General features: G+C 55.0%; 64 protein-coding genes and 1 pseudogene (3 of these 65 only partly in view). 5 read left to right on the top strand and 60 right to left on the bottom strand.

Features of this window, described 5'->3' with window-relative positions; genetic code table 11:
* Positions 1-2, bottom strand: partial view of an N-acetyl-alpha-D-glucosaminyl L-malate synthase BshA gene (bshA, locus tag CWI35_RS17550; RefSeq protein ID WP_011231667.1) — a 2-nt sliver only. Its footprint begins 1,135 nt before the window's first position; only 2 of the gene's 1,137 nt are visible here; its start codon straddles the left edge of the window (only 2 of its three bases are visible, at positions 1-2); its stop codon lies off the left edge, out of view.
* On the bottom strand, positions 1-709 hold the 5' portion of the coding sequence (gene bshB1, locus CWI35_RS17545) for a bacillithiol biosynthesis deacetylase BshB1 (RefSeq protein WP_014196194.1). The gene continues 2 nt to the left of window position 1, outside the view; only the first 709 of its 711 coding nucleotides appear in the window; the start codon lies at positions 707-709; the stop codon is cut by the window's left edge — 1 of its three bases falls inside, at position 1. Before bshB1 ends, bshA begins: the two co-directional genes overlap by 4 nt.
* A 5-nt stretch (positions 710-714) precedes the next feature.
* A complete protein-coding gene (locus CWI35_RS17540; protein ID WP_013144914.1) occupies positions 715-1,149 on the bottom strand; it encodes a methylglyoxal synthase in 435 nt (144 codons plus the stop codon).
* Positions 1,150-1,180: 31 nt separating this feature from the next.
* Entirely contained in the window at positions 1,181-1,978 is a 798-nt protein-coding gene (gene dapB / locus CWI35_RS17535) for a 4-hydroxy-tetrahydrodipicolinate reductase (protein WP_014196195.1), read from the bottom strand.
* Entirely contained in the window at positions 1,975-2,310 is a 336-nt protein-coding gene (locus CWI35_RS17530) for a nucleotide pyrophosphohydrolase (protein ID WP_011231671.1), read from the bottom strand. The genes dapB and CWI35_RS17530 overlap by 4 nt, the downstream gene beginning before the upstream one ends.
* Before the next feature lie 159 nt (positions 2,311-2,469).
* Between CWI35_RS17530 and CWI35_RS17525 the strand changes: the two genes are divergently transcribed.
* Entirely contained in the window at positions 2,470-3,342 is an 873-nt protein-coding gene (locus tag CWI35_RS17525; protein WP_011231672.1) for a YitT family protein, read from the top strand.
* Positions 3,343-3,479: 137 nt separating this feature from the next.
* Here CWI35_RS17525 and ypjB read toward each other — a convergent pair whose 3' ends face one another.
* The 37 genes and pseudogenes from ypjB to CWI35_RS17330 form a co-directional block, all read right to left on the bottom strand.
* Entirely contained in the window at positions 3,480-4,268 is a 789-nt protein-coding gene (ypjB, locus tag CWI35_RS17520; RefSeq protein ID WP_119877961.1) for a sporulation protein YpjB, read from the bottom strand.
* A gap of 349 nt (positions 4,269-4,617) precedes the next feature.
* The gene (locus CWI35_RS17515; RefSeq protein ID WP_011231674.1) at positions 4,618-5,238 is read right to left on the bottom strand and encodes a lipoprotein heptaprenylglyceryl N-acetyltransferase LhaT; all 621 of its coding nucleotides are present in this window, start codon (positions 5,236-5,238) and stop codon (positions 4,618-4,620) included.
* 78 nt (positions 5,239-5,316) lie between these two features.
* Complete coding sequence (locus tag CWI35_RS17510; protein ID WP_011231675.1) at positions 5,317-6,081, bottom strand: menaquinol-cytochrome c reductase cytochrome b/c subunit; 765 nt, start codon at positions 6,079-6,081, stop codon at positions 5,317-5,319.
* Between the two features lie 398 nt (positions 6,082-6,479).
* Complete coding sequence (locus CWI35_RS17500; RefSeq protein WP_119877354.1) at positions 6,480-7,760, bottom strand: IS110 family RNA-guided transposase; 1,281 nt, start codon at positions 7,758-7,760, stop codon at positions 6,480-6,482.
* A gap of 141 nt (positions 7,761-7,901) precedes the next feature.
* Positions 7,902-8,576 (bottom strand): menaquinol-cytochrome c reductase cytochrome b subunit, encoded by a 675-nt coding sequence (gene qcrB, locus CWI35_RS17495; RefSeq protein WP_011231676.1) that lies wholly within the window; start codon positions 8,574-8,576, stop codon positions 7,902-7,904.
* Between the two features lie 3 nt (positions 8,577-8,579).
* The gene (locus CWI35_RS17490) at positions 8,580-9,089 is read right to left on the bottom strand and encodes a Rieske (2Fe-2S) protein (protein ID WP_013144909.1); all 510 of its coding nucleotides are present in this window, start codon (positions 9,087-9,089) and stop codon (positions 8,580-8,582) included.
* Positions 9,090-9,233: 144 nt separating this feature from the next.
* The gene (locus tag CWI35_RS17485) at positions 9,234-9,689 is read right to left on the bottom strand and encodes a YpiF family protein (protein ID WP_013144908.1); all 456 of its coding nucleotides are present in this window, start codon (positions 9,687-9,689) and stop codon (positions 9,234-9,236) included.
* Positions 9,690-9,777: 88 nt separating this feature from the next.
* Complete coding sequence (locus CWI35_RS17480) at positions 9,778-10,311, bottom strand: ReoY family proteolytic degradation factor (protein WP_013144907.1); 534 nt, start codon at positions 10,309-10,311, stop codon at positions 9,778-9,780.
* A gap of 56 nt (positions 10,312-10,367) precedes the next feature.
* Entirely contained in the window at positions 10,368-11,624 is a 1,257-nt protein-coding gene (locus CWI35_RS17475; RefSeq protein ID WP_013144906.1) for a tetratricopeptide repeat protein, read from the bottom strand.
* A 269-nt stretch (positions 11,625-11,893) separates the two neighbouring features.
* On the bottom strand, positions 11,894-13,177 hold the full coding sequence (gene aroA, locus CWI35_RS17470; protein WP_119877960.1) for a 3-phosphoshikimate 1-carboxyvinyltransferase: 1,284 nt from the start codon (positions 13,175-13,177) through the stop codon (positions 11,894-11,896).
* A gap of 27 nt (positions 13,178-13,204) precedes the next feature.
* Positions 13,205-14,308, bottom strand: a complete 1,104-nt coding sequence (locus tag CWI35_RS17465; protein ID WP_013144904.1) for a prephenate dehydrogenase — start codon at positions 14,306-14,308, stop codon at positions 13,205-13,207.
* An 87-nt stretch (positions 14,309-14,395) separates the two neighbouring features.
* Positions 14,396-15,493, bottom strand: coding sequence for a histidinol-phosphate transaminase (gene hisC, locus CWI35_RS17460; protein ID WP_021322189.1), 1,098 nt, complete (start codon positions 15,491-15,493; stop codon positions 14,396-14,398).
* A 31-nt stretch (positions 15,494-15,524) separates the two neighbouring features.
* Positions 15,525-16,331: a tryptophan synthase subunit alpha gene (trpA, locus tag CWI35_RS17455; RefSeq protein WP_025039234.1), complete on the bottom strand. Its 807-nt coding sequence runs from the start codon at positions 16,329-16,331 to the stop codon at positions 15,525-15,527.
* A complete protein-coding gene (gene trpB / locus CWI35_RS17450; RefSeq protein WP_013524128.1) occupies positions 16,315-17,529 on the bottom strand; it encodes a tryptophan synthase subunit beta in 1,215 nt (404 codons plus the stop codon). Before trpB ends, trpA begins: the two co-directional genes overlap by 17 nt.
* A 365-nt stretch (positions 17,530-17,894) precedes the next feature.
* Positions 17,895-18,539 (bottom strand): phosphoribosylanthranilate isomerase, encoded by a 645-nt coding sequence (locus CWI35_RS17445; protein WP_025039233.1) that lies wholly within the window; start codon positions 18,537-18,539, stop codon positions 17,895-17,897.
* Positions 18,526-19,302 carry an indole-3-glycerol phosphate synthase TrpC gene (gene trpC / locus CWI35_RS17440; protein ID WP_014196204.1) on the bottom strand — a complete coding sequence of 259 codons (777 nt, stop codon included), beginning with the start codon at positions 19,300-19,302 and terminating at the stop codon, positions 18,526-18,528. The genes CWI35_RS17445 and trpC overlap by 14 nt, the downstream gene beginning before the upstream one ends.
* Positions 19,295-20,314 carry an anthranilate phosphoribosyltransferase gene (gene trpD / locus CWI35_RS17435; protein WP_021322186.1) on the bottom strand — a complete coding sequence of 340 codons (1,020 nt, stop codon included), beginning with the start codon at positions 20,312-20,314 and terminating at the stop codon, positions 19,295-19,297. Before trpD ends, trpC begins: the two co-directional genes overlap by 8 nt.
* Entirely contained in the window at positions 20,308-21,834 is a 1,527-nt protein-coding gene (gene trpE / locus CWI35_RS17430; RefSeq protein WP_013524131.1) for an anthranilate synthase component I, read from the bottom strand. Before trpE ends, trpD begins: the two co-directional genes overlap by 7 nt.
* 234 nt (positions 21,835-22,068) lie before the next feature.
* Positions 22,069-22,449: a chorismate mutase gene (aroH, locus tag CWI35_RS17425; RefSeq protein WP_013144896.1), complete on the bottom strand. Its 381-nt coding sequence runs from the start codon at positions 22,447-22,449 to the stop codon at positions 22,069-22,071.
* Positions 22,446-23,546: a 3-dehydroquinate synthase gene (gene aroB / locus CWI35_RS17420; protein WP_021322185.1), complete on the bottom strand. Its 1,101-nt coding sequence runs from the start codon at positions 23,544-23,546 to the stop codon at positions 22,446-22,448. The genes aroH and aroB overlap by 4 nt, the downstream gene beginning before the upstream one ends.
* 2 nt (positions 23,547-23,548) lie before the next feature.
* Positions 23,549-24,715 carry a chorismate synthase gene (gene aroC, locus CWI35_RS17415; RefSeq protein ID WP_011231692.1) on the bottom strand — a complete coding sequence of 389 codons (1,167 nt, stop codon included), beginning with the start codon at positions 24,713-24,715 and terminating at the stop codon, positions 23,549-23,551.
* 99 nt (positions 24,716-24,814) lie between these two features.
* Positions 24,815-25,583: pseudogene (locus CWI35_RS17410) on the bottom strand (CheR family methyltransferase).
* 72 nt (positions 25,584-25,655) lie between these two features.
* Entirely contained in the window at positions 25,656-26,105 is a 450-nt protein-coding gene (gene ndk, locus CWI35_RS17405; RefSeq protein ID WP_031213038.1) for a nucleoside-diphosphate kinase, read from the bottom strand.
* 98 nt (positions 26,106-26,203) lie between these two features.
* The gene (gene hepT, locus CWI35_RS17400; RefSeq protein ID WP_119877959.1) at positions 26,204-27,166 is read right to left on the bottom strand and encodes a heptaprenyl diphosphate synthase component II; all 963 of its coding nucleotides are present in this window, start codon (positions 27,164-27,166) and stop codon (positions 26,204-26,206) included.
* 15 nt (positions 27,167-27,181) lie between these two features.
* Complete coding sequence (gene menG, locus CWI35_RS17395; protein WP_011231696.1) at positions 27,182-27,886, bottom strand: demethylmenaquinone methyltransferase; 705 nt, start codon at positions 27,884-27,886, stop codon at positions 27,182-27,184.
* 4 nt (positions 27,887-27,890) lie between these two features.
* Complete coding sequence (locus tag CWI35_RS17390) at positions 27,891-28,670, bottom strand: heptaprenyl diphosphate synthase component 1 (RefSeq protein WP_020278302.1); 780 nt, start codon at positions 28,668-28,670, stop codon at positions 27,891-27,893.
* 115 nt (positions 28,671-28,785) lie between these two features.
* A complete protein-coding gene (gene mtrB, locus CWI35_RS17385) occupies positions 28,786-29,010 on the bottom strand; it encodes a trp RNA-binding attenuation protein MtrB (RefSeq protein ID WP_011231698.1) in 225 nt (74 codons plus the stop codon).
* Between the two features lie 12 nt (positions 29,011-29,022).
* Positions 29,023-29,589 carry a GTP cyclohydrolase I FolE gene (gene folE / locus CWI35_RS17380; RefSeq protein ID WP_013144889.1) on the bottom strand — a complete coding sequence of 189 codons (567 nt, stop codon included), beginning with the start codon at positions 29,587-29,589 and terminating at the stop codon, positions 29,023-29,025.
* A gap of 128 nt (positions 29,590-29,717) precedes the next feature.
* On the bottom strand, positions 29,718-29,990 hold the full coding sequence (locus CWI35_RS17375; RefSeq protein WP_008879623.1) for an HU family DNA-binding protein: 273 nt from the start codon (positions 29,988-29,990) through the stop codon (positions 29,718-29,720).
* A 651-nt stretch (positions 29,991-30,641) separates the two neighbouring features.
* Positions 30,642-32,120 carry a stage IV sporulation protein A gene (gene spoIVA / locus CWI35_RS17365; protein ID WP_119877958.1) on the bottom strand — a complete coding sequence of 493 codons (1,479 nt, stop codon included), beginning with the start codon at positions 32,118-32,120 and terminating at the stop codon, positions 30,642-30,644.
* Between the two features lie 156 nt (positions 32,121-32,276).
* Positions 32,277-32,999 (bottom strand): hypothetical protein, encoded by a 723-nt coding sequence (locus tag CWI35_RS17360; RefSeq protein ID WP_011231702.1) that lies wholly within the window; start codon positions 32,997-32,999, stop codon positions 32,277-32,279.
* Between the two features lie 17 nt (positions 33,000-33,016).
* The gene (locus CWI35_RS17355; RefSeq protein ID WP_011231703.1) at positions 33,017-33,220 is read right to left on the bottom strand and encodes a DUF2768 domain-containing protein; all 204 of its coding nucleotides are present in this window, start codon (positions 33,218-33,220) and stop codon (positions 33,017-33,019) included.
* A 181-nt stretch (positions 33,221-33,401) separates the two neighbouring features.
* Entirely contained in the window at positions 33,402-34,436 is a 1,035-nt protein-coding gene (locus tag CWI35_RS17350) for an NAD(P)H-dependent glycerol-3-phosphate dehydrogenase (protein WP_011231704.1), read from the bottom strand.
* 453 nt (positions 34,437-34,889) lie between these two features.
* Entirely contained in the window at positions 34,890-36,200 is a 1,311-nt protein-coding gene (gene der / locus CWI35_RS17345) for a ribosome biogenesis GTPase Der (RefSeq protein ID WP_013144887.1), read from the bottom strand.
* 208 nt (positions 36,201-36,408) lie between these two features.
* Complete coding sequence (locus CWI35_RS17340; protein ID WP_011231706.1) at positions 36,409-36,594, bottom strand: capping complex subunit for YIEGIA; 186 nt, start codon at positions 36,592-36,594, stop codon at positions 36,409-36,411.
* Positions 36,584-37,486, bottom strand: coding sequence for a YIEGIA family protein (locus tag CWI35_RS17335; protein ID WP_020754085.1), 903 nt, complete (start codon positions 37,484-37,486; stop codon positions 36,584-36,586). Before CWI35_RS17335 ends, CWI35_RS17340 begins: the two co-directional genes overlap by 11 nt.
* Positions 37,483-38,079, bottom strand: a complete 597-nt coding sequence (locus tag CWI35_RS17330) for a YphA family membrane protein (protein ID WP_011231708.1) — start codon at positions 38,077-38,079, stop codon at positions 37,483-37,485. Before CWI35_RS17330 ends, CWI35_RS17335 begins: the two co-directional genes overlap by 4 nt.
* A gap of 125 nt (positions 38,080-38,204) precedes the next feature.
* Between CWI35_RS17330 and CWI35_RS17325 the strand changes: the two genes are divergently transcribed.
* On the top strand, positions 38,205-38,339 hold the full coding sequence (locus CWI35_RS17325) for a YpzI family protein (RefSeq protein ID WP_013524139.1): 135 nt from the start codon (positions 38,205-38,207) through the stop codon (positions 38,337-38,339).
* Between the two features lie 358 nt (positions 38,340-38,697).
* Here the strand turns inward: CWI35_RS17325 and rpsA are convergent, their stop codons facing one another.
* From rpsA to CWI35_RS17255, 13 genes are all read right to left on the bottom strand, one after another.
* Positions 38,698-39,861, bottom strand: coding sequence for a 30S ribosomal protein S1 (rpsA, locus tag CWI35_RS17320; RefSeq protein WP_119877957.1), 1,164 nt, complete (start codon positions 39,859-39,861; stop codon positions 38,698-38,700).
* A gap of 136 nt (positions 39,862-39,997) precedes the next feature.
* The gene (locus CWI35_RS17315) at positions 39,998-40,585 is read right to left on the bottom strand and encodes a lysophospholipid acyltransferase family protein (RefSeq protein ID WP_119877956.1); all 588 of its coding nucleotides are present in this window, start codon (positions 40,583-40,585) and stop codon (positions 39,998-40,000) included.
* The gene (gene cmk / locus CWI35_RS17310) at positions 40,582-41,256 is read right to left on the bottom strand and encodes a (d)CMP kinase (RefSeq protein WP_011231711.1); all 675 of its coding nucleotides are present in this window, start codon (positions 41,254-41,256) and stop codon (positions 40,582-40,584) included. The genes CWI35_RS17315 and cmk overlap by 4 nt, the downstream gene beginning before the upstream one ends.
* A 99-nt stretch (positions 41,257-41,355) precedes the next feature.
* A complete protein-coding gene (locus tag CWI35_RS17305) occupies positions 41,356-41,535 on the bottom strand; it encodes a YpfB family protein (RefSeq protein ID WP_011231712.1) in 180 nt (59 codons plus the stop codon).
* A gap of 53 nt (positions 41,536-41,588) precedes the next feature.
* Complete coding sequence (locus CWI35_RS17300) at positions 41,589-42,257, bottom strand: flagellar brake protein (protein WP_014196211.1); 669 nt, start codon at positions 42,255-42,257, stop codon at positions 41,589-41,591.
* Positions 42,258-42,410: 153 nt separating this feature from the next.
* Positions 42,411-43,754 carry a germination protein YpeB gene (gene ypeB / locus CWI35_RS17290; protein ID WP_041467891.1) on the bottom strand — a complete coding sequence of 448 codons (1,344 nt, stop codon included), beginning with the start codon at positions 43,752-43,754 and terminating at the stop codon, positions 42,411-42,413.
* A gap of 15 nt (positions 43,755-43,769) precedes the next feature.
* Entirely contained in the window at positions 43,770-44,564 is a 795-nt protein-coding gene (gene sleB, locus CWI35_RS17285; protein ID WP_011231715.1) for a spore cortex-lytic enzyme, read from the bottom strand.
* A gap of 91 nt (positions 44,565-44,655) precedes the next feature.
* Positions 44,656-45,333 (bottom strand): glutamic-type intramembrane protease PrsW, encoded by a 678-nt coding sequence (gene prsW / locus CWI35_RS17280; RefSeq protein ID WP_012820744.1) that lies wholly within the window; start codon positions 45,331-45,333, stop codon positions 44,656-44,658.
* 88 nt (positions 45,334-45,421) lie between these two features.
* Complete coding sequence (locus CWI35_RS17275) at positions 45,422-46,393, bottom strand: asparaginase (RefSeq protein WP_011231717.1); 972 nt, start codon at positions 46,391-46,393, stop codon at positions 45,422-45,424.
* Between the two features lie 218 nt (positions 46,394-46,611).
* Positions 46,612-47,604 carry a YpdA family putative bacillithiol disulfide reductase gene (locus CWI35_RS17270; RefSeq protein ID WP_011231718.1) on the bottom strand — a complete coding sequence of 331 codons (993 nt, stop codon included), beginning with the start codon at positions 47,602-47,604 and terminating at the stop codon, positions 46,612-46,614.
* Between the two features lie 89 nt (positions 47,605-47,693).
* A complete protein-coding gene (locus tag CWI35_RS17265; protein ID WP_011231719.1) occupies positions 47,694-48,965 on the bottom strand; it encodes a Glu/Leu/Phe/Val family dehydrogenase in 1,272 nt (423 codons plus the stop codon).
* A gap of 160 nt (positions 48,966-49,125) precedes the next feature.
* Entirely contained in the window at positions 49,126-49,716 is a 591-nt protein-coding gene (locus tag CWI35_RS17260; RefSeq protein ID WP_011231720.1) for a genetic competence negative regulator, read from the bottom strand.
* A gap of 157 nt (positions 49,717-49,873) precedes the next feature.
* Positions 49,874-50,266, bottom strand: coding sequence for a hypothetical protein (locus CWI35_RS17255; RefSeq protein WP_042380375.1), 393 nt, complete (start codon positions 50,264-50,266; stop codon positions 49,874-49,876).
* 103 nt (positions 50,267-50,369) lie between these two features.
* On the opposite strand from CWI35_RS17255, the gene CWI35_RS17250 reads away from it, so the two are divergent.
* Genes CWI35_RS17250 through CWI35_RS17240 form a run of 3 tightly spaced genes read left to right on the top strand, consistent with a single transcriptional unit; the run spans position 50,370 to position 51,461 of the window.
* Positions 50,370-50,600, top strand: a complete 231-nt coding sequence (locus CWI35_RS17250) for a spore coat associated protein CotJA (protein WP_014196217.1) — start codon at positions 50,370-50,372, stop codon at positions 50,598-50,600.
* Complete coding sequence (locus CWI35_RS17245; RefSeq protein WP_014196218.1) at positions 50,597-50,857, top strand: spore coat protein CotJB; 261 nt, start codon at positions 50,597-50,599, stop codon at positions 50,855-50,857. The genes CWI35_RS17250 and CWI35_RS17245 overlap by 4 nt, the downstream gene beginning before the upstream one ends.
* Positions 50,858-50,891: 34 nt before the next feature.
* Positions 50,892-51,461, top strand: a complete 570-nt coding sequence (locus CWI35_RS17240; RefSeq protein WP_011231723.1) for a manganese catalase family protein — start codon at positions 50,892-50,894, stop codon at positions 51,459-51,461.
* Positions 51,462-51,486: 25 nt separating this feature from the next.
* Here the strand turns inward: CWI35_RS17240 and CWI35_RS17235 are convergent, their stop codons facing one another.
* The 5 genes from CWI35_RS17235 to CWI35_RS17215 form a co-directional block, all read right to left on the bottom strand.
* Complete coding sequence (locus CWI35_RS17235; RefSeq protein WP_011231724.1) at positions 51,487-51,933, bottom strand: YpbF family protein; 447 nt, start codon at positions 51,931-51,933, stop codon at positions 51,487-51,489.
* 98 nt (positions 51,934-52,031) lie between these two features.
* Entirely contained in the window at positions 52,032-52,562 is a 531-nt protein-coding gene (locus CWI35_RS17230) for a LysM peptidoglycan-binding domain-containing protein (RefSeq protein ID WP_119877955.1), read from the bottom strand.
* Positions 52,559-53,143, bottom strand: coding sequence for a CPBP family intramembrane glutamic endopeptidase (locus CWI35_RS17225; protein WP_011231726.1), 585 nt, complete (start codon positions 53,141-53,143; stop codon positions 52,559-52,561). The genes CWI35_RS17230 and CWI35_RS17225 overlap by 4 nt, the downstream gene beginning before the upstream one ends.
* On the bottom strand, positions 53,127-54,650 hold the full coding sequence (locus CWI35_RS17220; RefSeq protein ID WP_014196219.1) for a RecQ family ATP-dependent DNA helicase: 1,524 nt from the start codon (positions 54,648-54,650) through the stop codon (positions 53,127-53,129). The genes CWI35_RS17225 and CWI35_RS17220 overlap by 17 nt, the downstream gene beginning before the upstream one ends.
* A protein-coding gene (locus tag CWI35_RS17215; RefSeq protein WP_119877954.1) for a YpbB family protein crosses the window boundary here: on the bottom strand, positions 54,638-55,296 show its 3' portion. Its footprint extends 388 nt past the window's final position; only the last 659 of its 1,047 coding nucleotides appear in the window; its start codon lies beyond the right edge, outside the window; its stop codon occupies positions 54,638-54,640. The genes CWI35_RS17220 and CWI35_RS17215 overlap by 13 nt, the downstream gene beginning before the upstream one ends.

The raw sequence follows: 55,296 nt of genomic DNA, 5'->3' as shown, positions 1-55,296 counted from the left end.
ATCGCTCCTCCTCAAACAAATTGGAAAGATGAATCGGCGTTTTCGTCAAAAACCCTTCCGCATACGCCGCGCCGATTTGTTGACCGAACCAGCGCTCGCGGCTTTCAATCATCTCGATGTAGCCGTTGGTCAGCGGGGTGTCAACCGAGCCAGGCCGTTTTTGAAACTGGCTTTCGTACGCGCGCAGGCTGTCCAGCTTGTCATCGATCGTTTCGCTAATATCGATGAGAAAATGCGGGCGGCAAAAGGCATTGATCATATAATAATACACCGCCCGAACGCGGTGCGCATCGCCAAGCTCTCCGGCGCCATAGCGGCGGATGCCGGCGGAAAAGACCGCTTCCTCGACAAGGCGGGCGCATCGCCCGTGATCCGGATGTCGATCTTCCCAATAGGGGGCGAATACAAGGCGCGGCCGGCAGCGGCGGATGACCGCTGTGATCTGGCGGATCGCCTCTTCCTCGACATAAAGGCCGCGGTCAGGCAGCCCAAGATTGAACCGCTCGGATACACCGAGCCGGCGGGCCGCCTCGGCCGCCTCTCTCTGCCGCTCGTCGACCGTGCCGTTGGACGACAGCTCGGCTTGCGTCAAGTCGCAAATGACAATACGGTACCCACGGCGTACGTATTTGGCGATCGTCCCTCCCATGCCGATTTCGACATCATCCGGATGGGCGCCGAACGCCAACAAGTCACACGTTTCCATCATCGCTGTCACCTTTCTGTTTTCGATTCCTCCCCGCCTTTTGTTCGGCCGCGCACAATGCTGCGCCATGCCAAATCGCCGCGCTCCAACGCGCGGATGAGCAGCTCGGCCGTGCCGATGTTCGTCGCCAACGGCACGGCATAGACGTCGCAAAGCCGCATCAATGCGCTGATGTCCGGCTCATGCGGCTGGGCGGTGAGCGGATCGCGGAAAAAAATGACCAGATCCATTTCATTGCGGGCGATCATCGCCCCGATTTCTTGGTCGCCTCCGTACGGCCCCGATTGGAAGCGATGAACGGGAAGACCGGTCGCCTCCTGGATGCGCAAGCCGGTCGTGCCGGTGGCGTACAATTCATGGTTTGCAAGCACAGGCGCATAGGCGGTCGCAAATGCGACCATCTCTGCCTTTTTTTGGTCATGGGCAATTAACGCGATTTTCATTCCATTCTCCCCCGTTTGCGCAGTTTGCACACTATTCCAAAATATGCTCCAGCCCATAGACAAGCGTATGTAAATGCATCACCGTTTCCACTGCCAGCTTCACCCCGGACATAAACGAGCGGCGGTCGAACGAATCGTGGCGGATCGTCAACGTCTGGCCGTTGCCGCCGAAAATCACTTCTTGATGAGCGACAAAGCCCGGCAGACGGACGCTGTGGATCGGGATGCCGTCGTAAGCGGCGCCGCGCGCGCCAGCAAGCGTTTCCTTTTCGTTCGGGTGGCCTTGCTTTTTCGACGGTCGCACTTCGGCAATGAGCTGCGCCGTCTTCAATGCCGTTCCGGACGGTGCGTCAAGCTTTTGATCATGGTGCAATTCAATGATTTCCACATCAGTGAAATATTTGGCCGCCATGCGGGCGAATTTCATCATCAACACCGCTCCGACGGCAAAGTTCGGCGCGATGATGGCGCCGATTTCTTTCTCTTCCGCCAGCTTGGTGAGCCGCTCGATATCTTCCGGCGTAAATCCAGTCGTGCCGACGACCGGACGAACGCCGTAACGCAGCGCCAGCTCGGTGTGCCGCTTTCCGGCTTCCGGCGTTGTCAAATCGATCAATACATCCGGCTTCACCTCCGCAAAACAGCGGGCCGCATCGGTGTAAATCGGGGCGTTGACGCCGGAAAATCGGTCGATCTCCGCTAAATTTTGTCCATCGTAACGGCGGTCGATGACCGCAGCCAGTTCAAAGTGATCGGTTTGCTGCACGAGCGCAACCGCTTCTCGGCCCATGCGGCCGCGCGGCCCCGCGATGACAATGCGAATCGTCATGATCCTTCCTCCTTCCGCGTCCAGCGGTCGCGGTCGCGGGTGCGAAACTTGTCCATCACCCGGTCGTGCGCCGCCTGCAAATCAATGCCGAGCGAATTGGCGAAGCAAATGAGCACAAACAGCAAATCGCCCAGCTCTTCTTCCACCGTTTTTTCTTGTTCGGTCGCCTTTTTCGGTTTTTCCCCGTAGTAATGGTTCACCTCGCGCGCCAGCTCGCCGAGCTCTTCCGTCAGCCGCGCCAGCATGGCGAGCGGGCTGAAATAGCCTTCTTTGAATTGACTGATATAGTCATCCACTTCCTGTTGCATTTGTTTCATCGTTTTCTCCTGCATGGCTTGTCACCTCGTCTGTTTTCATGTTAGCGAAAAGCGGCGCATTTGACAAATGTTTTCGCCCGCTGTCAATCCGCCCGTTTTCGCTCGTCATTGCCTATATGGACAAGTTCCTCTATAATTAAGGGCGCCGACTATTTTTGCGGACGGAGGGACGGTATGATTTTTGGACTAAAGATCAAAAACTGCCTGTTTATTTTGCTTGGCGCCGCTATTTTCGCCTTCGGGCTCGTTCATTTCAACATGCAAAACAATTTGGCGGAAGGCGGGTTTACCGGCATTACGCTTCTTCTTTATTTTTTGTTCGGACTGGATCCAGCGATCACCAACTTGGCGCTCAACATTCCGCTCTTTTTCATCGGCTGGAAGCTGCTCGGCCGCCAAACGTTTCTCTATACCGTCATCGGCACGGTCGCCGTTTCCGTCTTTTTGTCCATCTTTCAACGCTACATGATTCATATGCCGCTTCGACATGACATGACGCTCGCCGCCTTGTTTGCCGGCGTCTTTATCGGCGTCGGCCTCGGCATTATTTTCCGCTACGGCGGCACAACCGGAGGCGTCGATATTATCGCGCGCCTCGTCCATAAATATAAAGGCATCAGCATGGGCAAAACGATGTTTGCCTTTGACGCCACCGTCATCACATTGTCGCTTCTTCTTTACCTGTCATACCGCGAGGCGATGTATACGTTGGTCGCCGTCTTTATCGCCGCCCGGGTCATTGATTTTCTGCAGGAAGGCGGCTATGCGGCAAAAGGGGCGACCATCATCTCAGAAAAAAGCGAAGAGATCGCCAACCGGATCTTGACAGAGATGGAGCGCGGCGTCACCGTGCTGAAAGGGCGCGGCTCGTATACGAAGCGCGACCGCGACGTCTTGTATTGCGTCGTCGCCAAAAACGAACTGCCGCGCTTAAAAAGTGTCATTATATCCGTTGATCCGCATGCGTTCGTCGCCGTCACCGATGTGCATGATGTGCTCGGCGAAGGGTTTACGCTCGATGAACAAAAGCGGCCGCTGGAACCATGAAAAGCCGCTGGCGCGAAAGCCCAACCGGGACAAGCCCGGCAAGCGCCGCTTGAAAGTGCCGGGGCGGTGCTTGCACAAAGCGACGGGAAAACAAAAAAGAGGGGGAAACGTTTCCCCCTCGCAAAAAGCGCCGGTGCTTAGTCTTCCGGCTGCCGCGCCCGCTTCTCTTCCTTTTCTCCTTTGTACTTCCGCCAGCCAACGTACGTCAGCGTCAACACGATCACTCCGCCAGTGGAAATCATCACCCAAATCAGCGACGGATCAGCTTCGTCCTTTTTCACCCCGGCAAACAGCGCTTCAAGATCTTGACGCGCATCGGCAAGTTGCTCGCGCTGCTCGTCTTCGCCGCGTTGCCAAAACGCGGCGGCCTGCAACGCCTCAAGATCATCATCGACCTTTGTCGCGATATCCGGCGGCACGTCGATTTTCACACTCGGCTCGATCAATGTATAGCGGTCAAGCAACTGGCGGAGGGCAGCGGCATACGCTTTCTGCTCGCCTTGTTGTGCCGCCTTTTCGACCGCGGCAAACGCCTCCATGACAGCCGGCTCCATCTCCGTCCAAAGCGGCTGGTATGTCGAATGGATGGCGTCAACAACAAGGCGAAACTGGGTGATCGCCGCCACTTTGTCTTCCGCGGAGATCGGCGCCATCATCGCCTTGACTGCCTGCTCATGCGTCACGGTCACCGCCCGCAATTCATCGGCCGATTTCAACCGTTCTTTTGCCCCAAGGGCGAAAAACCGCTTGGAAAAATAGCGGAGCACTTCTTTTGCTTCGGCAAAACGACCGTTTTTCGCCAATTGCAGCGCCTCGTCGGAAATATCGTCCAACTGCTCCCAACCGTTTGTTTGTCCAGCCGCGCCAATGGGCGCTGGCCATAAAAAGGCGAGCGACAACAACATGGCTAGCCCGATTCGCTTCATCATCGTCCCTCCCTCATCCACTAGTACAATGTATGAAGGAGTGGACAAGAGTAGACCAGGCAACTGCTATATAGATGCAATTCGAAGCTTTACCATTTGCAGCTTTTACCGAGTATCTGATCGACTGTCGAGAGACCGAACAACGCCGCTTAAAGACCCATATATGGGTCTTTAGGGCAGGCGGTTGTTCGGTCTTCCGTCACGCCTTGGCGTGACGGAGGCAAGCCTGTGGCTTGCCTTCGACAGTCGAAAATGGACAAACCGCTTTTCCGTCAAGGATATGTTAAACTTCTTCGTTGCATCTATAATAGAAAGCTGCCGCCCAACGTTCCTCCTTGTGTTCAACGCTCTACTCTGATGCCTGCCGGAAAGACATGCCGCCCGGCAGAAGCGGCTGGCGCCGGAGGCGGACGCCAAGCTGATACGCAGCGGCAATCGATGCGATGCTCAACCAAAACGTAAAATAGCCGATTTCGTTGGCGTAGTCAGCCAGCACACTATAGCGCGGCATCATGCCAAAAACGTAGTCGATGACATCGTTATGCAGCGTCCACACGGCCGCCAGCATAAGGTGAAGGAAGCGGAATCGATAAAACCGGGCGTACAGCATTCCTTCGATCGCCATCGCCCCGTGCGAAACGATCAGCATCCACCCGGCCCAATCGAGCGTGCCGGTGACGCGCCAAACGAGCACATTCATAACGACCGCCCAAATTCCATACTTAACAAGCGTCACCAAAGCCAACGCTTCAAAAAGCGGCGCCGACCTGCCGAAAAGCCATGCCACAAGGACGACAAGAAAAAAAAGGCTCGCCGTCGGACTGTCGGGAACAAACGGCAAAAAGATGGGCGGCGTATCGGCAAGTTGATAACGATACCAATAATATCCATAGATGGTGCCGGCCGCGTTGACGAACAAGAGCAGCCAAACAACCGGCCGGGAAGCCAACAGCGCATAAAGCCATGCCATCATCTGCACCTCGCCTCGGTTTCATGTTGGCACGAAAAAAGCTGACTAACGCGAGTCAGCTTTTTCGTGTCGAAACGATTATTCCGCTTTCAGTCCAGCGATGAATTCGGACAGTTTTTTCAACTCTTCATCCGTGCCCTTAAAGACGCCGGGCGGCATGTTGCCTTTCCCTTCTCTCGCGATTTTCGCGATTTCTTCCGGTTTCAAGCCGGTGCCGATGAGCGACGGACCAGCACCGCCGGACAAGTTTTGTCCGTGGCACGATGTACATGTGTTCGCTTGGGCGATTTTATAGCCTTCCGCGTTCGTGTCAATTTTCACTTCCGCCCGAATTTTCCCTTGTTCAGCCGCTTTTTTCCAGTCGTGTGTGACGACCGCTTCCCATGTCAAATAAATCATCGCCGCAAGCGCCAACAGCATCATCCCGGTCGCGACCGGACGCTTCCAAGGACGGCGCTCTGGGCCGCGGTCCAAAAACGGCGCCAATAAGAGCGCGCCGAACGCCAACCCCGGGATGATGATCGCGCCGACGACCGTATACGGACCAGACGCATACGAATATTTGAGCAATTGGTATAAGAACAAGAAATACCAGTCAGGCAGCGGCACGTACGTCGTGTCCGTCGGGTCGGCGATCCGCTCAAGCGGCGACGGATGGGCGACCGTCAAGCATAAGAAACCGACGAGAAAGACCGATCCGACCAACCATTCCTTGAGCAGGAAGTTCGGCCAAAACACTTCCGTTTTCCCGGGATATTCCGAATAGTCCTTTGGAATATTCGGTTTTCTCACCGCGGGAACACGGGAATCGCCGACGAATTTCATTCCTTTTCCGCGATGCATTGCGTGGTTCCCTCCCTCTAGAAATGTTGATGTATCAAGGCTTTTCGGCCTCTCAGGGGTGTCCAAAAAATATTTTTCGACAAAATCCCTTACATCCTTTTTCAGTTTTGTGGATATCTTACAGACCTAGGGTGCGCTTCGCGGCCACGGCTGGGGATATTTTCCTTCCGTGGGGAGAAGCGTATTCGATGCACCCTTTGGATCTCCGCGTCGCTGATGAGGACGAACCCTCCCATGTCTCCGGGCGTCTTCGCGCCAACATTCCCTCGTTCGGTCTCGTCATCAGGCGGAGGCCGGCCAAGCTCCTTTGGGGACTCAAGGTCGAATGGATAAAATCACGCCAGCTTCTCCGGTGTCATCTGGTTGTCCAACGATTCTTCCGTTCGCAGGGGGAGGCCTTAGGCCGCCCGTTGCACCTGGGACAAGACGTCCTGTTTCATTCGCTCCGCGTCAAAGGCTTGTTTCTTCGTACAAATCGCAAACAGCACATTCAACAGCTTCCGGCACAAGGCGACGATGGATTGCTTTCCGGTCAGCGGGTTGACGGATCGGGTCGTGTAATATTCATGCAGCTCGCGAAACGCCTCGTTGTGCCGAATCAGCGGAATCATCGCCCGAAACAGCACCGATCGCAGCCGTTTCCGTCCCCGTTTGGAGATGTGCTTTTGCCCTTTGCGCTGGCCGGAGGAGTTCTCCTTGAGCGTCAGGCCCGCCAACTTCACCAATTGACGCGGGTCCCGATAATGGGCGAAGCTGCCGATCTCCGCCAGAAGATCGATAATCGTGGCGTCTCCCAACCCGTCGACCGTTTTCAACCATTGATACTCCATCGTCGTTTGAACCAATGCCTTCAACTCGGCGTCCAGTGCGGCGATCTCCGCCTCCAATTGGCGGTATCGGCGGACGAGCGCGGCGATCTCAAACCGGGCCATCGTCGTCCCTTCCGTCACCCCAATCGAGTCCTTCGCGGCGTTGATCAACGCCTGAATTTTGGCCTTCTGCGGGCATTTCAGCCCTTCGCTTTGCCGGTACACCTCGATGAGCTCCTCGGCGGTCCGACCCGCCATATCGGCCGGAAACGGCGTCCACTCCAACACCGAAAGCGCCGTTTTTCCCAGATCGCGAAACACCATCCAAAACTCCGGAAAATACCGGTCGGTCCAGCGGATGATCGCATTTTTCACCGCCGTCTGTTCCTTGCGGAGCTTCTCTTTGAGCGTGCTTCCCACGCGCAAATCGGCTTCGATCTCGTGCAGCAGCCGGGGGACGAGGAATCGTCCGTCTTTCGCCAGTCTGGCGATGACTAGGGCATCTTTGGCGTCATGTTTCGTCGGCAGGTTGTCATCGAGTTCTTTCGACCGGCACACATGCGCCGGGTTGACCATGACCAACGGGATCCCGTGCTCCTCGAGGAAGTAGGCCAGGTTCAACCAGTAGTGCCCGGTCGGCTCCACCGCGACGATCACCTCTGACTTCCCGAACGCTTGCATCGCCTCCTGAATCGCTTCATACAGCTGGCGAAAGCCCTCTTTCGACTGGAAGATCGGGAACGATTTGCGAAGGACACGCCCCCGGTCATCCACGAAGCAGGCGTAGTGGGTTCGTTTCGCGATATCGATGCCCACGACAAGCGTTTGTTCGGTGACTTGATCAATTTTATAGTTTTGTGTACAATTCATCTGAAGTCCTCCTTGGTATGGTGAGTGATGTGTTTGACACCCCTGCATCATACCAAGAGGGCTTTTTTTGATCAAGTCCCCGGAAAAGCTCCTAACGGGAATGCTCCTTTTTTCTATCGCCTCTAAACGCGGGCCGACCGATCATAGCGGACCGGAAATGCCTTGTCTGCGAATCATTAAAAAGTGCGCTGCCATTAAGCCGAGCAAAGCGGCCGGCAAGAAGAAGACGTGAATGGCAAAAAAGCGCGTCAACGTTTGCGCGCCGACAATTTCCGGGTCCCCAGCTAACAGCGTCTTAATGGCCGGGCCAATGAGCGGCGTCGCTTCCGCGATTTGCAAACCAACTTTCGTCGCAAACAGCGCTTTCATATCCCACGGCAACAAGTAGCCGGTGAAGCCAAGACCCATCATCACCATAAAGATCAATACGCCGACGATCCAGTTCATTTCGCGCGGCTTTTTATAAGCCCCTTGGAAAAAGACGCGCAGCGTATGTAAAAACATCATGACGATGACCAAGCTCGCCCCCCAATGGTGCATGCCGCGCACAATTTGGCCGAACGCCACTTCGTTTTGCAAGTAATACACCGATTCCCACGCGTTTTTAATATCCGGGACGTAGTACATCGTCAAAAACATGCCTGACAAAATTTGAATGACCGTGACAAAAAACGTCAGCCCGCCGAAACAATAGACAAAGGCGGAAAAGTGATGGGCGGGGTTGACGTGCTCCGGAACTTCGTGATCGGCGATATCCCGCCATAAAGGCGTAATATCTAAGCGTTCATCGACCCAGTCATACAGCTTGTTTAACACGCATTACGCCTCCTTTCTTGGTTTCGCCTTGCCTAAATACAGCTTGCCGTCTTTCACTTTGTACTCGTAACGGTCAAGCGGAGCTTGCGGCGGCGTCCCCGGAACGTTCGTGCCGTCCTTCTCATAGCGCCCATAGTGGCATGGGCAGAAAAACTGGTTCGGATGCTCTTTGTCCGTGTTCCAGTCGACCGTACAGCCAAGGTGTTTGCAGATCGGCGAAAGGGCGATGATCTCCCCTTTTTCATCCTTGTACACCCAAGCTGACTTCGGCTCTTCCGACTCATACCAAGCGTCTTTCACCTTCACTTTAAAGTCGAAGCGCTTCGGTTCGGTCGTAATCTCTTTGACGTCTGCTACCGCGACCATCTCCGTCCCTGCTTCATCCTTCAAGATCGGATCGAAAGCAAAACGGAGCATCGGCATCAGCATCCCTGCCGCCATAAAACCGCCGACGCCGGTCAGCGTGTAGTTTAAAAACTGACGTCTCGTTACACGATGTTTGTTGTCGCTCATCGTCTTCCCCCCTCTATGCAAAATCAAGTCCGCACCGGACGATTGTATGTATAACACATATGGAAAACTAGGACATTCTAATGATAGCTCAATTGCTGGACAAGGTCAATATCGCAGGCGGCAAAACGTCGGACTTTGCCGCATCTACTCTTGCGCCCATCGACCGATGAGAAAGCGGAGCAGCTCGGCGGCCTGCTCTCTGACAAGCTCGTGCTTGTACGATTCACCCATGCTCTCGAGCGGAACAACCGGAACGAACCAAACGCGGTCAGCTTCTTCGCCCTCTTGCCACGCACGGTCGCACGTCACATAAAACAGATGCTTCATTCCTTCCCGCCTAAGCCGGTTGGTCCAATCCGCCAGCCTTTCGGTAAGCAGCGCCCGCGGCTCATCGGCAAAATACACAAACGACGGCATCAAAAACAACCGGCCCTTCAGCTGCCGCTCGACCTCGGCCGCGATGAGCCCGACAAGCTCCCCGCCGGAAGCGAGCCGCTTCGCTCCTTGGCCGAAAGCCACCGGCAAAAGCGGAAGGAGCGCCGTGTCGATGTAGTCGCGCTCTCGTTCATAGAGGGCGACGTCCTCGCCTGTCCACTTCATTCGTACTCTCCTTTTCCTTAAAGTTTCTTCCCTTCATCACCATACCATATTTTTCGGCAAAAGAAAAACCTTGCCGGCGGCAAGGTTTTTACAATTTGTTTAATTCATCGGTCAGGCGGCGGAACGCCTCTTCATCATGGCGGTCAAGCGCCTCATCGATCAGCTTCATGAGCCGCCCGCGCCGGAATTCGTAAATGGAGCGTTCCAAAAACTGCTCGGCGAGGCGCTGGTCGTTTTCGCTCACTTGCGCCTGCTTCGGCGCATACGGGTTTTCCTCAAGCACAGCGACATATTGCGGCGAGTGAAAAGAAGCGCGGAAATTCAGTTGAATGTAAATATCTTCGTCGCGGTTTAAACGGATGTCATGGAACGATTTCTCTGCATCGGTTGTCATCACATTGCCTTTGTAAAAACGGAACGGCACATCGTCGACGCAGTGAGTCGACATAATGATGCCGCGCGGGCAATATTGGGCATTCTCGACAAAATGCACCTTTTGCATGAGCTGGTCATGGCTCATCAAATAGTTTAAAATCCAGACACACTCGCGCCGCTTCAACTGATAGTGGCTTAAAAACCAACGGATAAACTCTTTTTTCTCATTGACGGATACGTGCGTCATTCTGCGCTTCCCCCTCGATCGGTTTCCAAGAAAGAGGTTGGGCCACCGCTTCTCCCCTACTCTTCGAGCTCAAGCAGCATCTCCGCCGCCTCCGTATGGGTTGGGTCGAGACGGACGATCTGTTGAAATATTTCTTTCGCCGCCGCCCGATTTCCTTCCTCGATGAGAAAATATCCGTACTCTTCGAGGAACTCGACATTGTGCTTAAAGAAATTATATGCCTCGCCGTAATGATTTAATGCATCGTCGTACATCTCAAGCCGATGTTTGGCGCGCCCAAGGTCCCATTCAAACTGCGGATCGTACTCGCCATCGGCCATCGCCTGCTCAAGAAGCGCGACGACATCCTCATAGCGCTGTTCGTTTAGCCAAAGCGCCGATAAAACCGTGAGCGCCTCGATGTACCCGCCATCGATCTCAAGCGCTTTTTTCAAATGTTCCTCTGCCTCCTCCGGCTTGTTCAGCTTGAGCGCCAGCTTGCCTGCGTAAAGGCGGAGCTCTTTGTTCCATTCGTCGACGCCGACGCCCTCAAGCGCCGTCTCATAGCTTTGCACGAGCCGTCCTTCTTGTTCATACGCTTTCGCCAAATAAAGGTAAAGCGGAGTGTAGTCCGGATCGAGCTCTTTTAAAGCGCTGAGCTTATCGATGGCCGTTTGTGTATAGCCGGCCTGCAACGCGGTGAATCCGTAGGCGAACAGCGTCCGACTGTCCATTTTTTCATTGAGCGCCTCCTCATAATACGGAAGCGCCGCCTCGAATTCCCCGGAACGGCTGAGCGCCTCAGCGATCCGCTCAGTGATCAAGACGCCGGCCATCTCCTTATTCGTCTTCCGCACCTGTTCATAAAGCGGCACGCTTTTTGAGTATTCCCCGTGCGAAAAATACAACTCAGCCAACGCAAACTGCACGATCGGCTCATCTGGAGCTTTCTCGTACGCTTGACGCAGCTTCCGCTCGCTCACTTCCGCCAGCCCTTGCATTTCGTACAAATCGGCGGCAAGAAGGCACGCGCGGACAAACTGCGGATCGTCTTCGTCGATCTCCGACAAAATGGCGAGCGCTTCCTCTTCGGCTTCAAGCTCCGTATACACTTCCGCCAAAAACAGGCGAATGTCGCCGTCATCCGGATAGCGGGCAGCCAGCTCCTCAAGCAGCTCCTTCGCCTCTTCCGGCATTCCCCATCCGTACAAGCAGTCGGCAAGCGCGTATTTTTCTTCATCACTTCCATATTTTTTCACTTTCGGCACGAGCGCCAACGCTTGGTCGACGTTTCCGTTTTCCACTAAGCGAATGATTTGTTCGACGCGTGTCATCGTTTCGTCAGCCCTCTCTTGCGGCAGGCGGCCATCCGCCTTTGCCATTCAAATCGTTATGTACTGTTACAATGGGAACATGAATGATGATAATCGATCATGGCCGTTTCCGCAACCAAACCGCTCGCCGTCTGGAAGGTGCGTCGTTTTTTTCATCTAGAAACAGGAAATGTATCCGCTTTCAAAAAATACGGAGCCCTTCCTCTCACTGACAATATATGAACGAACAACGCAAAATATGACCGCCCGCCCGCTTGGGGCGGGAGGCCTTACAGCAGCGAACGGAGGTCGGCAAAAAACGCCGGATAGGAAACGGCGACCGCTTCCGAACGCTCGAGGCGGACCGTCCCTTTGGCGATGCAGGCAGCAACGGCGAGCATCATGCCGATGCGGTGGTCGCCATGGCTGTCGACAACAATCCCGTCGGCATAAAGCGGCGTTTTGCCGCGGATCATCATGCCGTCGTCGGTTGCTTCGATGTCAGCGCCGAGTTTTTTCAACTCGGTGACGACCGTATGGATCCGATTCGTCTCTTTCACCTTCAGTTCGCTCGCGTCTTTGATGACGGTCGTTCCTTCCGCCTGCGTCGCGAGCAAGGCAATGATCGGAATTTCGTCGATCAATCTTGGAATCAGATCCCCGCCGATTTCGACCGCCCGAAGCGTCGACGTGCGGACCGTAATATCACCGACCGGCTCGGTTTCCTCGTGGCGGACGTTGTCAATCGCAATATCCGCCCCCATTTGTGTAAGCACATCGATGATGCCGGTCCGCGTTGGATTTAAGCCGACGTTTTTCAGCGTAATTTCGCTGTTCGGCACAATGGCGCCGGCGACAAGGAAAAAGGCGGCTGACGAAATATCGCCGGGAACGTAAATGTGCGTCCCGCGCAAGCGTTGCGGACCGGCCACCGAGACGGTCAAGCCATCCACATTCACTTCACCGCCAAACAACCGAACCATCCGCTCGGTATGATCGCGCGAGCGGTGCGGCTCAGCAACAGACGTCACGCCGTCAGCGAATAAGCCGGCGAGCAAAATGGCCGATTTTACTTGCGCGCTCGCCACCGGCGAAGTGTAGCAAAGCGGGCGAAGCGCGCCGCCGCGGATGGAAAGCGGCGTATAATTGCCGCCCTCACGCCCGTCAATACGCGCTCCCATTTCGCGAAGCGGTTTCGTCACCCGCCCCATCGGTCGCTTGGCGATCGATTCATCGCCGACAAGGCAGGCGTGAAACGGCTGGCCGGCCAAAATGCCGAGCAACAGGCGCGCCGTCGTTCCCGAGTTGCCGACATCAAGCACCGCAGCCGGCTCGCGCAGCCCGCCGGGGCCGGCTCCTTCGACAACGACTGTCGTCCCGTCCTGGCGAATGTCAACGCCGAGTTTCCGGAAACAGTCGATCGTGCTTAAACAGTCCGCCCCAGGCAAAAAATGGTCAATCACCGTCCGTCCAGAAGCAAGCGCCCCGAGCATGACGGCGCGATGGGAAATCGATTTGTCGCCGGGGACTTCGATCATTCCTCGGAGCGACGACACGTTGGTTGGCAACTGCATGCAAAATCCCTCCATTGTTTTTCCTTGCTACCCTTCATAGGTGGCATAGTTCGTATGTTTGGCGAGGCACGCTTTCGCCCGCGCCCGATCGTCTTCGCTTTGGAAGCTGAGGCGGAGCACGCCGTAAATTTCTTCGCGCGTCTCAATGATGCGGATGTTCGTGATGCTGATGTTTTCTTCGGCCAAATAGCCGGTCACTTCGGAGATGACGCCCGGATAATCCGGCACGTCGACATACAAATCGTAAAACGACGGAATCGCTCCTTTCGTTCTCGACGGCAGCCCGTCGCGAAACTGTTTCGCCTCCAAAAAGTAATGGTAAATAGCGATGCTGTTTTCTTCTTCGACAAACGAACGCAGCCGCTCCATTTCGGCGATCCAGCGGTCAAAGAGCGCAAGCAGTTCATGCTTGTTATGGATAAAAATATCGCGCCACATTTCCGGATTGCTCGACGCGATGCGGGTGATGTCGCGGAAGCCGCCGGCCGCCAGCCGGCTGACGAGGGCGTTTTCGCACTCGTATTCGCGCGCCTGATGAACGAGGCTCGCCGCAATCAAATGCGGAAAATGGCTGATTACGCCAGTGATGCGGTCGTGCTCTTTGGGCGTTAAGATGACAAACTGCGCTTTCGTTCCCGCAAGCCACTGTTTCAACGCCTCGACTTGCTGCGGCGGCACATCGTCCGTCGGCGTCAAAATGTAAAAGGCGTTTTCAAACAGATGAGCCCTTGCCGCCGCCACACCGCTTTTATGCGACCCGGCCATCGGATGGCCGCCGATGAACGCTACGCCGTGATCCAACAGGCGGCGGGCGCCTTGGACGATGCGCTGCTTCGTGCTGCCGACATCGGTAACGATAACGCCGCGCTTCAACCGCTCGAGCGGCATCGATGAAAGCAGCGCCTCCGTCTGCATGACCGGAACGGCCAGAACGATCAAATCCGCCTGTCCGTATCCGTCTTCGGGCGAACGGGCGGCTTCGTCGATCACCTTGAGCGAACGCGCCAAGCCGAGCTGCCGCTCATTGACGTCGTAGCCGATGATCATCGCCTCCGGATGCGCTTTTTTAATCGCCAATGCAATCGATCCGCCGATCAAGCCGAGGCCGACAATGAACACTTTTCCTTCCAATCGTCCCACCTACTTTATGTAAACGTGCGCCCGCTGCTTTTGAAAAGCAACGGGCCGATCTTTTCTATCCATCCCGCCGCTGAACGGTCAGGCGAGCTGTTTTTCCCGAAGCAGTTGCGAAACGAGTTCCAACACCCGGTCGTTTTGCTCTTTCGTGCCAACAGTCACACGCACGCCGGTCGGCAGCCCAAGCGCTTGGCCCGAGCGGACAATGACGCCGCGCTCCAGCAAATAGCGGAACACTTCGTCGCCATCCAACCCGAAATCAATGAACAAAAAGTTTGTCTGCGACGGGTAATACTTCAGGCCGTTCTCCTCGCAAAAGCGATAATACCGCTCAAGCTCGGCGCGATTTCGTTCGACGCAGGCGCGGATGAACGCTTGATCGTCAAGTGCGGCCGCCGCGGCCGCTTGGGCGATGGTCGACGTGTTAAACGGCTCGCGCGCCGGCTCGACGGCGCGGATGAGCGTCTCACTCGCCACGCCGTAGCCGACGCGGAGCGCAGCGAGCCCGTATGCTTTCGAGAACGTGCGCATGACGACAAGCTGCTCGTACTCGTTTAAAAGCGGCACCGTTTGCGGGTAGTCGGGCGCCGTCGCATATTCGTAGTACGCTTCGTCCACGACGACGAGCACGTGCGGCGGCACGCGATCCAAAAAGGCGCGCAGCTCGATGTCATTCACATACGTGCCCGTCGGGTTGTTCGGATTGCAAATCCAGACGATGCGCGTGTTTTCATCGATCGCCGCAAGCATCGCCTCCAAATCATGACGCCCATCAACAAGCGGCACTTCGCGCACCTCGGCCCGCTCGATGATGGCATTGTGCCGGTATTGCGGGAATGTCGGCGCCGCCATCACCGTATTCGCCCCCGGCTCTAAAAAGGCGCGGCAAAAAATTTGCACCACCTCATCCGAACCGTTGCCAAACAGAAGCTGTGTTTCCTTGACGCCAAGATGCTTCGCCACCTTTTCGCGCAACGTGCGGGCGCAGCCGTCCGGATAGACGGCGAGGCGGTCAAGCTCAGCGGCGATGGCCGCTTTTGCCGCTGGCGACGAACCGTACGGATTCTCGTTAGAAGCAAGTTTGATAATCTCAGGCAAGCCATATTCCCGCTTGACTTCTTCGATCGATTTTCCCGGCTGGTACGGAGAAAGACCCCGGAGCGATTCCTTTACTTGCATGATTGTCGCCAACTCCTTCAATTCGGAACTTTTAGCGCGAAGAACACGGCTCCCGAAGCGGCGCGGCAAGCGAACGGGCGTAGGCAGAAAACTCGGCGACGGCCGCTTCCCTTTCGTCCGGCGCCTGCAACCTCGGAGCCAGCTGCTCGACTTTTTGCACGAGTGCGCTGCCGACGACAACGCCGTCGCACACCTCTTTCAACATCGCGACTTGCTCCGGCGCCGAAATGCCAAAGCCGACGGCGACCGGGACGCGGCTATGCCGCTTCACTTCGCGGAGGAAATCGCCGAGCGTCTCCGGCAGCGTCTCACGCACGCCTGTAACGCCTAGCGAGGAGACGCAATACAAAAACCCTTGCGCCGCCGAAGCGATCCGCTCGATCCGCTGCTTCGACGTCGGCGCAACAAGCGAAATGAGCGGGAGACCAAACCGTTCGCCAAGTTCGCGGAGCGGACCGCTTTCCTCAAACGGCAAATCGGGAATGAGCACGCCGTCGGCGCCATTTTCCTGCGCTAAAGCAAAAAAGGATTCTTCTCCTAATTGTAACACAGGATTGTAATACGTAAAGAGAATAATCGGAATGTTTACCCCTTTTTTTCGCATCTCGCCAATAAGCTGAATGGCTTTCGGCAGCGTCATGCCCCCGTCAAGCGCCCTTGCGGCGGCGCGTTGAATCGTCGGTCCGTCAGCGAGCGGGTCGGAGTACGGCACGCCAAGCTCTAATATGTCAGCGCCGGCCTCCTCAAGCGCCAAGGCGAGATCGATCGTCACATCGGGAGCCGGATCACCGGCAACGATAAACGGGATAAATAGCGGCGGATTAACGGACAGTGGCAATGTCTTCACCTTCCCTCGCACCAAGATGGCGCATCATCGTTTGCACATCTTTATCTCCGCGGCCGGACAGGCAAATGAGCACCGTTTCATCCGGCGGCATCTCGCGGGCGAGCTCGACGGCTTTCGCCACCGCATGGGCCGACTCGATGGCCGGAATGATGCCTTCCGTTTGCGCCAACAATTGAAACGCAGCGACGGCCTCGTCATCGGTCGCGCTTTCGTAGCGGACGCGGCCAATGCTCGCCAAATACGCATGTTCCGGGCCGACGCCGGGGTAATCAAGGCCGGCTGAGATCGAATACGGTTCGAGAATTTGTCCGTACTCGTCTTGCAACAGGTAGGTCATCGCCCCGTGTATGACCCCTTTCGTCCCTTTTGTGATTGTCGCCGCATGGTGCGGAGTGTCGATCCCTTTGCCGGCCGCCTCGACGCCGACGAGGCGGACGTCATCTTGCAAAAACGGGTAAAACATGCCGATGGCGTTGCTGCCGCCGCCGACGCAGGCAACGATGACATCCGGCAGCTTCCCTTCACGGGCGAGAAACTGTTCTTTCGCTTCATCGCCAATCACGCGCTGAAACTCGCGCACCATTTTCGGGTACGGATGCGGACCGACGACCGAGCCGATCATGTAAAAATGGTCGTCGCAGTGGGCGACCCAATAGCGAATCGCTTCGTTCGTCGCATCTTTCAACGTTCGGTTGCCGCTTGACACCGGCACGACTTCGGCGCCCAACAGTTTCATGCGAAACACGTTCAGCTCCTGCCGCTTGATGTCTTCTTCGCCCATAAAAACGATGCAATCCATGCCAAAATGGGCGGCCACCGTCGCCGCGGCGACGCCGTGCTGGCCGGCTCCGGTTTCAGCGATCAGCTTTTTCTTGCCCATCCGTTTTGCCAAAAGCGCCTGGCCGATCGCGTTGTTGATTTTATGGGCGCCCGTATGGTTTAAATCTTCGCGCTTTAAATAAATTTTCGCGCCGCCGACTTGCCGTGTCAAATTCGGCGCGAACGTGAGCGGGGTCGGGCGACCGGAGTAATGCTGCAAAATGCGGATGTATTCTTGTTTGAACGATTCATCGGCAAGCGCTTTGTCAAGCTCCGCTTCGATTTCCTCAAGCGGAAGCATGAGCGTCTCAGGGACAAACTTGCCGCCGAAATCGCCAAACCGGCCGTATTCATTCGGAACGCGTTCCATCATCTAACCCCACCTTCTCCTTCATATAAAGTTGAAAGACGAAGAGCCGCATTTCTTCAGAGAGCCTGCGTTTGTTCATCGTCCGAGCGTCAGCGCCGTCTTTTGGCCCTTCGTTTTGTTATTTTTTTTATCAGGTGTGTTGATGAACCAATAAAAAGTCTGTCGAGAAGGCTCTAGTCCGAGCTTTTCTGCCGTAGTCGGCAAGCGGCTCGCTTGCCGACCGGGCATGCTGCCGCATGCCCCCTCGAACAATGAACGCTTTGCGGGCAAATGTCATTCGCCCGCCGGCGTTCTTGTTCGAGGGAAAAGGCAGAAAAGCTTGTGTTCAGCCATATCATTCTGTGTTTTTTCGTGCATAAAACGGATCATCGACACCCGTGATTCTTTATTTTTTCTTCGATTTGTTTCATCTTCGTTGGATCTTTGCGTCCGTCCGTTTCAATGCCGCTGCTGATATCGATGCCATCCGGGCGGTAGACAAGCAGCCGCTCGATATTGTCCGGAGTGATGCCGCCGGCGATGAAGCACGGCACGCCTTGGCGGGCCGCCTCTTCCAAATAGTGCGGCACCGCCTCCCAATCAAAAGCGACGCCCGTCCCCCCCCAGGCGCCGGCGGCGCGGCTGTCAACGACGTAGCCATCGGCAATGCCAGCGTACTGCCTCATCGCCGCAAGCGCACCGTCGCCATGGTGGATCGCCTTCCAGACGGAAAGCGGCACCGCCTCTTTCACCGCCGCCAGCTCCGCCGGCGTTTCACGGCCGTGGCATTGGATGACATGAAGCGGCAGCTCGGCGGCGACAGCGGCGATCCGCCTAACGGGGGCGTTGACAAAGACGCCGACAAGCTGCTTTGCGCCAAGCTTATGGGGCTCAAGCCATTGCTGCACTTCACTCGGAGAGACGTTCCGCCTGCTTTCGGCGAAAATAAAGCCGAGGTAATCAGCCTCGCTCGCGATAGCGGCCTGCACGTCTTCAGCCGAACGGTTGCCGCAATATTTAATTCGAATCATCCCCATCTTCCTCCCCAAACAGCCGGTAGACCGCTCGCTCCACATCATCTTGGCGCATGAGCGACTCGCCGACGAGCATGGCCTGCGCTCCGTACGATTTGACCGTCTTCACATCATTGAAGGAACCGATCCCGCTTTCGCTGACGATGACGCACGATGGCGGGATGAGCGGAGCGAGCGTTTTGGTCGCCTCAAGTGTTGTCACAAAGGTATGCAAGTCGCGGTTGTTGATGCCGACGATCTCCGGCGTAAACCGATCGAAAATCCGCTCGAGCGTCTCTTTTGCATGCACCTCGACCAGACATTCGAGCCCCAAGCTGTACGCTTCATGATAGAGCTCCTCGAGTGTTTCCGGCGGGAGCGCCTCGCCGATCAATAAAATCGCATCCGCCCCGAGTCGGACGCTTTCCTCGACTTGCCGCCGATCGATGATGAAATCTTTGCGCAGCACGGGAACGTTAACCGCTTCTTTCACCGCTCGCAAATAGCGGCGATGCCCTTGGAAATACCGTTCATCCGTCAGCACGCTGATCGCGTCGGCACCGGCGCGCTCATATGCTTTCGCGATGGCCACCGGGTCAAAATTCGGGCGAATGATGCCTTTTGACGGCGACGCTTTTTTCACCTCAGCGATCAAGCCAAGCATCCGCCGCGGCCGACGGAGCGCCGCCGCAAATGGCCGGCGCTTTCGCTCTGGCAATGGCGCCGGCAGCGTCAACGTTTCCACTTCTTCCCGTTTGGCTGCTAAAATTTGCTCAAGCATCATGAACCACTTCCTTCGCCCGCAGGCGTTGCAGTTGTTCGTATGCGGTTTTGGACAAAATGGCCTCTTTCGCCATCGCCACTCCTTCGGCAATCGTTTCGGCTTTGCCGGCGGCATACAGGGCGGCGCCGGCGTTCAGCGCAACGATATTGATGGCGCTCTCCGGCGCTGTTCCCGCCATCACCGCCTCAAGAAGCGCGGCGCTCTCTTCCGGATCGCGCACTTGCACATCGGCAAGCTCGCCGCGCGGCAAGCCGGCGTCTTCTGGTGCGATGACAAAGCGGCGGATCGCACCGTCTTTCAACTCCACGACATCCGTTTCTGCAGCGATGCTGCATTCATCAAGCCCATCGCGCCCGGTGACAAACAACACATGTTCCGAGCCGAGGCGGCGCATCGCCTCCGCCAATTTCTCAGCGTAGCAGGTCGAATAGACGCCGACGACTTGCCGCTTGCAGCGCGCCGGATTGGCGAGCGGGCCGATCAAGTTGAAAACGGTGCGGAAACCGATTTCCTTCCGCGGCCCGGCGGCGTGTTTCATCGCCGCGTGATAGAGCGGGGCGAACAAAAACGCCAGCCCTTTCGTTTCCAACGCCTGTTTGGCGGCCGACGGCGACGTTTGAATGTCGATGCCGAGCCGCTCGAGCACATCAGCGCTGCCGCTTTTTGACGAAACAGCGCGGTTGCCGTGCTTGGCGACTTTGACGCCAAGCGATGAAATGACGATCGCCGCGGCGGTGGAAACGTTGAATGTCGCCGCCCCATCGCCGCCCGTACCGCACGTATCGATGACATCATCACTAGCCTCAATGGCAGTCATCCGGTCGCGCATCGCCCGCACAAATCCGACGAGCTCATCGACTGTCTCTCCGCGCAGGCGGAGCATGGACAACAGACTTGCGATTTGACTGTCTGTCGCCTCGCCGGACATGATGATATTCATCGCCGCATACGCTTCGTCTTCCGTCAACGCTTTCCCTTCCGCACATTTCGAAAGCAGCTGCTTCAACATACGGCCCTCTCCCCTTTAGCAAATAGTCGTTCCGCTTGTTCAATCGCATTCATCAAGGCGCTCGCCTTATTGCGCGTCTCTTTCCACTCCAGTTCCGGAACGGAGTCGGCGACAATGCCGGCGCCGGCTTGCACATAGGCATAGCCGTCTTTCACGACCGCTGTCCGGATGGCGATGCACGAATCGATGTTGCCATCAAACCCGATATAGGCAATCGCTCCGGCATACAGCCCCCTCGCTGTCGGCTCGAGTTCCTGCAAAATTTGCATCGCCCGCACTTTCGGCGCCCCGCTCACCGTTCCAGCCGGAAAGGCGGCAAGGAGTGCATCGATCGGGTGGACGTTGTCGTCCAGTTCACCGACGACCTTGGAAATTAAGTGCATCACGTGTGAAAACTTGCCGATCTGAAGCAACACCGGCACCTCGACCGTTCCGTACTTGGCGACCCGGCCGATGTCGTTGCGCGCCAAATCGACAAGCATATAATGCTCAGCCCGTTCTTTCGGGTCGTGGTACAGCTCATCAGCCAGCCTCTCGTCTTCCTCCGGCGATCGGCCGCGCCGCCGTGTGCCGGCAATCGGATCGATTTCAACGCGCCGACGGTGCACTTGAATCAGTTTTTCCGGCGAACTGCCGACAATTTCCACACCGTCAAGCTGGAAATAAAACATGTACGGCGACGGGTTGATGTATCGGAGCAGCCGATAAATGGCAAAGCCTCCGGCTTGAACCGGCACGCAGAAGCGCTGCGACAGAACCGCTTGAAACACATCGCCGGCCGCGATGTACCGTTTCACGGCCTCCACATCGCGCAAAAACTGTTTTTTGTCATAGTTGGACACCGCTTTGGCAAACGAGGCGGTCCGCCCCGATTCGCTTTCCGCCGGCAAGAGCGGTTGCTCGGCTTGAGGGCGGGCCGCTTTCGCCGCGAGATCGGCCATGCGCCGTTCGGCCGCGCGGTACGCTTCGATTTTCTCTTCCTCCGTTTCGTTGCCGCTCAACCGAATATAGTGAATGACGAGCAACTCACGCTTTTTTTGGTCAAACGCAAACAGCGATTCACAAAACACGAAATAGGCCGTCTTCATAGGCACATCGCGGTTTTTGTGGCGCGGCACTTTTTCGATGGCGGAAATGAAATCGTAGCCTAAAAACCCAACTGCACCGCCTGTAAACGGCACCGTCTCGGCAAGCGGCTTGACGGCAAGCGTCCGCTCGACCCATTGAAACGCTTCTTTCAGCGTCGGTGCGGTGATTTGTTCGTTCCCGTTTTCGTCTTTCACCGAAAACGTTTCGCCGGTTTCGCTCTCCAGCGTCAAAAACGGCGCCACACCGATGAACGAATAGCGCGCCCACGGCGATTCGTCATCCTTGCTTTCAAGCAAAAACACGGCTTCCTCGCGCAAATTGGCAAACACGCCGAGCGGCTCAATGACATCGGCTACAAATTTGCGCACAATCGGGATGGTTCGAAATTCGTTCGCTTCCGCCAAAAAAGCGGCCAGCCCATCAGCAGACATCACTTCTCCTCCCTTCATGATCAGCGGGCGGAGAATGAGGGTTTATGAGGCGAAAAAAGAGAGGGAAAATAAAACGCCCAAAGACGACCGTCTTTGGGCAGATGTCGGCGAATGAAAAAACGCTCACCTCAGCTAAACTCGCTCATTCTCATCTACCCTACGCTCGCTCTCTGCTCTCGCTCAGCTTCTAACGCCCCCGATGTCTCAGGGGGCAAAGAGGTTATTTTAACTATATTACATTTCTGTTTTTTTTGTCAACGACAAATCCGGGCGCAGCACGACCGCCCCTTTTAAATACACGTGGCAGATCTCTTCTTGCTGTTTCTCAGTCGCCACCGTCATCATGACGCGAATGCAGCGCGGCAATGAACCGGGCACCGGAATTTCCCTCGTGCACATGACCGGCACATATGTCCAGCCGTCCAAACGGCGCAGCGCCTGCGCCGGAAACGCGGCGGTGATGTCGTCGGTGACGGAAATGAGCACAAACGACACATCAGAAGCGGCGACATCGTTTGCGCGGATCATTTCACGAAGCAACGTTTCAGTTGCCGCCACGATTTCCTCGGCGTCATTTCGATCCACTGTAATCGCTCCGCGAATGCCGCGAATCATTCTTTTCCCCCCTGTCTGGCAAACTCGTCCAGCCACGTGAGCAGGTTGTCGTCTTCGAGTTCCACCACTTCCACGTCGCCGATCTCACAGAGAAGCACCATCCGCACTGTTCCGGCGTACGCTTTTTTGTCGCCTTTCATCTTCTCAAGCAGGCGGGGCGTCTGAACCGTTGTCGGCAGCGACACCGGGAAGCCGTATCCGGCGAACCAGTCGGCCAATCGATGCTCAGCGAACGACCGGCCGTAAAACCGTTCGCTGACAAAGACGGCAAACAGCATGCCAACCGCAACCGCCTCCCCGTGAGTGAGCGCGCCGTAGCCTAACTCGCTTTCCAGCGCATGGCCGAGCGTATGGCCGAAATTCAAATGGGCGCGCACCCCGGTTTCTTTTTCATCCTCACGCACGACGGACGCCTTAATGTCAATGCCCTTTTCAATGCAATAGGCGAGTTTCTCGCCGCGCAAGTCGGCGAGCGTCTTGATTTCCGCGCGCAGCCAGTCGTAAAAGCGGCGGTCGCGGATCAGCGCATGTTTGATCACTTCGGCAAACCCGGACCGAAGCTCGCGCTCGGGCAGCGTGCGCAAAAAGGAGGTGTCATACACAACTGCTTCCGGCTGGTGGAAGGCGCCGATCATATTTTTGCCGAGCGGATGGTTGATGGCGACTTTGCCGCCGACGGCGCTGTCATGGGCCAAGAGTGTCGTCGGCATTTGAATGTAACGGATGCCGCGCATATAGGTGGCGGCGACAAACCCAGCCAAATCGCCGACAACGCCGCCGCCAAGCGCAATGATAACCGAGCGGCGGTCGAGGCCGCACTGCAATGCCGCTGTCTGGCAAGCGTAATAATGATCAAATGACTTGGCCGCCTCCCCGCTTGGAATGACGTAGGCGTACACGTCATACTCAGCGGCGGCAAGCAACGCCCGCACCTCATCCAAATAAAGAGGCGCCACAGTATCGTCGGTAACGATGAAAAGTTTTGTCCCTGGCGGACAGGAGAGCGACCGAAGCAAGCTTGGCAGCACGCGGGCCGCCCCATCGCCCAAAAGAAGCGGATAGCGCTTCGTCGCCGTTTCAATCGTCCGTTCGATCATCGTCAAAACTCCTTTGCATAGCGGCGGGCGCGTTCCACATTTTCCTTAATCAAGTCCATCCGATCCTGCCCAAACTGCTCAACGATCGCCGCCGCCACTTCCCAGGCGACAACGGCCTCAGCGACGACGCTCGCCGCCGGCACGGCGCAGCTGTCCGATCGCTCAATGCTTGCCGCAAACGGCTCTTTCGTCTCGATATCCACGCTTTGAAGCGGCTTGTACAGCGTCGGGATCGGCTTCATCACTCCGCGCACGACGATCGGCATCCCGGTCGTCACCCCGCCTTCAAAGCCGCCCGCCCGGTTCGTCCGGCGCGAAAAGCCTTGTTCTGGGCTCCAAATGATTTCATCGTGCACTTCGCTTCCCGGGCGGCGCGCCGCCTCAAAGCCGATCCCGAATTCAACGCCTTTAAACGCGTTGATGCTGACGATCGCGGCCGCGATTTTCGCATCAAGCTTTCGGTCGTAATGGACGTAGCTGCCGACTCCGGCCGGAACGCCTTCAACGATCACCTCAACGATGCCGCCGATCGAATCACCGTTTTTCTTCGCCCAATCGATCGCTTCCATCATTTTTTGCCCCGCCTCCGGGTCAAAGCAGCGCACCGGTGATTCTTCCGTCACTGCCTGCAATTCTTCAAGCGAACGATAATCGAGCTTCTTTGCGCGCACGCCGCCGATTTCGATGACATGCCCGGCGACGCGGATGCCGACCTCCTCCAAAATGCGTTTCGCCACCGCTCCAGCCGCCACGCGCACCGTCGTTTCACGCGCCGACGAGCGCTCCAGCACGTTGCGCATATCGCGATGTCCGTATTTCAGGGCGCCGTTTAAATCGGCATGCCCTGGGCGCGGACGCGTCACTTTCCGCTTCACTTCCGCTTCGTCATCAATCGGCTCAACCGCCATAATCGTTTGCCAATGTTTAAAATCGCGATTCTCGACAACGAGCGCAATCGGCGAGCCGAGCGTTTTCCCGTGCCGAACGCCGCCTGTGATTTTCACTTCATCTTTTTCAATCTGCATGCGGCGGCCGCGTCCGTATCCTTTTTGCCGGCGCGCCAGCTCTTTATTGATGTGCTCGGCGCGCAGCTCAAGCCCGGCCGGCACTCCTTCCAAAATGGCCGTCAATTGCGGCCCATGCGATTCCCCTGCCGTCAAATACCGCATGTTTGTCTCTCCCTTCAGGTCTTTAACGCGTTTAAGTAAAAATATATCATAAATTCGAAAAATGAAAATAGTTTCAGGAAAAAAAGAAGCCGGCGCGAGCTATTTTTTTCGGTAAAAAAACGTCTCTTCAACTTCAAAACCGTACAGGCCGGGATTGAAAATCTGCTCGGTGCTGCCGACAAACAGCACGCCTCCCGTCCGGAGCGCGTCGTGAAATTTGCGATACAGCATCCGCTTCGCCTCTTCCGTAAAATAAATGAGCACGTTGCGGCAGACGATCAAATCCATGTTGCGCGGAAACGGATCCGCGAGCAAGTTGTGCTTTTGAAACTTGACCGTTTGTTTAATCTTTTCGTCTATTTTATAATACTCGCCTTCTTTCGTAAAAAACTTTTTTCTCATTTCCTCGGGCAGCTCTACAAGCGACCGCTCGCTGTACAAACCGAGGCGCGCGGGCGAGCGCATTGTCGTCAATGTCGGTCGCCAACACCGACACGCGGTGAAGCGGCAATCGTTTTGCGAGCACCATCGCGAGCGTATACGGCTCCTCGCCGGTTGAGCAGGCAGCGCTCCACACGTTCGGGCGCGGGTTTTCCGCCAATAGCCGCGGCAAAATGGTGTGCTCAAGCACCTCCCAACGCTTGGCGTTCCGGTAAAACTCTGAGACGTTGATCGTCATCCGATCCAAGCATTCATGCCATAGCGCCGGCTCTTTCTCCATCGCTGCAAACAGCTCGGCAAAGCTCTTTAGCCCTTTTTTCATGTACAACGACGCCAAACGCCGCCTCATCTGGGCTTCCTTATATAGCGATAAGTCAATGCCTGTTTTTCGCTTCACTTTGGCAATGAACTGCGCATAATCGTCCATCGTCGCCTGTTCCTCTCTCCTGTCAATGTACAAAAACGGCAAAAACCGGCCGAATGGCGGCCGGTCTTCGCATCAGTACAGCCATGCATTGATCTGTTTCGAATAGCTGACGAGCTCTTCTTCTTTAAAGAACAAACTGATTTCGCGTTCAGCGCTTTGCAGCGAGTCGGAGCCGTGGATGACGTTTTTGCCGACCGTCAAGCCGAAATCGCCGCGGATCGTGCCAGGGGCAGCCTCCTGCGGATTCGTTTTCCCCATCATTTGCCGGGCGGCGGCGATTACGTTCTCGCCCTCCCACACCATTGCAAACACTGGCCCCGAGGTGATAAAGTCGACAAGCTCGCCGAAAAACGGGCGCTCTTTATGTTCAGCGTAATGTTGCTCGGCGAGCTCGCGCGACACTTGCATCAGCTTCGCGCCGACAAGCTGGAAGCCTTTTTTTTCAAAACGGGCGACAATCTCGCCGATCAAATTGCGCTGAACCCCGTCCGGTTTCACCATGATGAATGTCCGTTCTGCCATTCGCTCTCCACCTCTACTGTCGTATGTACTGGGAAACGGATTCCCACCCATCATAGTATCATTGTTTTCCGCCGTTGGCAACAGCGTCCTTGAAAGCGCTAATAATCCCTTTTCCCAATATAGAGGGCGAGATCATGAAGCAGCGTGCGCGCTTCGTTGGCCGGCAGCTCGCCAAGCAGGCGGAGCGCCTTTTCCAAATAGCGATTGCTTAGCGCATACGATCGTTCGATGGCGTCCGTCTGTTTAATGGCCGCTAGCACCGCCGCCATCTCCTCGGCATCCGTGTCCGCGTTGACGGCCGTAATTTTTGCCCGCACCTGTTCATCACAAAGGGCATACAGCACGGGGAGGGTGACGTTTCCTTGCTGCAAGTCGCTTCCAGCCGGCTTGCCGAGCTGCTCTTCCGTGCCGGTGAAATCGAGAATGTCATCGGTAATTTGAAACGACATGCCGACGCAATGGCCGAACCAATACAGCTGGTTGGCCACCGCCTCCGGCGCGCCGGCGGCAAGGGCGCCAAGCTGGCAGCTGGCGGCGATCAATAGCGCCGTTTTTCGGCGGATGCGCCGCAAGTACGTGCGAAGCGGCTGATCAAATCGGTATTTATCCTTGATTTGCTCGATTTCCCCGTGGCACACTTCAACGATCGTTTTCGCCAGCACTTGATGAGCGCGGGGGCTGTCAAGCTCCGCCATCCGCTCAAGCGAACGGGCGAAGAGGTAATCGCCTGTATACATGGCAAAGCGGTTGCTCCATCTCGCCTTGATCGTCGGCCGGCCGCGCCGCACGTCGGCGTCATCGATGACATCGTCGTGAACGAGCGATGCCATATGGATGAGTTCGAGCGCTACGGCTACATGTTTAATCCGTTCGAAATCATAATGACCAAAGCGGGCGGACAGCAAGACAAAAACGGGACGGATCCGCTTTCCGCCCGCTTGCAATAAATGGAGCGCCGCTTCCCCGAGCGGCCCGTATTCGGATCGGACCGTCCGCTCCAGCTCCTCTTCGACCGCCGCCAAATCATCGCTTAAAAACGAATACATCGCCTTTAACTTCATGGTGTTCACCTTGACTCATCGTTTATAGCCTAAATGCATGGCCGCTACGCCGAACGTGTACGGTTTGACCTCGACATCGACGAAACCGGCTTCGCGGAACATCTCGGCCAGCTCGTCCCGCCCTGGAAATTCGCGCGCCGACTCCTGCAGCCACGAGTATTCCTCATAGCTTTTCGCCAACAGCTTGCCAAACAGCGGCATAATAAACCGAAAATAAAAATAGTAAAGCTGGCGGAAACCAAACAACGTCGGCTGCGACGTTTCCAGACAGACGGTCATGCCGCCCGGCTTGGTGACGCGGTGCATTTCCTTAAGCACCGTCATATAATCAGGAACGTTGCGCAAGCCAAAGCCGATCGTCACATAATCGAACGAATTGTCGGGAAACGGCAGCTGCATGGCGTTGCCGTGAATGAGCTTGACATTGCCGAGGCCGCGCGCCTTCACCTTTTGTTCGCCGACTTTCAGCATGTTTTCGCTGAAGTCAAGGCCGTACACTTCCCCCTCCGGCCCGACCGCCTCAGCCAGCGCGATCGCCCAGTCGGCCGTTCCGCAGCAAACGTCGAGCGCCCTTTTCCCTTTTTGCACATTCATCCTCCGCATGACGTCTTCGCGCCATTTCAAATGGCGGCGGAAGCTGATGACAGAATTCATCCGGTCATAATGTGCAGAAATTTTTTCAAATACGCGATGGACTCGCTCTTCTTTCGATTGATGCATCGTTCTACCCTTCTTCCACCGACTTTTTGACGATGGCTTGAAATCCGCCGGCAAGTTCCGCCATGCGAAACCGCAGCAGGTCGTTCATCGGCAAATTCGCCGCCAGCAGCGCTTCCTTGCAATGGTCAATATAACGCTCGCAAAGGCGAAGCAAATGCCGCCTTTGTTCTTTCGTCAGCCCTTTGGCCCATGGAAAGGCGATATGCGCCATTTGCTCAAACAGCATGGATGACCCCGTGCGGACGAACGCTTCCTGCTCGAGCAGCAAGCGCCGCAACAGCAAGTAATGGCCGGAAAATCGCCCCCATTGCGGCGCCCCGATGCGCTCGGCAAGCTTCGCAAGCAACGCCGACTCGATCGTGCCGACCGCGGCGAACAGCGTCTCGATCCGCTCCACCTTTTTTTCATACAGCCGCACTTTTTGCTCATTAATCTCGCGGACCGCTTCGGCGAACAAACGGATGAGCGCAACATCGCCCGAGCGCGCCAGCAAGTCGTAATAAAGCCCGCTGTACAAGTCGCCGGCCAAAACGACAAGCTGCCGCGTCCGCAAATCGCCGCCGCGGTCTGTCACCTGATCATGGGTGTCAAGGGCGATTTGCATGAGCATCATGGCGATGATGCACCGGTCCGGCTCATTTGGCGCCGCCGGAGCATCAGTCATCATCGACAGCGAAAGCAGCAGCCGGTCTTCATCAACAGCCGGCGCCGGCACATGCGCGCGCAAATACGGATGGTCAAGCAGCCGTTCGATTTGTTCCTTCAATGACGCCAATTTCACCATGATGTCATTCACTCTTCTCACCCTTGTCCCCCAAAAAATATCCGCACCGCCATGACGGACTCAATTATAACATAATTTTGTCGAAAACGCTCTAGTTTGCTAGAAATTTGCTGGTTTACTTTTTCCCTTCCGATTCAACCACACCGTGGCGCGTTTGAATATACGCTTTTCCTCTCACTTTGATCGCCGACGTATGTTCCGTGAACTGAGCAATCAACACTTCGCCTTTGTCAAGCTTTTCCGAATGGTGAAATCTTGTGTCCGCGCCGCGCGTCAGCCCGATGACGTTCACCCCGTCTTCGAGCGCTTTAATGACGACAAAATCGCTGTTTGTGTACATCCTCTTCCCTCCTTACGCTTTGATTAACGAAAGCACTTCAGCGCGGGCGTTGGCATCTGTTTCAAACACGCCGCGCACCGCTGTCGTCACTGTTTTGGCCCCCGGTTTTTTCACCCCGCGCATCGTCATGCACATATGCTCCGCCTCAACGACGACCATCACCCCATGCGGCTCAAGCGCCTCGACGATCGAATCAGCGATCGTTGCCGTGATGCGCTCTTGCAGCTGCGGGCGGCGCGCCACCGCCTCAACGGCTCGAGCGAGCTTGCTCAGCCCGGTCACTTTCCCTTCCCGCGGAATATAGGCGACGTGGGCAGCGCCAAAAAACGGCACTAAATGGTGTTCGCACATCGAATAAAACGGAATATCTTTGACGAGCACAAGCTCCTCATGTTCCTCGCTGAATACGGTTTGAAAGTGCTGCTTTGGGTCTTCCTGCAGCCCAGCGAACACCTCGGCGTACATTTTCGCCACCCTCTTCGGCGTATCGACGAGCCCTTCGCGGTTTGGATCTTCCCCGATCGCCTCAAGAATGAGGCGGACCGCATATTCAATTTGCGCAAAATTGATCTCTGGCATACAAGCAACATCCTCCTGCATCATAAAAGCTGCATGTAATCCGATTCTAGCATAGGGAGCCAAAAAAAACAAAAAAGAAGGGCCGGTGGATCACCTGCCCTTCCCTCCTGCGCTCCTGCTATGTAGGCTTACTTGACGGCATCTTTCAATGCTTTGCCCGGTTTGAATGCAGGAACTTTGCTTGCCGGAATTTCCATTTCTTCGCCCGTTTGCGGGTTGCGTCCTTTCCGGGCGGCGCGCTCGCGCACTTCAAAGTTTCCAAAACCGATTAATTGCACTTTATCGCCTTTTCGCAGCGCTTCTGTAATCGAATCAAACACCGCATCAACGGCTTTTGTCGCATCTTTTTTGGAAAGACCGCTTGTTTCAGCGACCGCGTTGATCAATTCCGTTTTGTTCATGCCATTCACCTCCTCCCAAGGGGCTGGTCTTGTTTACTACCATTTGTGCACACTTTTCTGCTTTTCTATACATAGACATCCAATTCCAGCGGCAAGAAGGCCCGCGCGCCGCGCCGGCGCAGCCAATCATTCTATGTTTGCCTCGCGACAGTCCGCAGGAGATGCGCCTATGCCGCCGGCTGAAGCCCCTTCCCAACAGTTTGGGCTCCTCCTGTTTTCGCCGGGCGCAAACGAAGCCAAGGGCGAGGAAAGCCGCCTTCTTCCCGCCAACAGGCGGTGACATGCCTAATCTTAACCAATTGACCGCGGAAATTCAACATCTTTTTTCGCAAAAACGGCCAATTTTAGGCATATTTCACCAAAACAACGATTTCAGATAAAAGATTACCATAACGCCATGCCTATAATCAAGTGCCAATCCTGATTTCTCAAGGGTTTTGGCGATTTTTTCCCTTTGCCGCTTAGCAACTGAAAAAATGGCATCAAAAAAAGCTCCCTTGTCGGGAGCTTGGCGCGCGGCCTCCGCTTTTCTTTCTGTCTAGCTGCGGCCGCTAGCTCCCTTCCGCAAAATAACCTCCGCCCTCGAAGTGCAAGCACTTCTGCGGGCGGAGAACATTTTGCCTCGGGAGCTTGCGCGCGGCCTCCGCTTTTCTATAAAATAATCGCGATGAGGCCGCCGGAGCCTTCGTTGATGATGCGCTCAAGCGTTTCTTTCAGCTTGTAGCGGGCGTTTTCCGGCATGAGCGCAAGTTTCGCTTGGATGCCTTCACGGACGATGGAGCTGAGCGAGCGGCCGAAAATGTCAGAGTTCCAAATCGACAGCGGATCGTCTTCGAAGTCTTGCATTAAATAGCGGACGAGCTCTTCGCTTTGCTTTTCCGTGCCAATGATCGGTGCAAACTCCGATTCGACGTCAACTTTGATCATATGAATCGACGGCGCCACAGCTTTCAAACGGACGCCAAAGCGCGACCCTTGGCGGATGATTTCCGGTTCGTCAAGACTCATGTCAGACAAAGCGGGCGCAGCGATGCCGTAGCCGGTTTGTTTGACCATTTTCAGCGCGTCGGCGATTTGGTCATATTCCGCTTTCGCATGGGCGAAGTCTTGCATGAGCTGAAGCAGATGGTCTTTGCCGCGAATCTCGACGCCGACGATTTCTTTTAAAATTTGATCGTACAGCTCATCCGGTGCATACAAGTCAATTTCGGCGATCCCTTGCCCCATTTCGATGCCGGCAAGCGCCGCTTTTTCGATGAAATCGTACTCGGCAAACTGCTGCACAACCCGGTCGACGTCGCGCAGCCGTTTGATGTCTTTGACGGTGTCGCGCACCGCTTCTTGATAGCTTTCGCGCAGCCAATGATCTTCGCGCAGCACCATCACCCAGCTCGGCAAGTTGACGTTCACTTCAAGCACCGGGAATTCATATAATGCTTCACGAAGCACGTTATACACGTCGGCTTCGCGCATGCTTTCCACGCTCATGGCGAGCACCGGAATGTCGTACTTTTCGGCGAGCTCGCGGCGAAGCGCCTCGGTTTCCGGATGGTGCGGCCGAACGGTGTTGACGATCATAATGAACGGCTTGCCGACTTCTTTGAGCTCGCTAATGACCCGTTCTTCCGCTTCGACATAGTCTTGGCGCGGAATTTCCCCGATCGTGCCGTCCGTCGTAATGACGACTCCAATCGTCGAATGTTCTTGGATGACTTTTCTTGTCCCGATTTCCGCCGCCTCTTGGAACGGGATCGGCTCTTCATACCAAGGCGTGTGGATCATCCGCGGCCCGTTTTCGTCTTCATACCCTTTTGCGCCGGGCACGGCGTAGCCGACGCAGTCGACAAGACGGATGTTGACTTCAAGACCCTCATCCACTTTCACCGTCACCGCCTGGTTTGGCACGAACTTCGGTTCTGTCGTCATGATCATCTTGCCGGCGGCGCTTTGCGGCAGTTCATCTTGGGCGCGCGCTTTATCGGCTTCGTTTTTAATGTTCGGAATCACGACCAACTCCATAAACCGTTTAATAAACGTCGATTTTCCGGTGCGGACGGCGCCGACGACCCCTAAATAAATGTCGCCGCCGGTCCGCTCGGCGATATCTTTAAAAATATCGACCTTTTCCAAATAACTCCCCTCCAGTCCTTCGGTCGTTATAAGAAACAGTGGAATGAGCTAGCATAGTCGGACACTATATGCATATGATGTTGTCCGATTCGGTTATGACTAAAATAGAAAAAATCCCTTCTCTAGAATGTATTTTCCTAGAGAAGGGAAGATGACTCATTTTGTAAAAAAAATCGGTTCATTCGTCTTGGCGTCGATCGTATAGGGCAACGAATACGCCGGCACAAACAGCGAATGGTCGGTCAAAATCGGGCGAATATCGTCACCCGGCTTGTAGTGGTGCGGATATTTTTTCAACGCCGCATACAAATCAGAACGGTAGTCAATGTAAATTTCTCCATTCCCGTCGATGACAAACGGCAAGTTGTTGCCGGAAAACGGGCTGACGACATAAGGCGGCTCTTTATAGCCGAGCTTTTTGTAATCGAGCGTAAATACGCCCGGCGCAACGACGTCTTGAAACGGCGGATATTTATGCTTGTCCGTGTACATGCTAAGCCGCAGCTTCAGATCACGGATGCGTTCGGCTAAGCGCAGATCAAGCAGCTTGACCGTCGGGTTCGTTTCCGCATCGATGATCATATACTGGAAGACGCCCCCGCTTTCATAGGCGTTTCCCGGCGGCTCCTGCATATAGCGGGGAACGAGCTTTTGAAAATCGACTGGATACTTCAAATACATCGGCGTGTTCATGTCGCGTGTTTTAATCGGCAGAAGCCCGCCGGTCGCCTTCCGGTACTCATCCACCGCCGATTGGACGGCCGCCACTTGGTCTTTGTAAGGAATTTGGTTTTGTTTCAGCCGCTCTTGTGGATACAAGCAGCCGGAAAGCAGCGCCAAACATATACATGACAACAACAAGCGAGCGATTCGTTTCATCTTTCCCACCTTTTTGCCTATTGCGGTGTCGGTCCGCTGAATACGACGAAAATGATGATGATGCCGGCGAAAATCAAAAGAATGTAGGCGACGAGCGCCAACAGAAAGCGAAGCCATTTCATCTTGACTTTGTAGCGGCTTAAGTAAATGAAGCCGACGGAAATAAACATAAACACCATCGAGGCGATGGCGATCCACATTTTCGCTAACGCCGGTGACATGGACGCTCCTCCTTTTTTTCGACAACTATAATTATAGCATTGGCAAAAAAAAAGCTGAAGTAAAGCGGGGCTTTCTTTACTTCAGCATCCCCTCATACCCTTCCGGAAGCTCAAGCCGATGATGGTTCGCCATATTGTATGCAGAACGAAGACGACTTGTACCGCCATTGGCCTATTTTCATCATTCTTGTTCGGCAAAAATGTTGTTTAAGTCATCCATTTCCTCTTTTTTTCCGCGCGCCATGAGCGAATCGACCGCCTCTTTCGGGTCTTTTCCCGCAAACAATACGTCATAGAGAGCTTCGGTGATCGGCATCTTCACACCAAGCTCTTTCGCCAGCTCATAGGCGGCTTTTGTCGTTCGCACCCCTTCGACGACCATCCCCATGCTCTCAAGCACCTCGTCCAGCTTTTTTCCTTGGCCGAGCATGTAGCCGGCCCTCCAGTTGCGGGAATGGACGCTCGTGCACGTGACAATCAAATCGCCGACTCCCGTCAAACCAGCGAATGTCAACGGATTAGCGCCGAGGGCGCAGCCGAGGCGGGCAATCTCGGCGAGCCCGCGCGTGATGAGGGCCGCTTTGGCGTTATCCCCATAGCCAAGCCCGTCGCTGATTCCAGCGGCCAAGGCGATGATATTTTTCAGCGCCCCGCCGACTTCGACGCCGATTAAATCCGGGTTCGTATACACGCGAAAATAGTGATGGTTCATAAAGATGTCTTGAATGCGGCGCGCCGCTTCCATATTTGGCGACGATACCGCCACGGTCGTCGGGTGGCGGAGCACGACTTCCTCGGCATGGCTCGGCCCGGAGAGAACGACAACATCTGCAAGCCATTCCCCCATTTCCTCGGCGACCATTTCCGACACCCGCTTATGCGTCCCTGGTTCGATTCCTTTGCTGACGGCAACAATGGTGATCGGCTTGGCCAAGCAGGCGCGCACGTCCGCAAGCACCGAGCGGATCGCTTTAGTCGGCACGGCGAGCACAACGATCGCAACGCCGTCAAGCGCAGCGCAAAGGTCGTCATAGCCGATAATGGCGTCCGGCAGGCGAACGCCTGGCAAATATTTTTCATTTGTCCGCTTTTCGTTGATTTCGCTGATCTGCTCGGTCCGATGACCCCAGAGCCGGACGTGGTGCCCATTGTCAGCCAGCACGAGCGCCAACGCCGTTCCCCAGCTTCCAGCCCCCAATACGGCGATGTTCTCCATCATTTTCCACTTCCTTTATCCGATTGTCGCAACCTTGAAAAATAGCAATCGCGCCGCCTCTTCGCTCCTGTTCGTCCGACTTTCGCGGCGGCGACACATGGCTTACGCTCCTGTGACACCACCCACACAGAACCAAGCTTTCCTTGGTTCGAGCCTCTTCGCCGGCCTCGCAACGCGTATCGCCGATGGGCGCGCGGCCTCCGCTTTTCTTCCTGTCTAGCTGCGGCCGCTAGCTCCCTTCCGCAAAATAACCTCCGCCCTCGAAGTGCAAGCACTTCTCGGCGCGGAGAACATTTTGCCTCGGGAGCTTGGCCCGCGGCCTCCGCTTTTCTTCCTGTCTAGCTGCGGCCGCTAGCTCCCTTCCGCAAAATAACCTCCGCCCTCGAAGTGCAAGCACTTCTCGGCGCGGAGAACATTTTGCCTCGGGAGCTTGGCGCGCGGCCTCCGCTTTTCTTATTTCCGCGGGCGGGCGATGATTTTAATCGGCGTGCCTTCAAAACCGAATGCATCGCGGATGCGGTTTTCCAAAAACCGTTCATATGAAAAATGCATCAGTTCCGGGTCGTTGACAAACGCGACAAACGTCGGCGGTTTGACGGCGACTTGCGTCATGTAATAAACTTTCAGACGCCGCCCGTTATGCGTCGGCGTCGGATTCATCGCCACCGCATCCATGATGACTTCATTGAGCACATTTGTCTGGACGCGCATCGCATGATTGTCGCTCACAAGCCGGACGAGCGGCAAGAGCTTATGCAGCCGCTGCTTCGTTTTCGCCGATACGAACAAAATCGGCGCATAGTCCAAAAACGGAAAATGATCGCGAATCTTCCGCTCAAATTCGACCATCGTTTTGTCGTCCTTTTCAATCGCATCCCATTTATTGACGACAAGAATGACACCGCGACCCGCTTCATGCGCGTATCCGGCGATTTTTTTGTCCTGCTCGATGATGCCTTCCTCAGCGTTTAACACAACAAGCACGACGTCCGAGCGCTCAATGGCCCTTAACGCGCGCAAGACGCTATATTTTTCCGTGCTTTCGTAAATTTTTCCTCGTTTGCGCATCCCTGCCGTATCAATGATAACATATTCCTGCCCTTCGCGCACAAACGAGGTGTCGACGGCGTCCCTCGTCGTACCGGCGATGTCGCTGACGATGACCCGCTCCTCACCTAAAATGGCGTTGACAAGCGACGATTTGCCGACATTCGGCCGGCCAATGAGGCAAAACTTAATGACGTCTTCTTCATACTCTTGTCCACCGCCCTTTGGAAAATGACGGACAACAGCATCAAGCAAATCGCCAAGCCCTGTCCCATGAGCTCCGGAAATCGGATACGGCTCCCCAAAGCCCAGAGCGTAAAAGTCGTAAATCAAATCACGCATTTCCGGATTGTCGATTTTGTTCACCGCGAGCACAACCGGCTTATTCGACCGGCGGAGCAGCTTGGCCACCTCTTCATCAGCCGCAGTCACACCGTCCCGGCCGTTCGTCATAAAGATGATGACATCCGCCTCATCGATGGCGATTTCCGCCTGCTGGCGAATTTGCACAAGCAGCGGCTCGTCGCCAATGTCAATGCCGCCGGTATCGATCAAATAAAACGAATGGTTCAGCCATTCGGCTCGGCTGTAAATGCGGTCGCGCGTCACTCCAGGCACGTCTTCGACGATGGAAATGCGTTCCCCGACAATGCGGTTGAAAATCGTCGATTTTCCTACATTTGGACGGCCGACAATGGCCACGACTGGATTTGCCATGCTACCACCCTTTATCTTCGTTTTCTCCTTACCTTTGTCGCTGAAAAAAAACGCCCTTTTCGGAAGGGCATCGGTCCATCAACGCCAAGGGCACTTGACTGCGAGGCTAGGAAGGAAATGACTTTTTACCAATCAAGTGCATCTTTTAGCGATGAACCAGGGTAGGCTACAACTGCTTTATTTTATCAAAAAGCGAAACGCTCAACAACTAATGTTTGACGATAATAAGAAGCCCCTCGCCCACTTCATGGGCGATGCCATCCAAAATCGCCTCTAAATTCGCGGCGATCTGTTCCATTTCCTCTTTCGTTTGGCAAATAAAGATCGGCGCACCGCCGGCGACGCGCCCGCCGTTCATCGTAATGACGGCCAAAATTATTTTTTCATGCGTCATCGCCGCTCCACCCCTTCCGCTTCCAACGCCGTTTCTTTGGCATGCGGATGGCGCTCTCAAGCACCGGCACGTTTTCGATGACAGCCTTCGCCTTCTCGACATCCTCGACTTGCGGCAAAATAAAAATGCCGACGCGTCCGTCATTCAAATCGCGCTTGGCGAGCGGCACGAGCGCCGGCGTTCCCGAGTCGCGGTAAATGCCGAGGGCGGTCGATACATCATGCAAAATCGCCTGCCGCTGCCCAAGATTGGCGATCGTCGTGCGGGCGTTGAAATTTTTCGGCGTTAAAATAAACCCCATTCCATAGCGCAAAATTTCTTCGCGCCGCGCCGGCAAGCCGATGTTCATGATATAGATGTTGTCAACATACAGCCCTGCCCCTTCAAAATGCGGCTTGACATATTGGACCTCGGCAATGTCTTTCAGCCGGCTTCCGCTCATAAACCGCCGCGCCGTCATAAGGCCGATGATACTGGCGGCAAGCGCGGCCCAAATGTCCCATACTAAATAAAAGAGCGTCGATAAAAAGGAGACGAAAATGACTAAATAGTTCCGCCCTTCAAACACAATCGCGATGCCTTCGATGTATGTTTTTCCTCTCGGCACCAGCTCATACTGATCCAACTCGTTCAACGTATTGCGCTCCATATTGCGTACGTCGCGAAATTGTGAGGCGGCCAAGGCCAAAAACGTGATCGCTGCGAACTCTTTTTCCATAATCGCCGGCACGGCGACCGTTCCCAGGCCGGCGGCAATGGCCCCTAAGGCAATATGGATCGTCCGACCGTGCAAATACGTCGGGTATTGCCGGTAATCGGTGCGCAACAAATAAAGCCGCGTCAACACCCCAGCGGCAACACCGTATAAAATCGGAAACGTGTATTCGTTCACGGCTGCCTCGTCCTCCTTACAGGCCGTTTTTCCTCAAGCTGCAGCGAGAAGAAGCGGATCGATTCCCAAACGAGCAAAGATGATGCGCTAATGGCGAGCGCATCCAAAAAGGAAAACGACCCAAGCACATAACCCGGCGCCATGCGCAAGATGGACATGGCGTACACCACTTCCCCTTGACAGCCGCCGAGCGCCAGACAAAGAAGGCGGGCGGATATGCGGCGGTGGAACAGACTGCTGATCAAGGCCATCCACCAGCCAAGCATCCATTGGCCATCAAGCCAAATCCAGACCGGATCAAACAAGGCAAGCAGACGAAAAGCGGCATAGGCAAACGCCAAGCCGGACGCTGACAGCGCCATCCGCAGCCATCCGCATGGCCGCTGTGTGACCGCCACGTAACAAGAGGAGAAAAAAAGCACAAAAAAGGACGCCGCCATATGAATGGGACTGATCTTCACCGTCATCGAGGCCGAACTGATCATGAAAAGCGAAAATGCAGCCAGCTTCGTCCGCTCGACGGTCTTTTTCATCAAAAATGTCGCTGCAATCCATAACGCCCAAAAAAAGAAATAAAAATAAGCTCCTTCCATCTTTTCCACTCCTTATTATGTTCATTATGTCATCTTTTATGAACGTTCATTCCCGTATAGAAAAAACAGCATTCGTTCATAGTAAAAATGATCGCTGTACCGAAGCAGAAAGGAGCCATGGCGAAATGGGAAAAGATCGACAGGAAAAAAAGCTGAAGCAATCGCGGCGCGTCGAGTCAGATCGAGATCAGTCCCTCTCCTATAAAGGAGCGGCTCGGCTCGACACGCCGGAGGAAGCGCGGGAACGGAACGAGCACTAAAAATGACGAAAGGCCTTTCTCTACAACCACTCTGTTCGTTTGATTCCAAAAAAACGGCATTTCCATTGCCAATGATGAAAAGCTAGCCGCGCCAATAAGGACGGCTAGCTTTCGTTTACGGCGAAAAAACGATTTCGAACGAAAAATGGTCTATTCTCCTCTATGTGTCAAGGATCTTCCTTAAAGATTGAACATTCGTTTTTCGGTGTAGTCTACCGCAACCTCCTTCCCGATGCAAAACAAACAACTTCTGTTGATGGCAGGTTCAACTAGATAGAACAAGGCATCAACTTTTGGCTAAACAAAAAACCCCACCTTGATGGCGGCTGCCACCAAAATGGGGTTGCTTCACAGTTCGTCATTTCAATTTTTTCAGCTGCTCGCCAATCACTTCGCCGAGCTGAAAGCCGCGCGTTTCCGACGTTCTTGTGTATTGGCTGTAATCCTCGGCCGGCGCGGCCGCCTCTTCCTCAAGCAGCGCGCGGATGCTGAGGGAAAGGCGGTGATCCGCTTCGTTGACGTCGAGCACTTTCGCCTTCACCACGTCGCCTTCTTTCAGCACTTCATGCGGCGAGCCGATGCGGCGGTTGGCGATTTGCGACACATGCACCAATCCTTCGACGCCTGGGAAGACTTCCACAAACGCGCCGAATGAAGCGAGCCGTTTCACCGTCCCGGTGACGACATCACCCGGTTTCACTTTTTCGCCGAGGCCTTCCCATGGGCCCGGCAGCGCTTCTTTGATCGACAGCGACAGGCGGCCTTGTTCCGGGTCGACAGCCAACACTTTCACTTTCACCGCATCGCCTTCTTTCACCACTTCCGACGGATGAGCGACGCGCGTATGGGAAAGCTGGGAAATATGTACGAGCCCATCAAACCCGCCGACATCGACAAAGACGCCGAAATCGGCAATGCGGCGGACGACGCCATCCAACACTTGCCCCGGCTCAAGGCGGGAGAGCAGTTCTTTTTGCTGCCGCGCTTGTTCTTCCTCAACGACCGCCCGATGCGACAAAATGACGCGGTTTTTCTCGCGGTCAAGCTCGACGACTTTCACGGAGAGCGTTTTTCCTTTGTAATCGGAAAAATCTTCGACGTAATGCGGCTCGACAAGCGACGCCGGGATGAAGCCGCGCACGCCGACGTCGGCGACAAGACCGCCTTTGACGATATCTTTAATGACGGTTTCAAATGTTTCGCCGCTTGCAAATTTGCGCTCTAGATCTTCCCACGCCCGCTCGGCGTCCACCGCTCTTTTCGATAAAATGAGCAACCCTTCTTCCCCGTCTTTTCCTTCTTCCACTTTTTTGACTTTGGCCGTCACTTCATCGCCGACAGCGACGGCATCGCTCGGTTTTTCAATATGCAAGTTCGACAGCTCGCTGATCGGAATGATGCCGCTTTGCTTGCTGTTTTCCACCTCGACCAGCACTTGCTTGTCCTCAAGCTTCACCACTTTGCCGCGGACGATATCGCCCACTTCATACACATTGACTTGCACATTCATCTCTTCTGTCATCGCAAAAACCCTCCTTCATCGACTGACAACTGTCAAAAGCGCGCCTCGCGCCGAGGCCGCGGCCGGCTGTCGGCAAAATAAGGACGCTTTTCTAATTAGTATACCATATTTTCTCAATCAACATGTACTATAATGCTTACTGATGTTGTTCAAGCAGTTGGCGGATATGATCCATAATGTAGTCGGCCGCCTCCTCCGGGCTCGCCTTCCGCGCGCGCAGCGGCGCCATATCGATCGGCGCTCCGTACACAACCTTAAGCGGCACAAACGGACGGTACGGGCCGACAATGGCGCACGGGACAACGGCGGCCTCGGTGCGCAAAGCGAAAAAGCCAACGCCGGGCAGCGCCTTTTTCAGCCGGCCGTCTTTGCTGCGCGTCCCTTCCGGAAAAATGCCGAGCACTTCGCCTTGCTTCAGCACCTCAAGCCCCGTGCGCAGCGCCTGGCGGTCGTTCATGCCGCGCTTGACCGGAAAGGCATGCAAGCTTTTGACGAGCGTTTTCACGACCGGAGCACGAAACAGCTCTTCTTTCGCCATAAACCGAATCGGCCGCGGCGCCGTAATGCCGATGACCGGCGGATCTAGGTTGCTGATATGGTTGGCGCAAAGAAGCACGCCGCCTTCCTTTGGAAATTGTTCAATCCCGATCGTTTGAATGCGGTAAAAAGGGGTGAGCACTCCCTTGACGATCCCCTTGGCGAATGAATAAAAGTCCACCGTCATCCAATCCTTTCGTTGACAATCTCCATAATCCGCTCCACCACTTCCTCAACCGACAGCGATGTCGTATCGATTTCCACCGCATCCGGCGCCTTGCGAAGCGGCGCTGTCTCCCGTTCCGAATCGAGCCGGTCGCGGCGGGCGATCTCTTCTTTCAGCTTTTCAAGATCGGATGGAAAGCCGCGCGCGAGATTTTCCTCATGCCGGCGCCGCGCCCGCTCCTCGACCGAAGCTTTCAGGAAAATTTTTACTTCGGCGTTTGGCAGCACATGCGTTCCGATATCGCGCCCGTCCATGACGACGCCGCCCCCTTCCGCCAAGGCGCGTTGGCGGGCGACCATCTCCTCGCGCACAAGCGGATGCTTCGCAACAAGCGACACCGCATTCGTCACCGCCTCACCGCGGATGATGTCGGTCACATCGTCGCCATTGACTAGGACGATCTGTCCATGCGGCGACGGTTTCAACTCAATCGATGTATCGCGAAGCAGCGACAGGAGCGCCTGCTCATCATGGATGTCGACGCCGCATGCAAGCGCCCGGTACGTCAGCGCGCGATACATGGCGCCGGTATCGATGTATACGTAGGAAAGCCGCTCAGCGATCCGTTTGGCGACCGTGCTTTTCCCCGCCGCGGCGGGTCCGTCGATTGCGATGCTGATTCGTCGTTTCATCATTTCCTCCTAGCTTTACCGAAAATCGCTTGATGAGTGCACAAAGAAAAATGCAGGAAAACCCTGCATGTCTCCATGTTCATTGTACCATATCCGCCGTCAACGGTCGACGGCCGTTTCAACTGTTTTCGTTTTTTCTGGCTTGGCTACACCTTCGTATTCATACACCTTGCCGATATACAACGCCGCTGGCGTGTACAACACAAGCCATTGGGCGATCAACAGGCAAATCGTCTGGATGACGACAAGCTTCCACAACAGCTGTTCGATCCGTTTCATGGCGCAAGCCTCCTGCTTTCCCATTTTTTCTAGCAGTATTCCACGCGCCCAGCTCATTTATTCTGTTCGTTCTCCCATTTTCTCTCCTCAAGCTGCCGTTCAAAGCTGTAGCGAATGAGCCGAACGCGGTCTTGGGGGGCGAGGTTTGTGAACTCCACCGACATTTTCGCCATGCCGCGTTCGTCATCAGCCATGCGCACAATCGACGCCTTCGTTTGCACGTAATGGTATTCGCCGGAGCGCATCGCCAACACGAGCCAAAGCTCGACCGCCATGCCGGGGCGAAGAAGCGGAGCGTGCGCCGGCGGCACAAGGAGGGCGGCGCCGCCGGCGCTGATATCCACCGTCATCGTCACAAACGGAGCGAACTCGCTGTCAGACGGATGGACGGCCGCATCGACATTGGCTTTCACCCGTACATAACGGCGGCGCTGGATGCGCACGACGTATTCCTCGCCCGGGTAAGCCAAGACGACCATCGGCAACGGATCGCGGATTTTCCCCTTCACTTCGGTATCAAACATGTATAAACCGCCGTCTTGCCCGACAAAAGTCGCTTTAAACTGCATCCCGTTCAACAAATAAACGGTTTTTCCGCTCTGTTCATCGATCGGATAGCTGATATGAACCGCCCCGTCAGCAACAGCGAGCGCTTTGCTTCGGTATTGCCGCGCTGAGCCGTCCGACGGCTCAAGCCGGATCGAATCTCCGATTTTGATCATCATGTTTCCTTTTCTCCTTTTCAGTCAGCTGCCGAACCGGCGATCGTTTCGCTGACCCGCATGATGTCCCATGACGATTATACCATACCGTCCGACTGCCTTTGACCAAAAAAAGAGGAAAAGCCGACAGCGCCAGCTTTTCCTCCCTTGTTTTCATCTGTAATTCGGCTCCACGCTTTCGAGCTTCTCGACTTTTTCTTCAAGGCCGGTTGCGGCGTTAATGAACAGTTGATACGTTTCATCGCCAAGCGTTCCTAAAAACTCATAGCAAAGCACCGGTTTTTGCAAATCGTTCATAATGACCGCCTGGCGCTCTTCCATCACTTTCAAATGTGGGTTTAACTTTTTCTTCGCCGCCTCGACGGTGAGCGTCGGTTTGGGCAACGGACGCGGAATGGACGATGACAAATAGTCGCGCGCCGTAAAGCCGACGACATGGCCGTTGTCAAGCGCCACTTTCATTTGGATCGCTTCCGGGTAAATGCGGACGCCGTTTTCGCTTTTAACAAACGTCAGCACGGCGACATTATCGTATTGCGTGCTGTCGTACAACTCAAAGCCGGCGAATTGATGCCGTCGCAAAAACGCCATCCCGCGGTTGGCCGCCTCATGCAAGCTGACCTTCGGCTTGCCGATTGGCCGGCTGTTTAACGCCCAAATCGGATATCCGCCGTTTTTCGTCACATCCATATAAATGTCGCCCTTTGTTTTCGGATCGTGAATCGTTAAACTGTAAAAACGCTCATCCGCCCCATTGCCGCTGTCCGTCACCTTGATTTTCTCTGTTCCTTTTAAGCCGAGAAACTCGCGGGCGATCCGTTTCGCCTCGTCTTTGGAAATCGGGCGCCCTTTCGCGCGGACAAAGCCTTTTTCCTCGTTGGCGAGGCCGATGAACGACGGGCCGAACTCGGACGAACTTGAGAATGTATCAACATTTTTCTCCACCGCTTTTAAGCCGTCAATAATGATGTTGTCGCCTTTCTCGTCGTTCGTCGCCAGCGCCAGTTCGACGTCCATCCAGCGCAAATTGTTTTCCAGCACTAAATGCTGCACGTTGCGCAATTCTTGGCGGATCGCGCCGGCGCTTTTGTACAGCGCCTCGAGCGTCTTGTGCTCTTCTTCGGTCAACGGCTCTTTTTCCAAATCGCGCACGGCCGTCCGGTAGCTGAACTCGCCGATTTTCGATAAAAACTCTTGCGTCTTGTTAAACGGCAAAAGCGACAGCGGCAGTTGGCCGACATCGGAATGGGCTTCAGATGCGATTTTCCACACTTCGGCGAGCGCCGGCGACAATGAGGCGTGCGAATTCATCGCCAGCGTCGCTCCAAGCTTGTCATGCAGCAAATCGATCTGGTAGGCCAAATCGTGGAACGCGCGCTGGTAATTGTTTTCCGCATGAATTAAGATCGCGTTTTTTTCCTGATGCTCCCGGTAGCCCCAGTAACCAGTGCCGACGACAGCGACGACAAGCGCTGCAATCAGTAAGTTTCGCACCATCTCGTCTCCCTCCTTTTATTTGCAAAAAATATGGTTTCCAATCCGCTTGATTTGCGGGCGGCTCCAAATCCAAGCGCTCGTCGCCGTGGCTGGGTTAAAGTAGTAAATCGCTCCGCCGGTTGGGTCCCAGCCGTTGATCGCATCAAGCACCGCTTTTTTCGCCGTTTCATTCGGCGTCAGCCAAATTTGCCCATCGGCGACCGCGGTAAACGCGCCTGGCTGAAAGATCACCCCGGCGACCGTATCCGGAAACGACGGATGCTCCAGCCGATTTAAAATAACGGCGGCAACCGCCACTTGTCCGATGTACGGCTCCCCGCGCGCTTCCCCGTAAACGGCGTTTGCCATCAGCCGAATATCGTTTTGCGAAAACCCTTTCGGCACGTTCGACGCCGTCGTTTTCGCTGCCCGCGACGATCCTCCGCCGCGTTTTTTCACCTGCTGGCTGAGCGGAATGCCGCCGTAATGGGTGAAATCGTTTCCTTGGCGGATTTGCTCTTTCACAAACTGCTCGTAATATTTTGAAGCGTTCACAAGCTTCCGTTTCGTCTCCGATCCGGCTAGTCCATCGACCGGCAAGCCGTATTCGTATTGGAAATTGCGCAGCGCCCAATACGTTCGCCAGCCAAACACGCCGTCAATTTTGCCGTTGTAAAACCCAAGGTATTGCAGCCGCGCCTGCAGTTCAATGACATCATCGCCAACTGCTCCACGCTGAATCACTTGCGGGGAAAACGCGAAAGCATGGCCTGATGGGTAAATGCACGTCCAAACAGCCAATGCGATGAATAGAACCCATTTTCTTGCCATATGTGAACCTCCCGTCAACACTCACCGTTTTTACCCCTATTTTCCTTCCGTTTCCCCTTTTTTATGCGAAAAAAAGAAAAAGCCAAAGCTTTTACGCTTGGCTTTTCACAGGCGGCACCGCTTGAGGGCGGGCGTATCCTTTCGCTTGTTTTACTTTGCGCAACGCCGCCCACCATAAGGCGAGCATAAACAACCCCATGTAATAGCCCCATCGCTCTTTGGCGAGCAACAGCCAGTCATAGACGCCATGAAGGAAAAACGGCAACAAAAACGACGCCCATAAATAATAGCGGCGCTTTTTTACGGCAAACTTCGCCTTGCCGAAATAAAACCCCATGATGACGGAAAAGAGCGCATGACTGGACACCGGCAAAAGCGCACGGGCAATGGCCGTCTCCACTCCGTTGGCCAACAAGTACAAAATGTTTTCCAGCGTCGCGAACCCAAGCGAGACGCTGGCGCTGTACACAATGCCGTCATACGGCTCGTCAAATTCGTCGTGGTCATACACAAAAAAATAAACGACAAACCATTTGACAAACTCCTCAAGGAGCGCAGCGGAAAGAAACGCCTCGGCTGCCGGCGACGCGACGATCCCTTCTGCCGCCAGCACGTATTGGATGAACATGATCGGAAACACAAGCAAGACGCCGAACAAAAACATGCGCAACACAAACGAAAGCGGCTCAGCCTCATACTCGTCCTTTAAATAAAAATAACTAAGCAGCGCCACCCCGGGGGCGACGCCGGCGGAAATCAACGAAAACATCCTCGATCCCCGTTTCTTTGGCATTTTTAACTTCATCGTACCACGAAACAGGGGAGAAAAAAAGAGGAATTGCTGGGCCGCTTGTTGCCTAATAAGCGAACAAGCCATCAACGGCGGCGTCGGCAGCAAGAGCGACAGCGAGCTTGATGCGCGCCTTTTTCGCATCGTAGTCGCTGCCAAGAATAACCCCTTTCTTATGCAAATCGTAGGCGCTGCCGGGGTAATCGTACGTTGTATACACCGCCCCTTCCTCGGCGCTCGTCGTCACAACGACTTTGATCCCCGCTTCGATGGCTTTGACGATTTCATCGACCATTTTTGGCGCCACTTGCCCGCGGCCGACCCCTTCGAGCACAATGCCAGCGACGCCGCTTTCTCGAGCCGCTTTAATGAACTTGCCGTCCGCCTCCAAGTAGCATTTCACAATGTCCACCGGCGGAAGCGGGCGCACAAGCTTGTAATATTCGCGTCGGATCGGCTTTTGGTACACGTACACCTCATCGTTGTCAATGATGCCTAAATAGCCGAAGCCGAAAGCGTTGAATCCTTGAATGTTCGAGGCGTGTTCTTTTTTCACGTATTTCGCGGCAAAAATGCGTTCATTGAACACAACGACCGCCCCCGCCCCACGCAACGACTCGGCGCACGCGGCGTAAATGGCATGGCGGATGTTGATGTACACATCGCTGCCCAAATCAGACGGCGCCCGCTGCGAACCAGTGACGACGATCGTCCGCGGGTCATCGATCGTCAAATCCAGGAAATAGGCCGTTTCTTCGAGCGCATCGGTTCCGTGAGTGACGACGATGCCATCAACGGATGGATCGGTGAAATGCGCCTCAATCCGTTTTTTTAGCTCAAGCCAATGCGAAAACGTCAAATGCATGCTTGGCAATTGAAATACGCTTTCCACGATGATTTCAATTTCTTTCGGCAAATGGCACATCGCCGCGAGTTCTTCACCGCTTAGCGCCCCGGCCCGCAGGCGGCCGGATCGTTCGTTTCGCTTGCTCGCAATCGTGCCGCCGGTTGTCAGGAGCACCACTTTCCGTTTCGTCACGCAAGCCACCCTCGCTTTCTCGCTTTAGCATCATTACACGAATGTTGATTATCCATTATTTTACTAAAAAACAAAGAATGGTATGGCTGAACACACGCTTTTCTGCCTCTTCCCTCGAACAAGAACGCCGGCGGGCAAATGTCATTTGCCCGCAAGGCGTTCATTGTTCGAGGAGGGCATGCCGTCATATGCCCAGTCGATGTATTGGCCAAGAAGCGCTACTGCAGCTGCTTGGCCGACCCCTCCCGTTCGCGCTTGGCGATGCAGGCGGCAATAGCGTCTCCATGGAAGCGGCCGTTTTCGATAAAAATTTCATTCGCATCGTTGCCAGCGGCGATCACCCCGGCGATAAACACCCCCGGCACGTTTGTTTCCATCGTCTCTGAATCATAATGCGGCCGGCCGCTTTCCGGGTCGATCTGCACCCCGATGTTCATCAAGAAGCGATGATCCGGATGGTAGCCGGTCATGGCAAACACAAAGTCGTTTTTGATTGTTTTCGTTTCCCCGTCCACTTCATACACGACCGCATCTTCGGTAATTGCTTTCACATGTGCGCGAAACTCCATGCGGATGACGCCTTTCTTCACAAGAGAGTCAAACTCCGGCAAAATCCACGGCTTAATGCTTTTCGAATACTCGTTGCCGCGATACAGCACTGTCACGCGCGCCCCAGCTTTCACAAGCTCCATCGCCGCGTCGACGCTCGAGTTTTTCCCGCCGATGACAACGCAGTCGGTGTTGAAGTACGGATGCGCTTCTTTAAAGTAATGCATCACTTTCGGCAGCTCTTCCCCCGGCACGTTCATATAGTTTGGATGGTCGTAATAGCCGGTGGCGATGACGACGTACTGCGCGCGGTACGTCCCTTTTGTCGTTTCAATAAGAAATGCTCCATCTTCCTGCGGCTTGACGGTTTTCACTTCTTCAAACGTATTGACGCGCACTTGCTTGCGAACCACGACTTCCCGGTAATAAGCGAGCGCTTGATTTCGCGTCGGCTTCCGGTTTTCCGTGATAAACGGCACGCCGCCGATCTCCAACCGGTCGCTCGTGCTGAAAAACGTCTGATGCGTCGGAAAACGGTAAATCGAATGGACGATGTTTCCTTTCTCGATCACCAGCGGCGAAAATCCGGCGTCTTGCAAAGCAATCGCCGCCGCCAGCCCGCACGGACCGCCGCCGACAATAATGATTTTCTCCTCTTTCATCGTTTTTGCCACCTCGCATGAAGCAAAAAATCCCCTATCTTATGATAGGGGATTTCACCAAAGCTTGCAAACATCGGCGCTTGCTCGCCTCACACCCAGCCGCGGAACCGGCACGCTTCCGCCATTTTGCGGACGCCGACCATGTAGGCGGCAAGGCGCATGTCGACGCGGCGCGTCTGCGCCATTTCATACACGTTGTTGAACGCTTTGACCATCACTTTTTCAAGCCGCTGTTCCACTTCTTCTTCCGTCCAATAGTAACCTTGGTTGTTTTGCACCCATTCGAAGTACGACACAGTCACGCCCCCAGCGCTTGCAAGCACGTCCGGAACGAGCAAAATGCCGCGCTGCGTCAAAATTTCCGTCGCCTCAAGCGTCGTCGGCCCGTTCGCCGCCTCGACGACGATGCTCGCCTTAATGCGCGGAGCGTTTTCGGCCGTAATTTGGTTTTCGATGGCCGCCGGCACCAAAATATCGCAATCGAGCTCAAGCAGCTCTTGATTCGAAATCGTATTTTTAAACAGCTTCGTCACCGTGCCAAAGCTGTCGCGCCGTTCAAGCAAATAGTCGATGTCGAGCCCGTTCGGGTCGTACAGCGCGCCGTACACATCGGAAATGCCGACGACTTTCGCCCCGGCGTCGTGCATAAATTTGGCCAAATAGCTGCCGGCGTTGCCGAACCCTTGAACGACGACGCGCGCTCCCTTGAGCGACAAGCCGCGTTTTTTCGCCGCCTCGCGGATGCAAATGGTCACTCCTTTGGCCGTCGCTGTTTCCCGGCCGTGCGAACCGCCGAGGACAAGCGGCTTCCCGGTGATAAACCCTGGCGAATCAAACTCGCGAATTCGGCTGTACTCATCCATCATCCACGCCATAATTTGCGAGTTCGTAAACACATCCGGCGCCGGAATGTCTTTTGTCGGTCCGACGATTTGGCTGATGGCGCGCACGTAGCCGCGGCTTAGCCGCTCGAGCTCGCGGAACGACATCGTGCGCGGGTCGCAGACGATGCCGCCTTTGCCGCCGCCGTATGGCAAGTCAACGATGCCGCACTTTAAGCTCATCCAAATCGACAGCGCTTTCACTTCTCGTTCCGTCACATCAGGATGGAAACGCACGCCGCCTTTCGTCGGACCGACCGCATCGTTATGCTGCGCGCGGTAGCCGGTAAAAATTTTCACCGACCCGTCGTCCATGCGCACCGGAATGCGGACTGTCAACACGCGGATCGGCTCTTTTAACAGCTCATACACTTCTTCCGGGTAGCCGAGCTTTTCCAACGCTCTATGTATAACAATTTGTGTCGACGCCAGCACGTCGTATTGTTGTTCTTTCTCTTCCGTATGCTTATCGGCTGCCATACGTAAACCTCCTATAAGCTCGCTATAGTAATTTGTCGCCTTTCATGTCATAGTATACACCTTCTGTGGCCGGATGCAAAGGAAAAATGGCGAAGCGGCGTCGAACAGTTGGCGCAAAAAAATAGACTCCTTGTCCATTTCAAGGAGCCTTTCTATACCTTTAATTGGCGCGGAAATAACGAACGAGCTGTTCGATCGCGCGGCGTTCAATCAGCCGCTTCCCATATTCTTGCACACGATGTATCGTTATCGTAGCCGGGTTGCCAAACTCGGCCAGCAAGGCGACAAAGTTGTCGAGCGGAATTGGGGGCTCTTCGGGAACATGCAAGTAAAAGCGGCCTTGATAGGAATAAAGCGTGCCGTCGAGGCAACCGACCGCATGCAGGCGATGAGCGAGCTGGATGACATCTTCAAACGTTTGGAATTCGTAAAATATGTCATCGCTCTCATCGAGCGTTACTTGCATTTCGATATAATCGTCGGCGAATTCTTCTTCCATGTCGTCGTAGTCGCCTTCGTTCGTAACGATAACGACCATGCCCTGCGCCGGTAAAGAGTACACTTCGACCGCGATCGATCCGTTCACTTCAAAACCGAGCTCTTCGCTTGCTTCCTCGATCATATCGCGGAACAGCTGATGGACTTTAAACGTATCTTTCCATAAATCGTCTTTCGTCAACCCGCGGTCCAGCAAATCGTCAAACGTCAGGAAAATTTTGATTTTGTTGTGGGTCAAGCGCTCAAGACGCATCGGCACCCCTCCTTACCTACAGAGCCATCTCTTACCGTTATTGTATGACGCAAGCGGCAATTGGTTCGTTTGTTGTTATTAATGAGTTTACATCGTTTTCCCCGTTTTAGACAAGCATTTTTTCTCGGTTGCTCCCCGATCAGCATACTTCCTCCTGTCATGGCCAGCGATGCGGCATCGTCTGGCGGCTTCTCAACGTCATCATACCATAAAAAAAGGAAAAAACGAAAAAAAGCGCCGCCAGCCGCCAATGGAACTGAAACGCCCAATAAAAATGGCCGAGCGCCGCCAAGCTGAACAACCATTGGCCTAAGCGGAGCCGCCGGCCGGACAACAAACGCACCGTCCCGGTTACAGCGATGCTAAGAAGCGCCCCGTTGGCAGCGACGCCGAGCAAAAAACAAGCAAAAGCAAGCCATGTTCGAAACGGGGAAAACAACAGCTGCGTCAAAAACAAGGTTGGGGAAAACGGCTCAAGGGGCGGCAGCCAGCGAAAAAACAAATACGTGCACAAGACAGCGACAAAGGCGATCATCCATAGGCGGCCCATTTTTTCCTCCTTATTATTGCCATGATTCGCCATGACAAACAGGCATGAACGGTACTGCTCTATCATAATATAGACTGAACTTTGCCAAAAAAGGAGGGGTTTCATGTTTACAACGCGCAAACAATATGAGCCGTATACAAGCCCGTTTGACCCATGCCCGCCGATCCGCGTGAAAACATACGTCACCGCACCAAACTTATACGTCGGATTCCAGCCGCCCAACTTGCCGCAATTCCCTCTTCGTGAAGCGTTGATGAAAGGGACGCTTTGGCAAGTGTTTTACGATCCGTACTACAGCCCTTACGAAACAAAGACAAAAGGTGATGGCTCATGAAACAAATGCCAAAGGAGTATTATGAACAGCTTGAAGAGCTGCAAGCCGTCGACTTTGCCCTCGTCGAACTGACACTCTACTTGGACACCCATCCGACCGACTATCAAGCGATTCAACAATTTAATCAACTCGCCAAAAAACGGAAACAGCTGAAAAAACAATTTGAAGCCGCCTATGGTCCGCTTGAACAGTTTGGCCATAGCTATTCCAACTACCCGTGGAACTGGGACGACACGCCATGGCCTTGGCAAGTGTAGCCGATCCATCACGAACGCAAGGGGGGAACGGATCATGTGGATTTATGAAAAAAAATTGCAATACCCGGTCCGCGTCAGCACGTGCAATCCGCGGCTGGCAAAATATTTGATCGAGCAATACGGCGGGGCAGACGGGGAGCTGGCAGCGGCGCTCCGCTACTTAAACCAGCGCTATACGCTGCCGCCGAAAGTCATCGGGCTGCTAAACGACATCGGTACGGAAGAACTCGCCCACCTTGAAATGATCGCAACGATGGTGTACAAACTGACGAAAGACGCGACGCCTGAGCAGCTAAAAGAAGCCGGGCTGGAGCCGCATTACGTCGACCATGAGCGCGCCCTCTTTTACCATAACGCCGCCGGCGTTCCATTCACGGCGACGTACATCCAAGCGAAAGGCGACCCGATCACCGACTTGTATGAGGACATCGCGGCCGAAGAAAAAGCGCGCGCGACATATCAGTGGATCATCAATATGAGCGACGACCCGGATTTAAACGACGGACTCCGCTTTTTGCGCGAGCGGGAAATCATCCATGCCCAACGGTTCCGTGAAGCGGTGGAAATTTTAAAAGAGGAGCGCAACCATAAAAAGGTTTTCTAAGCCAGCAGCTGAGCGGAACCCCCGCTCAACTTTGTTCATAATAAAGATTGATGCCATACTCCCGCTTCATCCATTCAAACAGCCGATGGCGCCCGTTCCACTGTTCTTGGTCCTGCCATAAATCGATGCTTTTTTGAATGATCTCACAGCGAAGGGCGTGAAAATCGTCTTCCGCCTTTTCGCTTTTTCCTTTGTAGTAGACGGCTGCCCAATAAACGGTGCTTAAAAGAAGCAGAATCAACACATGGGCAGGCGCAGCGAAAAACCAGGCGATCCGCTCTCCCCACGTCCCGAAAGCCGCCGCCTTGGCCAAAAGATAAAGCAGGAAAACGGCCAAACCGGAAAACGCGGCCGCCTGCAAGAGCAACGTCCGCTTTTCGAGCCGCTCCCATTTTTTCTTTTTTTCGATGACGGCCATCAACATTTCCTTCGCCACTTCATCGAGGGGAAATTCATCTGGAAAATGGACCATCTCCTCTCCCCCTTGTCCTGTTTTTATTGTCCATCATATGCCGCAGAAGGCAGCATTAGAACAAAGAAAGGGGAGCGGCAGACAATGCTTTGTTTCGCTCAATGGTTTTCGTCAAGCGGAATGCGCAGCGTTTGCCCTGGCTGAAGGCGGCCCGTCGACAAGCCGTTTTCCTTTTTAATGAGATCGATCGCATCAGGCGTGCCGTAATATTTCATGGCGATGCTGTAGAGCGTCTCATTGGCTGCGACGACATGGGTGATGATTTTTCCTTGTTCATCATCGGTCTTCTTTTCCCGGCCGCCGACGCTTCCTCGGTCGGCGGCGCTCTTCTGCTTCGATTTGGCCGCCTGTTCTGTCCTCTTGACTTCGTCGTCTTGAATAATGCGCACCGTCTCGCGGCTGCTTTGATCTTCATGACGAACGACTGTGACCGTGTCGGACTTCGATTGGACATGGTGGATGGCCAGCACGACTGCCGGCAACGCCAAAAACAAGAACACGAGCAGGCGGGACGGGACGTATTTTCGCTTTTGTTCTTCTTTTTCCCTCCGCCGTTTGATGCGCGAGGACGGCGCGCTCTCATCGATCCGCAAGCGCCGCCCAGCTCGGCGCTCCTGTGTTCCTTTCATCGCTTCACCCCTTCCTCCCGCTGCAACCGAATATGCAAAGCGAGCACCACATCGATCAAAAAGTGGGCGACAACCGTCACCCATAAACTCCCGGTCTGTTCGTAAAGCGCACCGAGAAACAAACTGATGAGCACAACCATCAGAAACAAAAACCATTTTTCCAAATAGCGCACATGCAGCACAGCAAAAATGACGCTTGCCGCTCCAAGCCCCCAATGCGTCTGCACAACGCCGCGAAACAGCCATTCTTCCGTCACAGCGATGAGCGCACATAAAAAAAAGAGATGCGGAATCGAGCGGCCGCGGAATATTTTTTCGTTCACCCCGCCGTCGTCATGCCAATCATCCGGCAAATAGCGCATGGCCAAAAAATCGACCGCCAGCACGAGCGCCGCCCCGCCCGCTCCGTATAGCAGCACATCGGTGAGATCGAACCGCCAAAGCCGGCGCCACTCCGCCCAATCGAACAAAAAGAGCGAACAGCCGCCGGCGGCAAGAAGCAGCAACCCTTGCGTTACATAAAGATGAAAAAGCAGCTCGCGCTCTGTCATCTGCCGGATTTGTTCACTTTGCCGTTTCATTCGTCCGCCCCCCGCCAAAAAGCATGTCCCACAACTCCTCGCGCCAATGGCGAACCGGCGCCTCCTCCGGACGGCGGACGGCTCGTTCATAGCCGTCAAGCGAAAGCCCGCAGCGATCGCAGCAGACATTCTGCTGATCCGTCAGCTCCTCGCCAAACGCGCGGACAAGCGCTTGACGCCGGCACGAAGACAAGTGCACCCATTCATCCATTTCCTGCAGTTTTTTCCGCTTCCAGCGCCGCCGCGCCTCGATGGCGGCTGCCATCCTGCCGTACAGCCGCTCTTTCGCCTCCGCTGTCAGCCAACCAGGCATCGCCCGTTGTTCCCGTTCTAAAAAATACGCCAACAGCCGCTTTTGTACGTCGGTGAATCCGGCAGCCTCGAGCGTCGCCATCGCCGCTTCCCATCCGGCTCCTTCCGGCAGCCGCCAACACCACTCACGCAGCTCGCGCGGACTTAACAGCTCGGCCTCCGCCACCGCCTGGGCCATGGCCCGGTCGCCGTCCGCATAAAATAACACAGCAAGGCTTGGCGCTCCGTCGCGCCCCGCGCGCCCGATTTCCTGCACGTACGCCTCGAGCTGGGCCGGCATATGAAAATGAAGCACAAATCGGACGTTTTCTTTGTTCACGCCCATGCCGAATGCGCTTGTACAACATACGATGTCAAGCTGACCGTAGACAAATTGCTGCTGCACGAGCAGCCGTTGCTCCCCGTCCATGCCGGCATGGTAATAGGCGACCCGCCCCGCGCCGCACTGTTCGAGCCGGCGCGCCATCTCTTCCGCCCATTGACGGCTCGAAAAATAAATGATTCCCGGGCCTTCGAGACGCTTGGCATAATCGGCCAAGCGCGCCGCTTTGTCCTCCGTTGATGAACAATGCTCCACGCACAAGGCGATGTTCGGGCGATCGACGGAATGAATATGGCGGCGGGCGCCATCCATCCCGAGCGTGCGAATAATATCCTCCTGCACCTCGGGCGGCGCCGTCGCCGTCAACGCCAAACACGGCGGGGCCCCGAGCGCGCGCCGGATCTCCCCAAGCTTTAAAAAGTCCGGGCGAAAGTCATATCCCCATTGAGAAATGCAGTGCGCTTCATCGACGACAAAAAGCGAAATGCATACGCGCCGAAGCGCCGTTAAAAATTTTGCCGACTGCAGCATCTCCGGCGACGCGTAAATAAAGCGAAACTCCGCAAGCGAAGCGAGCGCCTGCCATTTTTCTTCGGCATCAAGCAGGCTGTGAAAAGCAATCACTCGCTTTTCCCCGCGCCGGCGCAACTGCTCGACTTGGTCCTCCATGAGCGACACAAGCGGCGAAACGATCAGCACACTGCCTTGAAGCAAATACGCTGGCAGCTGATAGCAAAGCGACTTGCCGCTTCCGGTCGGCAGCATCGCCAGCACGTCGCGCCCAGCAAGCACATCTTCCGCCACTTCCCGCTGACCCGGGCGGAATGAAGCATGTCCGAACTTCATGCGCAGCGTTTTCGTCAACTCGTCCAACGTCCCACTTCCTTTGCCAACACGAGCCGAATTTCGAAATAGCTGACTTTGCCATCAAGCACCTCGCGAATCTCTTTCAATTTCCTCGTCCTAAGCGCCTGCGCCGCCGCTCGAATGGCCGCCGCCTTTTCATCGTCGACAAACGGGGCGATCGAAAAACCGGACACATTGGCAGCGATTTCGACAACGTGATCCTCAATCGTGCTTCGCTTCAAGCGGCGAAGATTGGAAATATCTTCTATCGTTTTTCCTTTCCGCAGCCATTCGTACGTTTTTTGCGCCGATTGTGTCAGCACCGCCGGCGCCAGTCCGCTCATCAATTCGGCCATCATCGGAACGCGTCCAGCCTCAGCTTCCGCCATGATGTAATGAAGCACGTTGCGGAATTGAAACTGCACGTAGAGCGCGTCCTTTTGCAAATAGGCCGCGATTTGCTCCATCGTCCAGCCGATGCGGACCGCGCTCGTCAAACGCAGCGTAAAGATCACCGCCGCCTCCTCCGAAACCGCTTCAAGCAGCCGGATGAGCTCTTGATACAGCGTCTCGGCCAACATTTGGCGCGATCCTTTTGCAAGCAAATATTGCTTCACCCATTGAAGCGTCCGCTCGTCGCGGCAAATCGGTGCAAAACGCCGCCCATAGACGA

It is taken from the genome of [Bacillus] caldolyticus (genome assembly GCF_003595605.1).
Lineage (GTDB): Bacteria > Bacillota > Bacilli > Bacillales > Anoxybacillaceae > Geobacillus > Geobacillus thermoleovorans.
Note: the sequence above shows the minus strand (reverse complement) of the source record. Positions and strands in the feature narration are given on the sequence as shown.

What these genes read in the sequence shown, in the direction of transcription:
- CWI35_RS17540 (WP_013144914.1), bottom strand. Translation starts at nt 1,149, where the DNA reads ATGAAAATCGCGTTAATTGCCCATGACCAAAAAAAGGCAGAGATGGTC.
- dapB (WP_014196195.1), bottom strand. Translation starts at nt 1,978, where the DNA reads ATGACGATTCGCATTGTCATCGCGGGGCCGCGCGGCCGCATGGGCCGA.
- CWI35_RS17530 (WP_011231671.1), bottom strand. Translation starts at nt 2,310, where the DNA reads ATGCAGGAGAAAACGATGAAACAAATGCAACAGGAAGTGGATGACTAT.
- CWI35_RS17525 (WP_011231672.1), top strand. Translation starts at nt 2,470, where the DNA reads ATGATTTTTGGACTAAAGATCAAAAACTGCCTGTTTATTTTGCTTGGC.
- ypjB (WP_119877961.1), bottom strand. Translation starts at nt 4,268, where the DNA reads ATGAAGCGAATCGGGCTAGCCATGTTGTTGTCGCTCGCCTTTTTATGG.
- CWI35_RS17515 (WP_011231674.1), bottom strand. Translation starts at nt 5,238, where the DNA reads ATGGCATGGCTTTATGCGCTGTTGGCTTCCCGGCCGGTTGTTTGGCTG.
- CWI35_RS17510 (WP_011231675.1), bottom strand. Translation starts at nt 6,081, where the DNA reads ATGCATCGCGGAAAAGGAATGAAATTCGTCGGCGATTCCCGTGTTCCC.
- CWI35_RS17500 (WP_119877354.1), bottom strand. Translation starts at nt 7,760, where the DNA reads ATGAATTGTACACAAAACTATAAAATTGATCAAGTCACCGAACAAACG.
- CWI35_RS17490 (WP_013144909.1), bottom strand. Translation starts at nt 9,089, where the DNA reads ATGAGCGACAACAAACATCGTGTAACGAGACGTCAGTTTTTAAACTAC.
- CWI35_RS17485 (WP_013144908.1), bottom strand. Translation starts at nt 9,689, where the DNA reads ATGAAGTGGACAGGCGAGGACGTCGCCCTCTATGAACGAGAGCGCGAC.
- CWI35_RS17480 (WP_013144907.1), bottom strand. Translation starts at nt 10,311, where the DNA reads ATGACGCACGTATCCGTCAATGAGAAAAAAGAGTTTATCCGTTGGTTT.
- CWI35_RS17475 (WP_013144906.1), bottom strand. Translation starts at nt 11,624, where the DNA reads ATGACACGCGTCGAACAAATCATTCGCTTAGTGGAAAACGGAAACGTC.
- aroA (WP_119877960.1), bottom strand. Translation starts at nt 13,177, where the DNA reads ATGCAGTTGCCAACCAACGTGTCGTCGCTCCGAGGAATGATCGAAGTC.
- hisC (WP_021322189.1), bottom strand. Translation starts at nt 15,493, where the DNA reads ATGCAAGTAAAGGAATCGCTCCGGGGTCTTTCTCCGTACCAGCCGGGA.
- trpB (WP_013524128.1), bottom strand. Translation starts at nt 17,529, where the DNA reads ATGGAACGCGTTCCGAATGAATACGGCCGGTTTGGCGATTTCGGCGGC.
- CWI35_RS17445 (WP_025039233.1), bottom strand. Translation starts at nt 18,539, where the DNA reads ATGATTCGAATTAAATATTGCGGCAACCGTTCGGCTGAAGACGTGCAG.
- trpC (WP_014196204.1), bottom strand. Translation starts at nt 19,302, where the DNA reads ATGCTTGAGCAAATTTTAGCAGCCAAACGGGAAGAAGTGGAAACGTTG.
- trpD (WP_021322186.1), bottom strand. Translation starts at nt 20,314, where the DNA reads ATGTTGAAGCAGCTGCTTTCGAAATGTGCGGAAGGGAAAGCGTTGACG.
- trpE (WP_013524131.1), bottom strand. Translation starts at nt 21,834, where the DNA reads ATGTCTGCTGATGGGCTGGCCGCTTTTTTGGCGGAAGCGAACGAATTT.
- aroH (WP_013144896.1), bottom strand. Translation starts at nt 22,449, where the DNA reads ATGATTCGCGGCATTCGCGGAGCGATTACAGTGGATCGAAATGACGCC.
- aroB (WP_021322185.1), bottom strand. Translation starts at nt 23,546, where the DNA reads ATGATCGAACGGACGATTGAAACGGCGACGAAGCGCTATCCGCTTCTT.
- aroC (WP_011231692.1), bottom strand. Translation starts at nt 24,715, where the DNA reads ATGCGGTATTTGACGGCAGGGGAATCGCATGGGCCGCAATTGACGGCC.
- ndk (WP_031213038.1), bottom strand. Translation starts at nt 26,105, where the DNA reads ATGGCAGAACGGACATTCATCATGGTGAAACCGGACGGGGTTCAGCGC.
- hepT (WP_119877959.1), bottom strand. Translation starts at nt 27,166, where the DNA reads ATGAAGTTAAAGGCGATGTATTCGTTTTTAAGCGATGATTTGGCGGCG.
- menG (WP_011231696.1), bottom strand. Translation starts at nt 27,886, where the DNA reads ATGCATCAATCGAAAGAAGAGCGAGTCCATCGCGTATTTGAAAAAATT.
- CWI35_RS17390 (WP_020278302.1), bottom strand. Translation starts at nt 28,670, where the DNA reads ATGGTGAAATTGGCGTCATTGAAGGAACAAATCGAACGGCTGCTTGAC.
- mtrB (WP_011231698.1), bottom strand. Translation starts at nt 29,010, where the DNA reads ATGTACACAAACAGCGATTTTGTCGTCATTAAAGCGCTCGAAGACGGG.
- folE (WP_013144889.1), bottom strand. Translation starts at nt 29,589, where the DNA reads ATGCCAGAGATCAATTTTGCGCAAATTGAATATGCGGTCCGCCTCATT.
- CWI35_RS17375 (WP_008879623.1), bottom strand. Translation starts at nt 29,990, where the DNA reads ATGAACAAAACGGAATTGATCAACGCGGTCGCTGAAACAAGCGGTCTT.
- CWI35_RS17360 (WP_011231702.1), bottom strand. Translation starts at nt 32,999, where the DNA reads ATGAAACGAATCGCTCGCTTGTTGTTGTCATGTATATGTTTGGCGCTG.
- CWI35_RS17355 (WP_011231703.1), bottom strand. Translation starts at nt 33,220, where the DNA reads ATGTCACCGGCGTTAGCGAAAATGTGGATCGCCATCGCCTCGATGGTG.
- CWI35_RS17350 (WP_011231704.1), bottom strand. Translation starts at nt 34,436, where the DNA reads ATGGAGAACATCGCCGTATTGGGGGCTGGAAGCTGGGGAACGGCGTTG.
- der (WP_013144887.1), bottom strand. Translation starts at nt 36,200, where the DNA reads ATGGCAAATCCAGTCGTGGCCATTGTCGGCCGTCCAAATGTAGGAAAA.
- CWI35_RS17340 (WP_011231706.1), bottom strand. Translation starts at nt 36,594, where the DNA reads ATGACGCATGAAAAAATAATTTTGGCCGTCATTACGATGAACGGCGGG.
- CWI35_RS17330 (WP_011231708.1), bottom strand. Translation starts at nt 38,079, where the DNA reads ATGGAAGGAGCTTATTTTTATTTCTTTTTTTGGGCGTTATGGATTGCA.
- CWI35_RS17325 (WP_013524139.1), top strand. Translation starts at nt 38,205, where the DNA reads ATGGGAAAAGATCGACAGGAAAAAAAGCTGAAGCAATCGCGGCGCGTC.
- rpsA (WP_119877957.1), bottom strand. Translation starts at nt 39,861, where the DNA reads ATGACAGAAGAGATGAATGTGCAAGTCAATGTGTATGAAGTGGGCGAT.
- CWI35_RS17315 (WP_119877956.1), bottom strand. Translation starts at nt 40,585, where the DNA reads ATGACGGTGGACTTTTATTCATTCGCCAAGGGGATCGTCAAGGGAGTG.
- cmk (WP_011231711.1), bottom strand. Translation starts at nt 41,256, where the DNA reads ATGAAACGACGAATCAGCATCGCAATCGACGGACCCGCCGCGGCGGGG.
- CWI35_RS17305 (WP_011231712.1), bottom strand. Translation starts at nt 41,535, where the DNA reads ATGAAACGGATCGAACAGCTGTTGTGGAAGCTTGTCGTCATCCAGACG.
- CWI35_RS17300 (WP_014196211.1), bottom strand. Translation starts at nt 42,257, where the DNA reads ATGATCAAAATCGGAGATTCGATCCGGCTTGAGCCGTCGGACGGCTCA.
- ypeB (WP_041467891.1), bottom strand. Translation starts at nt 43,754, where the DNA reads ATGGTGCGAAACTTACTGATTGCAGCGCTTGTCGTCGCTGTCGTCGGC.
- sleB (WP_011231715.1), bottom strand. Translation starts at nt 44,564, where the DNA reads ATGGCAAGAAAATGGGTTCTATTCATCGCATTGGCTGTTTGGACGTGC.
- prsW (WP_012820744.1), bottom strand. Translation starts at nt 45,333, where the DNA reads ATGTTTTCGTTGATTTCCGCCGGCGTCGCCCCCGGGGTGGCGCTGCTT.
- CWI35_RS17270 (WP_011231718.1), bottom strand. Translation starts at nt 47,604, where the DNA reads ATGAAAGAGGAGAAAATCATTATTGTCGGCGGCGGTCCGTGCGGGCTG.
- CWI35_RS17265 (WP_011231719.1), bottom strand. Translation starts at nt 48,965, where the DNA reads ATGGCAGCCGATAAGCATACGGAAGAGAAAGAACAACAATACGACGTG.
- CWI35_RS17260 (WP_011231720.1), bottom strand. Translation starts at nt 49,716, where the DNA reads ATGCGTCTTGAGCGCTTGACCCACAACAAAATCAAAATTTTCCTGACG.
- CWI35_RS17255 (WP_042380375.1), bottom strand. Translation starts at nt 50,266, where the DNA reads ATGGGCCGCCTATGGATGATCGCCTTTGTCGCTGTCTTGTGCACGTAT.
- CWI35_RS17250 (WP_014196217.1), top strand. Translation starts at nt 50,370, where the DNA reads ATGTTTACAACGCGCAAACAATATGAGCCGTATACAAGCCCGTTTGAC.
- CWI35_RS17245 (WP_014196218.1), top strand. Translation starts at nt 50,597, where the DNA reads ATGAAACAAATGCCAAAGGAGTATTATGAACAGCTTGAAGAGCTGCAA.
- CWI35_RS17240 (WP_011231723.1), top strand. Translation starts at nt 50,892, where the DNA reads ATGTGGATTTATGAAAAAAAATTGCAATACCCGGTCCGCGTCAGCACG.
- CWI35_RS17235 (WP_011231724.1), bottom strand. Translation starts at nt 51,933, where the DNA reads ATGGTCCATTTTCCAGATGAATTTCCCCTCGATGAAGTGGCGAAGGAA.
- CWI35_RS17230 (WP_119877955.1), bottom strand. Translation starts at nt 52,562, where the DNA reads ATGAAAGGAACACAGGAGCGCCGAGCTGGGCGGCGCTTGCGGATCGAT.
- CWI35_RS17225 (WP_011231726.1), bottom strand. Translation starts at nt 53,143, where the DNA reads ATGAAACGGCAAAGTGAACAAATCCGGCAGATGACAGAGCGCGAGCTG.